A 50,827-nucleotide genomic window follows, 5' to 3' on the forward strand; every position below is an offset into this window, starting at 1 on the left:
CCGCATGTCTGTTGTTTCTTCAACGGAAAGACCCGATGCCGGCTCGTCCAGCATCAAAAGGCCGGGTTCGGTGGCCAATGCCCGCGCTACCTCGACGACTTTGCGGACACCGTAGGGCAGGCCCGATATCATCTTGTCGCGAAAGGCCTGCAGGTCGAGGAATTCAATGATCTCTTCAACCTTCTCACGGTTTTCAATCTCCTGTCTTTTTGCGGACGGTGTGAACAGAACCTGAGAAAGTAAATTAGCTTTACGATGCCGATGCCGCCCGACCAGCAGGTTTTGCAGGACCGTGGCATGCTCGAACAGCTCGATATTCTGGAATGTGCGCGCAACACCAAAACCGGCAACGCCAGAGGGTTTAACCCTCAGCAGATCATGTCCGTCGAATATGACGGATCCGGAAACTGGATCATAAAACCGGGATATCAAGTTGAAAACGGTAGATTTTCCCGCACCATTTGGACCAACGATTGCGAAAACCTCACCCTTTTCAACTGAAAACGACAAGTCATTTACGGCCGTCAGTCCGCCAAACTTGAGGGTGACGTTTTCGAAGTTCAGAAAACTCATCTCAGACGCTCCGTTCTGAGATAGGATTTCTGCCTTTTGAACATATCTCTTCGGTAGAAGGGAAACAGCTCAAACCATGTGCGTATTTTCAGCCAGCGGCCGTAAATGCCCATCGGCTCAAATAGAATGAACCCGATCAGGATCATCCCGAAAATACCAAACTCCAGTCCCGGAATGGCAACCGTGTTCCCGCCGATCAAGGTCCCGACGTATTCCTTTGAAATGGAAAGGAACTGCGGCAGGAAACCAATGACGATCGCGCCCAGAAAGGCACCATGGATTGATCCAAGCCCGCCGATCACGATCATCATCAGCAACTGAATCGAAATCAGGACACTGAAAGTCTCGTTATTAAATGCGCCGGCAAACATGCCCATCAGCGCGCCAGCCCAGCCCGTGACCATGCAGGACAAGGCGAACGAGATCATTTTGGTTCGGGCGATATCCACGCCCATGGCCTGTGCGGATACCTCGGAATCCCGCACGGCGATAAAACTGCGCCCCAAAGGAGTGCGCAGAAGGTTGATATAGCCCAATGTGACAACAACCGAAATTGACAGAACCAGCCAGTAGAACCAGGACGGCGTTGCCCAGCGATCCACCGGATGCCCGAAAATCTCGACCCCGCCCAAATACTTACCCGAGACACCTCCGGTAACGGGTTCGGCCAGCACTATTATGTCGTCCATGAGAATAGACAAAGCCATCGTGAAGATCGCCAGGTAAATCCCATGCAACCGCAGGGCAGGGATGGCAACAGTTACTCCGGCGATGCCGGTCAAAACCCCGGCCAATGGAAACGCGACCATAAACGGAATTCCAGCCTCGATCAGAATGACATTGGCGTAACATCCAACGGCCAGAAAGGCAGCGTGACCCAGACTGACCTGTCCGGTGTGGCCGGTCAGCAGCATCAATCCCAGTCCTGCGACCGCCCAGATCAGAACGTTTGTCAGTTCACCAAGATAGAAATCGTCCAGCCACCAGGGTGCGGCGGCGGCTATGGCAAGCAAGGCCAGGTACATTCCCAACTGGTACCCGTCCTTCCACGGTCTGATGTCCTGCAAGTAACTTGTTTTGAAAACAACCCGCATGATCAGACCTTCTTGATACGTACTTGGCTGAACAATCCGTTGGGTCGGAAAACCAGCACGGCCAGAAGCAAGGCGTAAGGGGCGATCTGGCTGTAACCCGCCGCGATGTAACGGCTTGCAAACGGTTCGATGACCCCAACAATCAACCCACCCGCCAAAGCGCCGGGCAAGCTTCCGAAGCCGCCGATAACGGCAGCCGCGAAGGCCTTGATACCAAGCAGTCCTGTTGTCGGGTCGACCGACCCCTTGGCGGCGAACATAACACCCGCAATAGCTGCGACAACACCTGCCAGTGCCCATACAAAGCCCTGAACGCGCCGCACCGGGATGCCCATGTAATAAGCAGCCAGTTGGTTCTGCGAAGCCCCCTGCATCGCCAGTCCGAGCTTTGTTCTGCTGAAAAACGCGTAAAGACCCCAGGTCAGAACAAAAGTGACGCCAATGACGGCCACGTCTTCCATCCCCAGAACCAGTCCGCCGAACCGGACCTCCTTGCCCGCCAAAGGGTTTTGCAGAGTTTGCGGCTCGTGCCCCCAGATCAAACCGGCGGCGAACCGGATGACAAAGCCCAGAGCAACTGTCAGGATTACAACAGCAGTCTGACTTTCGCCAAACAGGCGTCGGATAATCAGACGCTCGAGCAGATAGCCCAAAGCGCCCATCACCGTGAAGGAAATTGGCAGAGCAAGCCAGAAAGGCAGTCCCATATATTCGGTATTCGTCAGGCCGATGGTCACGAACGCCCCAAGCATCATGAAATCGCCCTGTGCGAAATTCACGGCCTCTGTTGCTTTGTAGATCAGCACAAAGCCAAGCGCGATCAGACCGTAGACACATCCGTTTGCCAACCCGCTGACCAGCAACTGCGCGTTGTCCAAAATCACCTCCCACGTCCGGTATGTCCGGAATCATTGGTGCCCGGTCGTTCAAAGGACGCCGCGGCTTGAGAATACTATGGCGCGATAATCACCGTTTCGTCACTCTTTTTTCGCGGCATTAGTAGGTTGACGGCAAAATTTCCCGAGATAAGCCTTTCTGAAATTTCATTTTTCCAGCGCTCATTCTCCGCAGAGGGCCTTGGGAAAATGGGAACAAGTGCATTGTTGGATAATGCAAGACGGGGGCCGGTCCGGAAACCGACCCCATCAGATTTATTGCTGCGTGAACAGCTGCTGCAGTTCCTGAATTTTCAAAGCAATCGTTTCCGGCGAAGCCTTGATTTCATCCAGAATCTTGATCGTCTGTGTCTTGACGTCTTGAGTCAGAGTGCTTTCCTGAACCGCTGCAACCATCTTGTCATAGTCAAAGTTCTGCAGGGTCAATGCGCCTTCTTCGATCCAGGACGAAAGCAACTCTTGGCCTTCGCTGCTCAGCGATGCGACCTGCTCGCCGGCCTGATCGGCCAGGTCTGTTGCGGTCTGTCCGGCCTGCTCGGCAAGCTCTGCCGCCTGATCCGAGATGGATGAGGCGGCTTCACTGGCCTGCTCCGTTGCGTTTTGCAGCGCTTCGCTGGCGGCATCCTGCACGGCGGATGCAGCTTCGCTGGCCGCGTCGGCTGCATCCTCGGCGGCCGATTGCAACTGTTCTGCCGGTGTCGGCTCGGGTTGGTTCAGGATGTAATAGGCGCCTGCGCCAATGGCGGCGATGGCGATTCCGATAATTAAAGTGCGCGACATGAGTGTCTCCTTCAATTCTACTCGGTCGAGATGGGTCAAATCTACCCTTGGGCAAAGGGGGAAATCTCTGGATTTCTTTGCAAATTCGGATCTTGGGCCACTGCACGCTGATCCGACCGTGCAACAGCGGCAAGAATGTGCCGCCGCATTGTTATTAGGCGTTGCTTCTTTGAAATAGACCGATCCGGTGATTGACGTCGGGCTGTTTAGAAAGAAACACTCTCATGTTTTTCAGGCAATGATTTTGTCTTCTTTCAACCGCGTACAGGCGAATGTTAACGCGACAAAAGCCACAACACGCCGATGCACCAACCTCCTAAGTCGGCTCAAACAATACTTGTGGGGAGTATGGCGGAGAGACAGGGATTCGAACCCTGGGTGGGCTTGCACCCACAACGGTTTTCGAGACCGCCCCGTTCGACCACTCCGGCACCTCTCCGCGGGGGTCTGTGAGGGGGGGATTTAGTGAGGAACGCGCAGGGGTGCAAGCGGAAAATTCCCGAATTTCGAATTGGACTGATTTTCCATTGCCTGTCATTCTAAATCACCTAGGCTCTTACTCATGATGAAGCTTGTTCGAAACGTCCTTCTGTCCGTGCTGATGCCGTTGATTGCGGTGGCAGCTATGGCGCAATCGCCTTCTGCTGCCAGCAGGGACCGGATTGAGGCCTTCCTGACAACGACCGGGTTTGATGTTGCGCTGGAAAGTATAGCTCTGACGTCGGCGTCAGCCCCCAAAATGCTTGGTATCGATCCTGAGGGGTTCGGATCGGACTGGACGCGCCTGGCGGAAGAAGTTTTTGACCTCAAGGATATGCACGAAATCGCCGTATCAATCCTTGAACAGACGTTGAGCGACGACTCGTTGAACCACGCCGTAGAGTTTTATGCGTCGGACCTCGGCCGACGGCTTGTCGAGGCTGAAAATGCCTCTCATCTGTACGAAGACGAGGACGACAAACAAAAACAGGGGCAGGAGATCATTTCAGAGCTTGTCAAAGACGGCTCGCACAGGGTCGAAACCCTGAAGCGCATGAATCGTGCCGTCGATTCAAGTGGAACCGCCCTTCGTGCGCTGCAGGAAGTGCAACTGCGCTTTCTTTTGGCGGCCAGCGCGTCTGGAGTTATCGACCTGCAGTTCAGCGCCGATGAATTGCGGGAAATGCTGCGCCGTAACGAAAGTGGGATGCGTCAGGCGATGCAATTGTCGGCTCTGGCAGGCGCCGCATATACTTATCAGGACTTCTCGGACGAGGATGTCGAAGCCTACACAAAAGCTCTGGAGCATCCGCAAATGCAGGAAGTTTATGAGCTGCTGAATGCAATCCAATACGAAATCATGGCCATGAAATTCGAAATTCTGGCGGCCCGGATGGCAGAATTGCATCCAGCTCAGGATATCTGATGCGTCTTGTTATTGGATTACTTATTGGACTGTTTGCATGCGGAACGGTCGCTGCATCCGAAAAGGTGGATCAACTTGCCGAGGCATTGCAGCTGAGCCAAATCATGGAGATCCTTCGGAAGGAAGGTCAGGCGCACCGGCAGGAACTGGATGAAACCCATCTGGACCAAAAGGGCGGCTCATTCCTGGAAGCGCAAGTCGAGGATATTTACGACACCGTCTGGATGCAGTCCCAGATAACCTCGGCCCTGACCGAGAATCTGACCAGCGTTCAGATGGATCAGGCTATTCTGTTTTTCGAAAGCGCTGTCGGCAAAACTGTGGTGTCACTGGAAAACTCGGCGCGGGATGCAATCTCGGACGAAACGATCGAGGAGATGGCCCGGCACGCGTATGAAAATGAGCCCCGCGACGACAAGTTCTTCAAGTTGGTGGATGAGTACATTCAGGTCAATGACCTGATCAATCAGAATGTTCAGAACTCTCTCAGCGCTGATTTCTTTTTCTTTCGCGGCCTTGATCTGGAAGAAAACCAGGATGACGCCGAACTCTGGGCCCAGCTATTGGCGCAGACAAAGGAAAGGACTGAGGATGCTACCGTTTGGCTCTATTCCTTCCTTCTTCTGGCCTATCAACCCCTGACCGAGGCGCAGATGCGAGAGAACATCGCCTTTTCCCGTACTGACACAGGCCGAGCCCTGAACAAGGCGCTGTTTACGGGCTTTGACCAAATGTTTGACGAGATTTCGTATCAACTGGGCAGGGCGGTTGCGCACTCGATGAGGGCATCTGATCTTTAGCACCGCATTGGTGTTGACTTTCTCGGGCAATCTATGGATAAGCGCGCATCCCGGCCGGAATCTCCGCGCCGGGTCTCGTTATTATTTGACCTCAGGGTTTTGCCCTAGGTCGTCACACAGCCCGAAAAGGGCGCGCTGTTCGAGGTGGCTTCGGCCAAAACGCCCACAAGGGGACCACAGAACGCGGTATGGAAAAGGAAAGACGCATGTTTGCGGTCCTCAAGACTGGCGGCAAGCAGTACAAAGTTCAGGCGGGCGACGTGCTCCGCGTTGAAAAACTGGCTGCCGACGCAGGTGAAAAAGTTCAATTCAACGATGTTCTGATGCTGGGCGGCGACGCTCCGGTTGTCGGCGCACCGTTCATCGAAGGCGCAGGCGTTCAGGCCGAAGTGATCGAACAGGTCAAAGGTGACAAGGTCATCAAGTTCGTCAAACGCCGCCGTAAGCACAGCTCGAAGCGTACTGTTGGCCACCGTCAGAAACTGACTCTGGTCAAAATCACCGACATCCTGGCGTCGGGCGCTGACAAGTCGGGCATCAAAGCTGCAACCGGTTCCGTTCCGGCTGGTGAAGCTGCTCCGGCGGCAAAAAAGCCTGCCAAGAAAGCTGAAGCCAAAGCAGAGGCACCCGTTGCGGCTGCTGCCGCTGACGATCTGACCCAGCTGAACGGTGTTGGTCCTGCCGCTGCCAAAAAGCTGGCCGAGGCCGGTATCGAGAGCTTTGCCGCTCTGGCCGCCTTGTCGGACGAGCAGATTGCTGCTATCGAAACGGTCAAAGTGAAACCCGAATGGGTTGAGCAGGCCAAAGAGCTGGCCAAAGGCTAAGGAGAGAGAGAATGGCACATAAAAAAGCTGGCGGTTCCTCCCGTAACGGTCGCGACTCAGCAGGTCGTCGCCTTGGCGTGAAACTCTATGGTGGTCAGGCCGCCATTGCAGGCAACATCATCGTGCGTCAGCGCGGCACCAAGTTCTGGCCGGGCGAAGGCGTAGGCATGGGCAAAGATCACACCATCTTTGCAACTGTCGATGGCGCCGTGAAGTTCCACAAGGGCCTCAAGAACCGCACCTTTATTTCGGTCCTGCCAGTGGCGGAGGCCGCAGAGTAAGCCGAAACCCAGAAGGTTTAATAAAAAATTCATGGGGGACCGGCAGAAAATGCCGGTCCCTTTTTCGTTTTAACGCAGTCGTGATCACAAGAACCGATGACAGTCGCCACCACCAGTTTCTTGATCTTTGCCGCCAGTCAGGTCGGTACGCCGGGACCGGCCAACATGGTCCTGCTCGGAACCGGTGCGCGTTATGGCTTTCGGGCGGCGTTGCCGTTTGTGGCCGGCGTCATCTTGGGCAAACAACTGATCATTTGGCCCGTGGGTTTTGGACTGCTGCAATTGGCTGAACAGGCGCCCCTGGTGTTTTCAGTCCTGAAATACGCTTCAGCGGCCTATATTTGCTGGCTTGCGTGGAAAATTGCGAACTTGCGTCTGTCGCGTGGTCCTACGCGTAAAGCCGCTCCGGGGTTCTGGGCGGGACTGATTGTTCACCCGCTGAATCCCAAGGCCTGGGCAATGATCGTGGCCGGGTTTACCGGTTTTGTTGCTGCCGGAACGTCGAGTTTTGACGCGACGCTCACGATCGCTCTCTGCTTATTGTCCTGCCAAGTGATTTTGCACCCGATCTGGACATTTGCCGGAGATAGAATTGCCCATGCGGTTGAAGGTCGCCCGGTGGAAAAATATCTGATGTGGACGTTGGCGAGTTTGACAGTCGCGTCCGTATTTTTTGTGTTGTTCGGAGGAGGAACGAACTCATGAAGCTTGAGACTATAATCAATCAGCCGGTCATTGAAACCGAGCGGTTCGATCTGCGCCCGCTGCGCAGGTCGGATATGGGTCTCATCGAGTATTATGCAGGCGAAAAACGCGTGGCGCGCATGACGACGTCGATCCCGCACCCGTTGCCGCCCGGCTCGGTCGAGGCATTTGTGACCCGCTCAATGGCTGACGACCGCGACGAGGATGTCTGGGCCATGGACGCCACCAAGGACGGCGGTCCTGAGCTGATCGGTGTGATCTCACTGATGCGGCTGGATCGCAATCAGTCCGAGGTCGGATATTGGGTCGCGCCCCTGTATTGGAACACTGGCATCGCCTCTCAGGCCGTCGAGGCCCTGGTCAATGCCAACCCGCTCGAGAACGCCACCATGTTCGCCAGCGTGTTTCAGGACAATCCGGCTTCGGCCCGGGTGCTGACACATTGCGGGTTCCAGTATCTGGGTGATGCGGAAAGCTATTCGGTGGCGCGCGACGCGAATGTGCCCACCTGGACATACAGCAAAAAACTCTGACTTGTGGCCGATGGGGCCTTTGCAGTAGGGGACAGTCATGAAATTTCTCGATCTTGCAAAGGTCTACATCCGGTCCGGGGCCGGCGGTGGCGGGTGCGTCAGCTTTCGGCGCGAAAAGTACATTGAATACGGCGGTCCCGATGGCGGAGACGGCGGTAAAGGCGGGTCTGTCTGGGCCGAGGTCGTGGACGGGCTCAACACCCTGATCGATTTTCGCTATCAGCAGCATTTCTTTGCCAAGAACGGTCAGCCCGGACGGGGGCAGCAGCGCACCGGCAAAGATGGCGACGATATTGTTTTACGGGTGCCCGTCGGCACCGAGATTCTGGACGAAGATGAAGAAACGGTAATCTGCGACCTGACTGAGGTTGGCCAACGCGTACTGTTGGCCAAGGGCGGCAATGGTGGCTTTGGCAACCTGCACTTCAAATCGGCCACAAACCAGGCGCCACGACGGGCCAACCCAGGGCAGGCGGGTATCGACCGCACGATCTGGTTGCGGCTGAAACTGATCGCCGATGTGGGGCTGCTTGGGATGCCCAACGCCGGAAAGTCGACCTTTCTGGCGGCAACGTCGAACGCGCGCCCAAAGATCGCAGACTATCCCTTCACGACACTGCACCCGAACCTGGGGGTCGTGGGCGTCGACAATGTGGAATTCGTCGTGGCCGATATTCCTGGCCTGATCGAAGGTGCCCATGAAGGGCGCGGGATTGGCGACCGCTTTCTGGGCCATGTCGAACGGTGCGCGGTTCTGCTGCATCTGGTTGACGGAACCTCGGAAACTGTGGCCGAGGATTTTCGCACCATCATTCACGAACTCGAAGCCTATGGTGGCGAACTGGCGGAAAAGCCGCGCATCACCGTGCTGAACAAGGTCGACGCGCTGGATGCCGATGAAACGGAAATGGTCAAGGCCGAACTGGAAGAGGCGGTCGGCGGCCCCGTCATGACCATGTCGGGCGTCGCGCATCTGGGTGTGACCGAGGTGCTCCGCGCCCTGAGAACGCAGATCGACGAAGACCGCCTGCGCCAAAAGCCCAACGAGGAGGCACAAGCTTGGCAACCCTGACCACTGCAAAACGTTTGGTTGTCAAAATCGGGTCCGCGTTGCTGGTGGACCGCGAGACGGGCCTGCTTCGATCCGAGTGGCTACGCTCTCTGGCCGAGGATGTGGTCTGGCTCAAGAATCAAGGGACGGATGTCATTCTGGTGTCCTCGGGCTCAATCGCTCTGGGGCGTGGCGTGTTGGGCCTGCCTATGGCCAACCTGCCATTAGAGCAGTCGCAGGCCGCTGCTGCTGTCGGTCAGATTCGGCTGGCCCGCGCGTATGAAGAGGTTCTTGCGCCTCATGACATCAAAACCGCTCAGGTTCTGGTAACGCTGGAAGACAGCGCAAACCGGCGCCGTTACCTGAATTCGCGGGCGACGCTTGAGACGCTGTTGAGCCTGGGCGTGGTCCCGATCGTCAATGAAAACGATACCGTTGCAACGGATGAAATTCGCTATGGCGACAATGACCGTCTGGCCGCGCAGATTGCTGTGACGGTTGGGGCCGACCAGCTGATTCTGTTGTCTGATGTTGACGGGTTCTACACCGGAAATCCCAACGAAGACCCGAAGGCGACCCGCTATGACGTGATCGAACAGATCACGCCCGAGATTGAGGCCATGGCAGGCGATGCGGGTTCCGGGTTGTCAAAGGGCGGTATGAAGACGAAACTGTTGGCTGGCAAGATGGCGATCGCCGCCGGCTGCGATATGGCGATTACTGAAGGTTCCCCGCTGAACCCGCTGAAAACGCTCGAGAACGGTGCAAATTGCACATGGTTCACGGCGACTTTGGATCCGCACGCCGCGCGCAAACGCTGGATTTCGGCGATGAAGCCGCGCGGAGAGATCAAAGTGGACGAGGGGGCAGCGCGTGCGCTGGCCAACGGCAAAAGCCTGCTGCCAGCAGGTGTTATCGAAGTAACCGGTGATTTCGGGCGTGGCGATCCCGTAGCGATTCTGGATCCCGTGGCGCGGCGTCTGGCCCAGGGCCTAAGCCGTTACACTGCGCAGGAAGCCGATGCGATAAAGGGGCGCAAATCTTCGGAAATCGAGGCGACGCTCGGTTATCCGGGCAGGGCCGCCCTGATCCATCGCGACGATCTGGCACTATAGTGACGTTCCACAAAACGCAGAACACTCGGACCCGAAAGGCACAAGACATGAAGGATTTCGACACCATTCCCGCCCTGATGGCCGATCTCGGGAAACGTGCCAGGGAAGCATCGAACGCGCTTGGGTTTGCCAGCGCCGAACGTAAACACGCTGCGCTGATTGCAGCCGCCGACGCGGTTTGGAAAAACCGCGCGCAGATCATTGAGTCCAACCGGAAAGACCTGGAGTTTGGTCGTGAAAAGGGCCTGAGCGCCGCCATGATGGACCGCCTGATGCTGGATGAGGACCGTGTCCGCGGCATGGTTGACGGTTTGCGCGCCGTCGCTGAACAGGCAGATCCCGTGGGCGAAGTTCTGTCTGAATGGGATATGGCGTCGGGTCTGAATATTCAGCGTGTGCGCACACCGCTTGGCGTGATCGGTGTGATCTATGAAAGCCGGCCAAACGTAACCGCCGATGCCGGTGCACTTTGCCTGAAATCCGGCAATGCCGTGATTCTTCGGGGCGGTTCCGAGAGCTTTCACTCGTCGACAGCGATCCACGCCTGCCTTGTCGAGGGGCTGAAGGCCGCCAACCTGCCCGAGGACGCGATACAGTTGATCCCGACCCGGGATCGAGCTGCGGTTCAGGAACTGTTGACCATGACCGATTACGTGGATGTCATCGTCCCCCGCGGCGGCAAGGGTCTTGTCGGGCTGGTGCAACGCGAAGCACGTGTGCCTGTTTTTGCGCATCTCGAAGGCATCGTTCACATCTACGTGGACAAGGCAGCCGATCCCCAAAAAACGCTGGATGTGGTCCTGAACGCCAAGACGCGACGCACCGGCATTTGTGGCGCTGCGGAATGTCTTCTTGTTCACGAGGACGTTGCGAAGACACTGGGACGCGACGTTGTATCCGCCTTGATGGCTGCCGGTGTCGAAGTCCATGCCGAGGGCGATCTGGCCATCGAAGGCACAATCGCCGCGACCGATGAGGATTGGGGCAAGGAGTTCCTCGACAGCATTATTGCGGCAAAACCGGTTGCCGACATCGACGCGGCCATCGCGCATATCCGGGCCAATGGCTCAAACCATACCGATTGCATCATGACCGAGGACGCCAATGCCGCCGCGCGTTTCTTCGAGCGGTTGGACAGTGCCATTCTGATGCACAATGCCTCAACTCAGTTTGCCGACGGCGGGGAATTCGGAATGGGCGCTGAGATCGGGATTGCCACCGGCAAGATGCATGCACGCGGCCCGGTGGGGGCCGCGCAATTGACCAGCTTCAAGTATCTTGTGCGCGGGAACGGGACGACCCGAACCTAAAAGCGCAAAACCACGCGGGTTGCGGCAGTTTCAACCGCGATCCGCCGCCCCATGGCCGCCGAAGTTTCATGCAGCAAGGCAAACTGCACCTGAGCTGGTGTTATCTTGCCGGGAAAACGACCGGTCGCGACGTGTTTCCACAGATTGCAGTCGATATTCAGTTTGTCCGCGTTCCCGGCCACGGTCCATTTCCCGTCATGCAGGGAAATCTCGACCTCGCCTCCCATAGGCATTGCACTTTCGCAGCACATCAATGCCAGAAAGGTGAGTTTCACCTGATTGCGGGGTACGGGTTCGCCCAGGGTCCAATTGATCCGTACGCGGCCGGCGCGTTCGATATCCCGTAACAGATCTGCAATTTCGGTTCGTCCAAGCGGCTGGTCGCCCGCAGCGCCGAACGCCACGCGGAAAAAGCGAATTCTGGTACCGGCGCTGCCGACGCTGCCGGAAATCAACTCCATCTCAGGACCTTGCACGCTGCCAACCATCTCAAGCAGTTCCAGCCCGTTGGTGATCGCACCTATAGGGCTGATCAGATCGTGACAGATCCGGGAACCGATCAACTCGGCCAGGTTGACGTCCGTGCCGCCCATGCGTACCTCCTGCTGTATCTGCCGCCGGACCGGAGCCACCGCATGACAGACCTCAATGCTATTCTTGCGCCGGGCATGTATGTCCGCCACCCGGATTTCCCCGATTGGGGCATCGGACAGGTTCAGTCCAACATCGCAGGCAAGATCACCGTGAACTTTCGCGAGCACGGGAAAGTGGTGATTGACGGGACACGTATTGCCCTGGTGCCGGTCTTTGATCTCTGAAACTGGTTTAGGAAAAGTTAACGGAACCTGCCAGAGCAGCGCATGTTGCTAAGCCGCAAAAAACTGCTGTATCAGGCGGACCAGTACCAAAAAGGATCAAACATCGCACATGCCCGACGCAGGCCCTTCCTTCACAGTCAAACTTGCCGAAAACGAGGCGGAGCTTCGGGCGGCGCAGCGGCTACGCTATGACGTGTTCGTGCGCGAGTTGGGCGGCGGTGGGCGGATGGTTGACCATGATGCCGGTTTGGAGCAGGACAGCTTCGATCCGCATTTCGATCACATGCTGGCTTATGACGATACGACGGGCGAGGTGATTGGTGTCTATCGGTTGTTGCCCGGTGATCGGGCCGCTGAACTGGGGCAGTTCTATTCGGAAGATGAATATGATCTGACTGTCCTGAAAGAAAGCGGGCGCAAGCTGCTGGAACTTGGGCGATCGTGCCTGCACCCCGATTACCGGGGCGGCACGGCGATGTATTACATCTGGAATGGACTTGCGAAATACGTTGAAGACCGCAACATCGAAGTTCTGTTTGGTGTCGCCAGTTTTCACGGCACGGATGTTCAGGCACTTGCTCAACCCCTGTCGATGCTGCATCACAACCATCTGGCACCACCTGATCTGCGGGTACGTACCCAGCCAGGTGTCTTTCAGGACATGAACCTTGTCGCCCCCGAGGATCTGGATCGGCGCGCTGCCGTAGTCCAGGTGCCGTCACTTATCAAGGCTTACCTAAGGCTGGGCGGATTTGTGGGCGAGGGGGCCTTTATTGATCATGCCTTCAACACCACCGATGTCTGCCTGATCCTTGACACAGCCCGCATGAACGAGCGTCAAAAGCGCATCTACAGTGGGGCGTAATCCTGTGAACGACCCGCTCTGGAATAGCGAGGATGCGCCGGATCCCATCCGATTGGGTCTGGGCGGTTGGCTTCTGGTGATCCTGCGCGGGCTGCCTTTAGCGATTTTGGTGTTTGGTGGTCTGATCATCCTTTTGGCCCTTCGTCTGATCGAACGACCGCTTTACGGCATTCGAAGGCCGGTTACACCTTTCATCACCCAGTTCGTCTGCAGGAATGCATTTCGAATACTCGGAATGGGATATCGAACATCAGGCGAATTGATGCGAGAACAAGGCGCGGTTGTGGCTAATCACACCTCTTGGCTGGATATTTTCGCACTCAATGCGCGCAAAAGGGTCTACTTTGTATCCAAGGCCGAAGTTGCCAAATGGCCCGGCATTGGGTGGCTGGCCCGTGCAACCGGCACCGTGTTCATTGAACGTGACCGCAAGAAAGCGCGCGAGCAGACCAAGGTGTTCGAAACCCGACTGAAAGCCGGGCACAAGCTGTTGTTTTTCCCCGAAGGCACCTCGACTGACGGTTTGCGTGTTTTGCCATTTAAAACAACACTTTTCGAGGCATTCTTTACAAAAGAATTGCGAGAGTTCATGTATGTCCAGCCGGTCACGGTGGTTTTCCATGCACCGGATGGGCGGCCTGCGCGTTTCTATGGCTGGTGGGGCGACATGGATTTCGGACCGCACCTTCTCAAGACACTCGGCGCACGCAAGCAAGGCTCGGTTGAGTTGATTTATCATGCCCCCGCAAAAGTCAGCGACTTTGAGAACCGCAAGGCTTTGGCTGCACATTGCGAGGAGGCGGTTCGGCACGCACATAGCCTGGCGCGGCTCGAAAAATAAGGGCGAAAGACCCTTGCGCTGCCACTCAACCTGCCGTATACGCGCGCCATTCAAACCCGCAGGCGGGGTTTGGCCTTTTTGAGGGAGACATCCTCATCAAGACCGCCGGTTGGAGCATCCGCTTCTTTCACCCCCGCCGAGGCGTAAACCGGAAAAGGAAAGTAAAGCATGGCTCTTCCCGAGTTCACCATGCGTCAGCTGCTGGAAGCTGGCGTTCACTTTGGTCACCAGACACAGCGTTGGAATCCCCGCATGGGCCCGTTCATCTACGGCTCGCGCAATGGCATCCACATCATGGACCTGACCCAGACCGTTCCGATGCTGGATCAGGCTCTGCAGGCTGTTCGTGACACCGTCGCAAAAGGTGGCCGCGTTCTGTTCGTTGGCACCAAGCGTCAGGCTGCTCAGCCGATCGCTGAAGCCGCTGAAAAGTCGGCGCAGTACTACATGAACCACCGCTGGCTGGGCGGCACCCTGACCAACTGGAAAACCGTTTCCCAGTCGATCAACCGTCTGAACCAGATCGACGAAGCAATGGAATCGGGCGCCGAAGGCCTGACCAAGAAAGAGCGTCTGGGCATGGAGCGTGACCAGTCCAAGCTGCAGGCTTCGCTGGGCGGTATCCGCGAGATGGGCGGCGTTCCTGATCTGCTGTTCGTCATCGACGTCAAGAAAGAAGCACTGGCCATCGCCGAAGCCAACAAGCTGGGTATCCCGGTTGTGGCAGTTGTCGACACCAACTGCTCGCCCGACGGCGTTGACTACATCATCCCCGGCAACGACGACGCTGCACGCGCAATCGCTCTGTACTGCGATCTGGCCGCACGCGCCGCACTGGACGGCATGACCGCTCAGATGGGTGCTGCGGGCGTTGACCTGGGTGCGTTCGAAGAAGCTCCGGTTGAAGAAGCCGTTGCTGAAGAGGCCGAAGCAGAAGCACCTGCTGAAGCGTAAGCTGCCCGTCACCAAAATGACATATGGGGCAGGGTAGACCTGCCCCAATTCCGTTTGAATTGAGGAGAGCCAAAAGATGGCAATCACAGCAGCAATGGTTAAAGAACTGCGCGACTCGACCGGCGCAGGCATGATGGACGCAAAAAAAGCGCTGACCGAAACCGGCGGAAACATGGACGAAGCCGTTGACTGGCTGCGCACCAAGGGCCTGGCCAAAGCGGCTAAGAAATCTGGCCGTACCGCGGCAGAAGGTCTGGTTGCAGTTCACGTGGACGGTGGCACTGGTGTCGCTGTCGAAGTGAACTCGGAAACCGACTTCGTTGCGAAGAATGGCGAGTTTCAGGAAATGGTTGGCAAAATCGCCTACGCCGCCGAAGGCGTGGACAATGTCGAGGCGCTGCTGGCTGCTGATCTGGGCGGCAAGACCGTTGCCGACACGCTGACCGACAAGATCGCCACCATCGGAGAAAACATGTCGGTTCGCCGCATGGCCAAACTGTCGGGCGACACCGTTGTGTCTTACGTGCACAACGCTGCCACCAATGGCATGGGCAAAATCGGTGTTCTGGTTGCTCTGACCGGTGGTGACGAAGCAATCGGCAAACAGGTTGCAATGCACATCGCAGCTGTAAACCCGGCGGCCCTGTCCGAAGATGATATGGACCCGGCTGTTGTCGAGAAGGAAAAGCAGGTTCAGATGGACATCGCCCGCGAATCCGGCAAGCCCGAGCAGGTGATCGAAAAGATGATCGTAGGCCGCATGAAGAAATTCGTCGCGGAATCGACTCTGCTGAACCAGCAGTTCGTTGTGAATCCTGACCTGACTGTTGAAGCCGCTGCCAAAGAAGCTGGCGCGACCATCACCGGCTTCGTCCGTCTGGAAGTGGGTGAAGGCATCGTTGTCGAAAAAGAAGACTTCGCAGCCGAAGTGGCCAAGGCTGCTCAGGGCTGAGAATGCGGGGTATCAACAGATACCCCCACTAAGAATTAGGAACCGGTTACGTGAAAGCGTGACCGGTTTTTTGTATTCCGGATGCACGTACGCAGAACGCTGCCGACTACCGCAAAATTGCAGAAAAGGCTGATTGAGGGGCCCCGCATGATGGGGATGGTCGAGGCCCCCCAAAATTTCCGACTCAACTACGTGGACTAATAGACGCATTTGAGTCAGAGCGACCGGAGAGCCCTGGTATTGCAAAGATCCGATCAATTGTTCCCTGGCTAAAGCCACCACTCACGGAACACTCTCACTTTGCAACTTATGGTAAGGATTCGGAAAGTCATGTTTTCCTTACCTAAGGTAAATTGACGCAGTTTAGCGTCAAAATTGACGCGTTATGCCTCCATAACGAACATCTGGTTCTGCAGCGAAGCTTTCAGGACAGCCTGCGCTGTTGTTTCAACTGCAAGTGACTCGCGCGCGAGCCTGAGGTGCTTTTCTACCGTCGCTGAAGTCAGCCCCATGAGCAGAGCAATATCCTGCGTTGTCTTGCCATCGCCGACCCATTGCAGCGCCTCACGCTGGCGCTTTGTCAGGGCCCGGTTGGGGGCGTGATAGGGCAGTGTCAGGATCTTCAGATGGGCGACATTGTTCATCAGCAGAATGTCTTCGCCGTGCTCTTCCCATATCGCGTCAACATCATCCTGGCTTAGATCACTACCGGCCGCCAAAGAGATTGCACCCTTGGTGCGCATCGACACAGAATTGAAGCTGACAGTATATCCGGCGACAACGCCCATGGACTTGTTGAAATCCAGAACCTGCTTCTCCTGAGGGGACAACGAACCGTTGCTCTGCGAAGATTGTGCCAGATTCCAGCTTTGCGCACCCTCATTGTTCAGCGCCCATTTCAACATTGGCGCATGGAAGTACAGTCCACCCTGCAAAAACCCATCCAAGTACGCCCGGCCATGGTTTGTGAGGATGACAAAGTCTTCGGGGTCTCCCAGCGACGTTTCTGTCCGGAACAACGTGTAGCCGTACAAAAGACGCTCGAACCCGAACTCAGCCATTTGACGGCAGTGCGCGTCCCATAGCTCTTCCAGAGTTTTCGTATAGCTCAGGAAATGAAGATATTCTTTCAGGTTCACGCCGCGCCACCTCCGTCATTGAGATGCGAAGCCAGCGCATCCAAAGCCAGCACATAGCTTTGCGCCCCAAATCCGCAAATCTGACCAAGCGCCGCCCTGGCGATGTAGGACTTGTGGCGGAAGGATTCTCGCGCATGAATGTTTGACAGGTGGACTTCGATCGTCGGCAGCTCGACCGACGAAATCGCATCCAGCAATGCAATTGAAGTGTGCGTATAGGCGCCAGCGTTCAGTACCAGCCCTTCATAAACCCCACGCGCCGTGTGGATGGCGTCAACAAGCGCGCCTTCGTGGTTGGACTGAAGATGTGATACTGACAGCCCAATCGACTTTCCATGCGCTAAGCACAGATCTTCGACGTCTTTCAAAGTGACGCTGCCATAAATCTCAGGTTGCCGCGTACCCAGCAAATTGAGGTTTGGCCCATTTAATACCAGAATTTTGCGCATTATTTTACTGTCCCCATAACAGTTTGATAAACGTGAAATGGGGAAGATGTCTACATGCCATTGTTGTATTAAAATATGTAATAACTCCGTTACGATACATACAAAACGGCGGCCGACACCTGCACTGGCTGGTTGGAGCAGCGAAATCCGCAATACAACACAGGTTTGGAAACACATGGCACGTCAGTCGACACTTGGCCCTGACAGGACGCAACACATCCGCCACTGGATGCAACGCTATGTCGATCAGCGCAAATACGCGGGTTCTTCGTTGTTGCTGATCCGGGGCGGTAGAGAGGCGTTTTTTCATACCTGCGGGCATCGGGACCTTGCGCGCGAACTGCCTTTTGAACGTGACACGGTGGCTCGAATTTATTCCATGACCAAACCGATCACGTCCGTCGCCATCATGATGCTGGTTGAACGCGGTTTGTTTCCTCTGAACGCGCTGGTATCTGACTTTTTGCCCGAGTTCGCGGATATGCAGGCGCTTGTGTCTGACGCAACAAGGATTGATCATACAGAACCTGCCACGACCCCGACGGTGCACCAGCTACTGACACACACAAGTGGCCTTAGCTATTCCTTTAACCCCGGAATACTGCCGGAAGCCATGGAAGCGCAAGAACTATTTTTCAAGCCGGATCAGGGCGTTCTGGCGGATAACGTAACAAAACTTGCTACCCTGCCACTGGCGTTCCAACCAGGGACCAGGTGGGAATACTCCGTCGCGACGGACGTTCTTGGCCGGATCATTGAAATCGTATCAGGACAGTCCTTGGACGGGTTCTTTCAGCAAAATGTTTTTGACCCATTGGGCATGACAAAGACCGGTTTTTCAGTCCCACAGGGAGCATCTAGCAGATTTGCGTCGCTTTACACCCCCTTGGCTGGCGACGCCATGGCGCTCAATTCCGCCGATGTCGGGGAAAACAGCCTGCGGCTTGTAGACGAAGCCGGGAAATCTCCGTTTGAACGCGCGACGATGTATTCCGGAGGTGGCGGTCTGGTAAGCACGATCGATGACTATGCCCGTTTCGCGGAAATGCTGCGAAATCGGGGGCAGGGGAACGGCTACCGCCTGTTGGGCCCCAAGACCGTTGAGTTTATGATGCATAACCATTTGCCGGGTGACATCGCATCGATGGGCCCACGCAGTTTTGCGGAACAACCGATGGAGGGAACGGGGTTTGGACTTGCGGGCGCTGTTGTTATCCAGCCAGGTCGCACCCGGGTGGCCGGGTCCCAAGGGGATTTCAGTTGGGGCGGAATGGCTTCTACGTTTTTCTGGATAGACTACCAGAACAATCTGACTTCGGTGTTCTTCACGCAGTTGTCTCCGTCCAGTTCATACCCGTCCCGGGCCGAGCTAAAATCACTGGTTTTGGGTACAATCATTGAATGACCGGTCGGCGACTGTTACTTCGCCTGAAGAAATACACCAGTGAGACACAATATGACCGAAGCCGAGCGTATCCTTCTTGATCTTCTCAACGTTGAAAGGCTTGAACAGGACCTGTTTCGGGGCACCGGATCCGGCGGGGAAACCCCGACAAGAGTATTCGGGGGTCAGGTCATAGCCCAAGCGCTGGCCGCGGCTTACAGGACCGTGGACGACCGGCTATGCCATTCGCTTCATGCGTATTTCATACGAGCCGGAAATCCTGATATTCCGATAATATATCAAGTGGATAGAGCACGAGATGGAGGTTCTTTTACGACTCGCCGGGTTGTTGCGATCCAGAACGGGAAACAAATCCTGAACTTGTCGGCGTCTTTTCATATTCAGGATGATGGATGGGATCACCAACATCCCATGCCAGAGTCGAATTCACCGAACTCGTATCCCGCGCGATCAGAGTTGTATCACAAGTTGCTGGATCAAGTTCCGAAACGGCTGCATGGCGAGCTGCTTCGGGAACGTCCGATCGAAGTTCGCGAGGTCAATCACCACAGCCCGATCCATCCGGTGAAATCCGATGACCGCAACCAAATCTGGTTTCGCATGTCAGCAGCGGCTGACACTGATCCAATCACACAGCATCTGTTGTTGGCATACGCGTCAGACATGTACCTGATGACGTCAGGGATGCGGCCGCACGGCCTGAGCTGGTATACTGGCGAAGTCAACAGCGCCAGCTTGGATCATGCGTTGTGGTTCCATGCGCCAGTCAATTTCGAAAACTGGCATTTGTATTCGATGGATTCCCCATGGACAGGCCGGGGTCGCAGTTTTAACCGCGGTTCGATCTTTTCTCAGAATGGCGAACTTGTGGCGTCTGTCGCACAGGAAGGCCTGATGCGGAAGGCTGTCAAACAAGGTTAGAAAATTCTGCTAACAAATTGTTTTAATTTCGGATTGCTGCCAGTTAGCAAGGTGTCACCACGGGCGTAGAAACCTGTATATTACCATAATACCGATTATGCGTATCTGTGTATCCTTTAAAATTGACAGTCAAGTTTACGTCAACTCACGAACCTCTGAATAAAATCTTAGCGACGGCAACCACCCAGCTGCCAAATAGCAGCCGAGTGGCAGAATGCTCGCCGTGTCACTACAGTGCCAATTACTGCACTCGGATTCCGGCGCTTAGAAAAACGCCTGCAAGCCGGTTTGGGCCCGCCCCAGGATCAATGCATGGACATCGTGAGTGCCTTCATAGGTATTCACGGTCTCCAGATTGACCATGTGGCGAATAACGTGAAACTCCAGAGAGATACCGTTGCCACCGTGCATGTCGCGTGCCAGACGCGCGATATCCAGAGCTTTGCCACAATTGTTGCGCTTCACGATCGAAATCATTTCCGGCGCAGCTTCGGCCTGGTCCATCAGGCGTCCGACCCGCAGGCTGGCCTGCAGCCCCAGCGCGATTTCGGTTTGCATGTCAGCCAGTTTACGCTGGAACAATTGCGTTTGCGCCAAGGGACGATTGAATTGCTTGCGGTCCAGTCCATACTGGCGCGCGCCATGCCAGCAGCATTCAGCAGCCCCCATGACCCCCCAGCTGATGCCGTATCTTGCGCGGTTCAGACAGCCGAATGGACCTTTCAGACCCTGAACATGGGGCAGCAATGCGTCTTCACCAACCTCTACGCCATCCAGAACGATTTCACCGGTAATTGATGCGCGCAGACTCAGCTTGTTCTGAATCTTAGGGGCGCTCAGACCCTTGAGGCCTTTTTCAAGCACAAAACCGCGAATTTTGCCGTCATGCGCATCGGATTTGGCCCAGACAACAAACACATCCGCGATCGGTGCATTGGAAATCCACATCTTGCTGCCGGTCAACCGATAGCCGCCATCGATCTTTTCAGCGCGGGTCTTCATGCCTGCCGGGTCCGAACCCGCGTCCGCCTCGGTCAGACCGAAACAACCAATCCACTCTCCGCTGGCCAGCTTGGGCAGGTATTTTTGCCGCTGTTCTTCACTGCCATAGGCATAGATCGGATACATCACCAGTGAGCTTTGCACCGACATCATCGATCGATAGCCGGAATCCACACGCTCGACTTCACGCGCCACCAGCCCGTACGAGACATAGCCGGCACCGATCCCGCCATATTCTTCGGGAATCGTGGTGCCCAGCAAACCCATTTCGCCCATTTCGCGAAAAATCTCGGGGTCTGTCTTTTCCTCCTCGAACGCCTGCGTAATCCGGGGTTGCAGCTTTTCCTGAGCATAAGCACGGGCGCTGTCCGCAATCATGCGTTCGTCTTCGTTCAGCTGATCAGACAGGCGAAAAGGATCATCCCAGGCAAATTTACCAAGATCCGGGGTATCCTTGGCGCGCAAGGTGGGTTTGGGGGTCGGGGCGTTCATGATCATTCTCCGCTCAGTCGGCTTCGCGGCAAAATAACCCGGAGCGCTGGCAAAAGACAGCAAGAGTTTAGCAATCACCCATGAGTGAATCGCATAGTTTCTGACCGGGCCGCCCTACCCCTTGTTCAGCCCAAGGCGTAGCCAGCACCACGTACCGTGCGCACCGGATCGTCGCCCCCATGCTGTGTCAAAGCCTTGCGCAGGCGTCCGATATGCACGTCAACTGTTCTGGTATCGACATAAATGTCCCGCCCCCAGACCCGGTCCAGCAATTGCTCGCGGCTCCAGACCCGGCCTGGCTTTTCCATGAAAGTGCTGAGCAGGCGAAACTCGGTCGGGCCAAGTTTCAGCGGTTTGCTGTTGCGGCTGACTTTGTGTGTCTCGGAGTCCAGAACGATATCGTCATACTCCAGCCGCAGACCAACTGTCGCCGGACGCACACGCCGCAGTTGGGATCTCACCCGTGCCATGAGTTCGACGACTGAATACGGCTTGACCACATAGTCATCCGCGCCGGTTTCCAGCCCACGCACCTTGTCCACCTCTTCCGTACGGGCCGAAAGCATGATGATCGGAATGGAGCGCGTATCCGGCCGGGTTTTCAGACGCCGGCAAACTTCGATCCCGCTGAGATGTGGCATCATCCAGTCTAGCACGATGATGTCCGGGCTATCCTCATCGACCAGCAGCAGGGCTTCGTCACCGTTGGCGGCTTTTGAGACGCGAAACCCTTCTGCTTCAAGATTGTAGGCCAGCACTTCGCGCTGCGCGGGTTCATCCTCGACAACCAGAACTGTGGGCTGATCAGCGGACATGATCGCGATCTCCTAGAAGGTTTGCGAGGTGATATCAGCCTTGGGCCGCGCCTCGGAGGGTCGTTCACCGGTAACGAGATAAACAACCTGCTCAGCGATTGCAGTGACATGGTCGCCCATACGCTCGATGTTCTTGGCGATGAAATGCAAATGCATGCAGGATGAAATATTGCGCGGATCCTCGGCCATGAACGTCAGGAATTCGCGGAACAGACCGTTGTACATCTGGTCCACCTCTTCGTCCCGTTCGATCACGTCAGCCGCCAGTTCGGCATCGCGCTGGATATAGGCATCCAGGGCGTCCCGCAGCATACGCTCGACCTCGCGCGCCATACGGCGCAGAGCCGCAGCGCTTCCGTTGATCTCGCCTGCGTTGACCAAAACCGTGGTACGCTTGGCGATGTTCTTGGAATAATCGCCAATGCGTTCCAGGTTGGCCGAAACCTTCAGGACCGACAACACCAGCCTCAGATCGCCGGCCGTCGGGGACCGCAGCGCAATCAGACGCGCGGTTTCTTCGTTGATCAGTTCTTCAAGCGCGTCAATGGCCTTGTCGCCCTGCCGGACTTGCTGCGCCAGTTCCTCGTCGCGCGTCTCAAGCGAGCGGGCCGAGCTCATGATTGCGGCCTCGACCAGACCGCCCATCTTCATGATGTGGGCCTGGATCGTTTCAAGGTCGCGGTCGAATGCGGATGCAATATGTTGTTCGGTCATATCTGGTTACCTGTGCTCAGCCGATCCGGCCTGTAATGTAGCTTTCCGTTCGGGGATCCACCGGGTTGGTGAAGATCTGGCCGGTTTCGCCAAACTCGACCAGGTTGCCCAAATGGAAGAAAGCGGTCTTCTGGCTTACACGGGCAGCCTGCTGCATCGAATGGGTCACGATCACCACAGAATATTGCGCGCGCAGCTCATCGATCAGTTCCTCGACTTGCGCCGTTGCAATCGGGTCCAGCGCCGAACAGGGTTCGTCCATCAGCAGAACCTCGGGCTCGGTCGCGACGGCGCGGGCGATGCACAGGCGTTGCTGCTGACCACCGGACAGACCTGTGCCCGGGGCATCCAGCCGGTCCTTGACCTCATCCCAGATCGCACCCCGGCGCAAGGATTTCTCAACGATCTCATCCAGTTCTGCCTTGTTCTTGGCAAGGCCGTGGATGCGAGGGCCGTAAGCGACATTGTCGTAGATCGACTTGGGGAACGGGTTGGGCTTCTGGAACACCATCCCCACTTTGGCGCGCAGCTGCACCGGGTCAACACGCTTGTCATAGATGTCTTCGCCATCCAACAGGATATCACCTTCGACACGGCAAATGTCGATCGTGTCGTTCATCCGGTTCAGGCAGCGCAGGAAGGTGGATTTGCCGCACCCCGACGGGCCGATGAAGGCCGTCACCTTCTTGTCTTCGATCTCCACGTTCACGTCCTTGATGGCGTGGGCATCGCCGTAATAGACCTGAACGTTTTTCGCGGCGATCTTGATTTCTTCGGAGTCCACGGTTCTCTCCACTCGTGTCATGTCGTTCATTTTTGCCTCCACTTACCAGCGGCGTTCAAAGCGGCGGCGCAGGATGACCGCAATCGTGTTCATTGTGACGAGGAAGATCAACAGAATGATGATGCCCCCCCATGCGCGTTCGTAAAAGGCCGGGTCGGCGCGCTTGGACCATTCGTAGATCTGAGCCGGCATGGCCGAGTTCGGGGACAGGAAGCCCGCAACGATTCCGTCGGGCGGGTTCGAGGCGATAAAGCCCACCATCCCGATCAGAAGCAACGGAGCCGTTTCACCCAGCGCCTGCGCCAGACCAATGATGGTTCCGGTCAGAATACCGGGTGCGGCCAAGGGCAGAACATGGTGGAACACCGCTTGCATTTTTGAGGCCCCTACCCCCAACGCTGCATCGCGGATCGACGGCGGCACGGCCTTCAGCGACGCTCGGGTCGATATGATGATCGTCGGCAAAGTCATCAGCGTCAGCACCAGACCGCCAACCAGCGGAGCGGACGTTGGCAGGTGCATGTAGTTGATGAACACGGCCAGACCCAGGATACCGAACACGATGGACGGAACGGCAGCAAGGTTCGAGATATTCACCTCGATAATATCGGTCAGGCGGTTCTGCGGTGCGAATTCCTCGAGATAGATCGAGGCTGCAACACCAATCGGCAATGCCAGCGCCAGCACGACGAACATCATGAACAGCGAACCCAGCATTGAGACGCCGATCCCTGCCGCCTCGGGCCGTTGGTCGGACGCATCGGCGCCGAAAATGAAGTCAGGGTTAAAGGCTTTGTATAGAACACCGGCATCGCGCAATTGGTCGACAAGATCCAGCTGTTCAGCCGAGATGCTTTTGTCGTTCACGATCGACTCGCGACTTACGCGCCCCTTAAGGTAGCCGTCAACGCGGCTGTTGGTCAGAAAGCGAAAGCTGACCGTTTCGCCGATCTTGTTCGGGTTTGCGATGACGTAGTTCCGCAATTCTGCCTGCGCCGCCTTGGACAGGATCTTCCCCATTTCCTTAGGCTTCAGGTCTGTTTGAATGCCTAGCTTTTCAACTTCGGATTCCAGCGCAGCCGAAATTAGCGGTGCGTATCCGAAGGTCGACACTTTCTTGATTTCGTCAATGTTACGGTTGCCCTTTTTGTCCAGCTTGCTTTCCAGCAGGTCCACGTCCAGCTCGACATAGGTTTGCTGAAAGGCGCCGGTTCCGGCGGTGACGATATTCGTCACCAGCACAACCAACATCAGCAGCCCGACGCTGATTGCCGCGATCCCGTAAATCTTGAAACGGGATTCGGCCGCGTTCCGACGCTTGGTTCGGGCATCCTGCTCGAACAGAGAGCCGCCTTTGGGCTTGGCCGCAGGTGCGGAGGCGGGCGATTGGGACAAATCGGTCATTCGTACTGCTCCCGGTATTTGCGTACGATGTAGAGGGCGAGGATATTCAGGCCCAGCGTGATCACAAAGAGTGTCAGACCCAGCGCGAACGCGACCAGCGTTTCAGGGCTGGCAAAGTCGGTATCACCTGTCAACTGGCTGACGATCCGCGTGGTGATGGTGGTCATCGCTTCGAATGGGTTGCCCGAGAACTTTGCAATCGCACCAGCGGCCATCACAACGATCATCGTTTCACCAATGGCACGGCTGGCGGCCAGCAGAATTGCCCCGACGATGCCCGGCAGCGCTGCGGGCAGGATCACATTGCGCACGGTTTCCGAATGCGTGGCCCCAAGGCCGAGAGAACCGTCACGCATGGATTGCGGTACAGCGTTGATGATGTCGTCAGACAGCGAGGACACGAACGGAATCAGCATGATCCCCATCACCAGACCGGCCGTCAGAACCGCGTTGGAACTGGCCATCCAGCCCACCCCCAAAGCGCCACCATCACCAAAAAGGGAAACAAGCGCGGGACCAACCGTCAGCAAGGCAAACAAACCGTAAACGATGGTCGGGATACCGGCCAGAATTTCGAGCAGAGGTTTGGCAATCGACCGGGTCGCACCGGATGCATATTCCGACAGGTAAATTGCGGCGAACAGACCGATCGGCACAGCAACCAGCAGCGCAATCAGCGAGATGTATAGCGTGCCCCAGAGCAGCGGCAGAATCGACAGCTCACTTCCGCCACGGAAGTTGGGGGCCCAGGTGGTTCCCAGGAAAAAGTCTTTCCAGGAATGCAGCTGGAAGAAGTTCATAGTCTCGAACAACATCGACAGAACGATGCCGACGGTTGTCAGGATTGCAATCGACGCGGCGAGCAGCAACAGCGCTAGAACCCCCTGCTCGACCACATTGCGAGCCCGGAAATCCTTGTGCGTTCTGATATAGGCAAAAGCGGCACCAAACAGAGCAATCGCCAGAACGACGACCTGCATTGCCACCTTCCCGGTTGACGTCATGCTGCGGTACTTCTGCGCTGCCACCAAAATTGGCTGTGTGATGTCTTGCGTCAGAACCTGTCCGGACTCTTTCAGCGTTTTGGTCAGGGCTTCGATATCGGCATTGCCATCCCGGGCCTGCGCCTCAGCCATCGCGCCACTGGCCACAGCGCCATCCAGTCCATATGCGACCCGGCGGACCTCGCTCATGACTAGGCCGCGATCTGAACCCTCGGGGATCGCTTGATCAGGAATAAGGCCGGAAACAGTGCTGTTCACGATCATCGGCTGCACCAGCAGCCAGATGATCAGCACACCCAATGCCGGAACCAACGCGGTCAGAGCAACGTTGTAGCCATAGTATGATGGCAGAGAATGCAAATCACGGGCCTCTCCAGCCGCGCTCGCCAATGCACGGGACCGGCCCGCGGAAAATCCAATCACTGCCAGTGCAAGCAGGATAACCAACAGCCAGGATAGCGCCATGAGAACTCCGTAATGATTGCAGAGTAGGAGTCAAAAGGAACCGGGACGCGAAGAAAACGCCCCGGTTCCGTTCATATGAATATTTAGGAACCGCCGCCCAGAACAGTTTCGTTGGCTACGGTTTCCTGTACCTTGACCAGCTCGGGGTCGGATACCAGGCCGTATTCTGCCAGTGGGCCATCGGGGCCCGCGATCTCGTCAGCGACGAAGAACTCGGCATACTCTTTCAGGCCGGGGATCACGCCGATGTGGGCCTTCTTCACGTAGAAGAACAGCGGGCGCGAAACAGGGTATTCGCCAGATGCGATCGACTCGGTCGAAGGAACGATGCCGGACATAGTCGCGACCTGCAGCTTGTCGGTGTTGTTCTCATAGAACGCCAGACCAAAGACGCCGATGCCGTCCTTGTTGCTTTCGATACGGGCCAGTGTTTCGGTGTAGTCGCCGTCGATGTCGACCGAAACGCCGTCGGTACGCAGCGCGATACAGGCTTTTTCAGCGGCTTTCTTATCGTCGCCGTTGGAAGCCCTGTAGACGTCGAAGTCGCCCAGATGCTCACAACCGGCCAGGATCACCTTGTCTTCGAACACTTCACGGGTGCCGTGCTTGGTGCCCGGGATGAAGGCTGCGATCGGCTGTGCCGGGAAGTTCGGGTTCACGTCGGCCCAGGTTTTGTTCGGGTTGTCGACCAGTTCACCGTCAACGACGATCTGAGCGGACAGGGCTTTGTACCAGTCTTCCGGCGTGAACTCGAACGAGTTGCCGTTGATGTCGGATGCGAAAACGATGCCGTCATAACCGATCTGAACTTCGATGATGTCAGTCACGCCCTTGTCGGCACAGGCCTTGATTTCCTTTTCGCGGATCTGGCGCGACGCGTTTGCAACGTCGATGGTGTTTTCGCCAACACCTTCACAAAAACGCTTCAGACCCGCCGAGGAACCGCCCGATTCAACAACCGGTGTCGGGAAGTCAAAGTTTTCACCGAAGGCTTCAGCAACGATCGAAGCGTAAGGCAGCACGGTTGACGAACCGGCAACCTGTACCTGATCACGCGCAGCAGCAGTAGTCGCCGAAACGGCCGCGATGGCCAGTGCAGAAGCCGACAGTTTTACAAAGGACATTTCAGTCTCCTTGACAAAGATATGTAGTGATCATCCCCATGATGATCTTGGGCGAACCCCTAAGAGGCGCGCGTAAGCCTTTTGTGACAGGTGTGTAACAGTTTCATGACAAGCCGGAGGAAAGTTGCATAACTTTGCGCAAAGCTGTCATGCATTTGCCGCAAGGCTTCCGTGAGCAGGTTTCAGGTTTCGCTGTGTCCGATGGGAAGGATCACAGTGAACGTTGTGCCCTGCCCCAATTCGCTTTCCACACGCAACCGGCCGCGATGCCGGTTGACGATGTGTTTTACAATCGCCAGCCCAAGTCCCGTCCCCCCCAACTGACGTGACCGGTGGCTGTCGGCCCGATAAAACCGTTCCGTCAGCCGGGGCAAATGTACTGAGTCGATACCTGGCCCCTTGTCCGCCACCTGAACACGCACAGACGGGCCACGTACGGTCGCGTCACGCTCCAAAAGCTCAAGCGTGACATCAACGACGCCGCCGCTGCTGCCGTATTTGATGGCGTTCTCGATAAGGTTGGTGAAGACCTGACGCAGTTGATCGGCATCACCCGGCAGCGACACGGAATCCGGCGGCGCGTTCAGAGACAAAGCGACTTGCACATCCTCTGCCAGCGGGCGCAGCGTGTTTATCGTTGATTGCAACAGCCCCGTCAGGTCCACTGCTTCCTTTGGCCGGATACGTTCCTCGCTCTCGACCCGGTTTAGCGACAACAGATCGCCCACCAGACGGTTCATCCGGTTCGCCTCATCCATCATGATCTGCAGGAACCGGTCCCGCGCGGCCTCATCCTTTCGGGCCGGGCCACGCAGTGTTTCAATGAACCCCATCAGGGCGGTCAAGGGGGTGCGCAACTCGTGACTGACATTGGCTACAAAGTCCCGCCGCATCTGGCTTGCCTGTTCCAGATGGCTCACGTCCTGAAAGATGGCCAAAACTGCTCCGCCGGAAACGGCACCGACCCCGTTTACGTATCTGCACTGAACCTCGAACGTGGTGTCCTGCGCACCGTCGTTGGACAGATGCTTTGTTCTCGCGGCCCCTTTCGTGCTCAGGCTTTGCTCCATCGCTTCGATAACCTGAGGCTGCCGCAGGATGGTTGCGAAATGCCGGCCATGAATGTTGCGGCCCAACAGAGTTATGGCATCAGTGTTGGCAGCAACGATCCGCTCTGTCTGGTCGACCATCAATGCTGGCATGGGAATGGCCGAAACAAATTCGTTTAGCTGATCTTCTGCCATTGCGCGGCCTTTCTACTTGTCTCTTCAAAAGGCCTATGAAATCGGCTTCAGGGTTTCACGAAATTTCCGCATATTGTCCTGATAGTGCAGCGCGCTGAGTGTAAGCCGCTGCGCCGTCGCCTCATCCACCTGGCGCACGACCTTTCCGGGCGATCCCATGACTAGGGAATTGTCCGGAATCTCCTTGTTTTCGGTGATCAGCGCCCCGGCCCCGATCAGGCAGTTCTTGCCGATCCTGGCCCCGTTCAGAACGATGGCACCCATCCCGATCAAGGTATTCTCACCGATTGTGCAGCCGTGCAGCATGACCTTGTGGCCAATGGTGCAATTGGCCCCGATGGTCAGCGGGAAACCGGCGTCGATATGCATGACGCAGTTTTCCTGCACATTGCTGCCCGCACCCACGCGAATTTCCTCGTGATCGGCGCGGATGGTGCAGCCGAACCAGACCGAGGCGCCTTGCTCCAGCACGACCTTCCCAATCAAATTGGCGTCGGGCGCAACCCAGGTATCCTCGTGAAGTTGCGGTGTGTGTTCGCCCAATGCGTAGATGGTCATGACAAACCCTCGAACTCACTTTGCAATGTCCGCACATGATCCTGCAACGCGGGTTGCTGAATGCGGCGCATTCGCTCGGCGCTGACGATCGTCTTCAGCTTTTCTTCGGTTGCATTCAGATCGTCATTGATCAGCACGTAATCGTAATACCCCCAATGGCTGATTTCGTCCCAGCTTTTGAGCATCCGTTTGGCGATCACTTCTTCACTGTCCTGCCCCCGGCTTTCCAACCTGCGTCGCAATTCCGGAATCGAAGGCGGAAGAATAAAGATCGAAAGCGCATGTTTGCCCAGATCCGAGTTCCGGATCTGCACCTCACCCTGCCAGTCGACATCGAACAGGACATCCTTGCCACTGTTGATCGACTCGCGAACCGGACCTGCGGGAGAGCCATAGAAGTTTCCGAAAACATGCGCATGTTCCAGCATCTGACCGTCTGAAACCTGCTGACGAAACGTGTCTTCGCTTAAAAAATAGTAATCGCGCCCGTGTTCTTCGCCCGGTCGCGGCGCGCGGGTTGTTGCCGAAACTGAAAACTCCAGCTCTGTGTCCCAACTCATCAACCGTTTGGCCAGCGTGGATTTGCCCGCGCCCGATGGCGAGGACAAAATGATAAGAAGGCCTCGTCTATCCGCCATATCCTTACGCTCCGATCTTATTCCACGTTTTGCACTTGTTCGCGCATTTGATCTATCACAGCCTTAAGTTCGAGGCCTACGGCGGTAAGCTCCGCGCTTTGCGCCTTGGAACACAAGGTGTTGGCCTCGCGGTTGAACTCCTGCATCAGAAAATCCAGCTTGCGTCCTACCGCACTGTCCTGCGCCAGCAAAGTGCGGGCGGCGATCACGTGGGCACCCAGTCTGTCAATCTCTTCGGTGATGTCCGCCTTAACGGCGATCAGCGCAAGCTCTTGCGCGACGCGGTCCGGGTCCGCACCCTGAGCGTTGTCCAGAACGCGGGCCAGGTTCTCCTGCAACGCCTCGGCAGCCTTGCCTTTGCGCTTTTCGGCCAACTCAGCCGCCTGAGCTGTCAGCGCCGCGACCTGATCCAGTTGCCCGTCAAGTATACCGGCCAACGCTTTCCCCTCGGCCCGCCGCATGTCGATAAAGGCGCCCAGAAGTGCAGGAAATTCAGACTGAAGATGTGCGACCAAAGGCGCGGCATCGTCCGTATCATTGCCCGCTTCCATCATGCCTTTCAACGCAAGCAAATCTGCGGCACAGGATGGCGCAAGCGTCAAGCCACGCGCTGCAGCCATGTTTTCTGTTCGAGCCAGCGCATCCAATGCCGATTCCATCGCGGTTTCATTCAGCACAAGATCTGGTGCCGTTTCTTCGCGGCTCAGCCGCAACGACAAAGTCACATTGCCGCGGCTAAGAGATTTGGACAGTTCCCCCCGCAAGGCGGCTTCCAATCCGGTCAGCCAATCCGGCAGGCGCAGGCGCATGTCCAGACCCTTGCCATTCACGCTGCGGAGCTCCCACGTCCAGCTATGCGGCCCGAAAGCCCCCTTACCCGAGGCAAATCCGGTCATGGATCTGATCATGCCTGCCCTTTCTGTCGATGCCATTTCCTGCGTGCTTGCCGCACCTAATGCCATAGACCGCCACAGGGCAAGACCTTGCTGTGATTGCGTGAACTCCCGGAAGTTAACCATTCGTTAAAGAATTCCTCCAAAATTGAGTTAACCCGTGCCAATCTTCCTTTCATGGTTGTTGGAACGCCTATGGCCGTAATGCGTAGCATTTTATGAAAATGGCGTTTGATTGGTACGGGGTGACGAAAGTGAAGTCTCTTTTCGGGAATGGTTCCGGGTCCAAATTTGGAAAGATCGTTGCAATGGATCGTTTTGACAGTGGGCGCAGTCTTACTCCGATCCGTCAGGCCGAAGCCTACTGGACGGCTCTTTTAACCGGTGACGGCGTTCCGATGCGGTCACAGATCGACCCGCGCGGACTTGAGAATATTCTGGAATACACCTTTGTTCTTGAACGTATCGCCCCCGGTCTGGCGCGGTTCCGCCTTGCAGGCAGCCATCAGACCAAACTGGCTGGCATGGAAGTCCGCGGCATGCCCCTTACCGCATTTTTCGAGGCCTCTGCGAGGCGGCAGATTACCGAAGTTCTGGAACGGGTTTTTTCGGAACCCGCGCTGGCAGAGATGGACCTGCTCTCAAAAGGACGTTTGGGCAGCGCGCGTTTGCAGGCACGCATGATCCTTTTGCCACTGAGAAGCGATCTGGGCGATGTCAGCCGGATACTGGGCGTGATGGTCAGCGACGGCACCATTGGTGCCACCCCCAGACGTTTTGCGATCAAGGAAAGTCGGATCCGCGCTGTTTCCGAAATCCAAGCCCCCCAAAACGTACAGAAACAATTGGCCGAGGGGTTTGCCGAGAAACAAGAAGGGTTCAAACACCCCGCCTCTCATTTGCGGCTTGTCGTTTCGCGAAAGGATTGAACTAATCCGATCAAATGAAAACGGCGGGCACCATGGCCCGCCGTTCTGCTTTTCTGGGAAGCACTATCAGCTGGCTTCGCGCTTAACGCGGTCGCGGCGGAGGTTGGTCAGTTCCTCAGCGACCAGGAACGCCAGCTCCAGCGACTGGGACGCATTCAGGCGTGGGTCGCAGGCGGTATGATAGCGGTCTGACAGGTCTTCTTCGGTCACGGCCCGCACGCCACCGGTGCATTCGGTCACGTCCAAACCTGTCATCTCGAAATGAACGCCGCCGGGGATGGTGCCCTCGGCCTGATGCACACCGAAGAAGTCGCGCACTTCGCGCAGGACCGAGTCGAACGGGCGGGTTTTGTAGCCCGTGGCCGACTTGATCGTATTGCCGTGCATCGGATCGCAGACCCAGGTCACCTTGGCGCCCTCTTCCTTGACGGCCTTGATCAGGCGCGGCAGATGCTCGCCCGCGTTACCCGCACCAAAGCGTGCAATAAGGGTCAGGCGGCCTTCTTCATTCTCCGGGTTCAGCCTCGACATCAGAACCTTGAGGTCTTCGGCCGTTGTGGTCGGGCCGCATTTCAGTCCGATCGGATTCTGAACGCCACGGCAGAACTCGACATGCGCACCGTCAGGCTGACGGGTGCGGTCGCCGATCCAGATCATGTGACCGGAGCCAGCCAGCCAGTTGCCGGACGTGGAATCAAGCCGCGTCAGGGCCTCTTCATATTCCAGCAACAGCCCTTCGTGGCTGGTGTAGAACTCAACCGTCGAAAACTCATGCGTTGTATCCGCCGTGATCCCGGCTGCGCCCATGAAATCGATGGTGTCCTGAATACGATCCGCGATCTCGGAATATTTCTGGACATCCTGTTTGTCGGTGAAGCCCAGTGTCCAGGAGTGGACACGGCTCATGTCCGCGAATCCGCCGGTCGAAAATGCGCGCAACAGGTTCAGCGTGGCCGCCGCCTGCGTGTAGGCCTGAAGCATCTTGTCCGGATTCGGAATCCGCGCCTCGGGCGTGAAGGCCAATTCGTTGATGATGTCACCACGATAGCTGGGCAGTTCGACGCCATCCATCACCTCGGTCGGGGCGCTGCGCGGCTTGGCGAACTGGCCGGCCATGCGGCCGACTTTGACCACCGGCACCTTTGCACCATAGGTTAGAACCATCGCCATCTGCAGCATCACCTTGAAGGTGTCGCGGATCGCGTCCGCGCTGAATTGTTCAAAACTTTCAGCACAATCCCCGCCCTGCAGCAGGAAGGCTTCGCCGCGACCGGCGGCACCCAGATGTTGCTTGAGGCGCCGCGCCTCACCGGCAAAAACCAGCGGGGGATACTGCGAAAGCTGGGCCTCGACCTTGGCCAGGGCGGCCGCGTCGGTATAGTCTGGCATCTGAACCCGTGGCTTGTTGCGCCAGTCCGTTTTTTGCCATTCTGTCATAGCTTTGATCTCCGCTGAAGTAGTCAGGTCGCCTCTATACAAAATGTATTGAAGAGTGACCATATCCCATTTGCGCCCCTTGACGCCGCAAACAAGCTTTGGTCATGGTGACTGATAAAGCTGACGCCGGGAAAACGATCACCCGGCGCCGAATCAAGGACATCACGCCATGAAAGAGCAACGCCAAGTTGTCACGGTGCCAGACACTGCGTCCAATCCGCAAAACTTTGTTTTCGTTTTGCTGGACAAATTCTCACTTTTGTCCTTTGCGTCCGCGCTGGACAGCCTGCGGATCGCCAACCGCATGGCCGGTCGCCAGCTTTATACGTGGTCACTGGTGGGCGAAGGCGGTGAGACCGTCAGTTGTTCCGCCGGAACAACCTTCAAACTGGACGCCGACCTGATCGAACTGCGGCGCGACGAGGTTGTCCTGATCTGCGGCGGTGTCGATGTTCAGTCCGCAACCACGAAAAAAGTGCTGAACTGGTTGCGTCGCGAGGCACGCCGAGGGCTCAAGGTCGGCGGGCTGTGTACAGCGGCTTACACGATGGCAAAGGCCGGTCTTCTGGACGGAAAACGGGCGACGATCCACTGGGAAAACTCCGACAGTTTCATCGAGGAGTTCGATGAAGTGGAACTGACCAAATCGGTGTTCCTGATCGACGGCAATCGCATGACGACCGCAGGCGGTACTTCGTCCATCGACCTGATGCTCAAGCTGATCGCTGATGAATTCGGTGAGGATCTGGCAAACGCCGTGGCCGACCAGATGATCTATTCATCGATCCGCACAGATCAGGATACGCAGCGGCTGTCGACCCCGACACGGATCGGTGTGCGGCACCCCAAGCTGAGTCAGGTCATTCTGATGATGGAAAAAAACATCGAAGAGCCGATTTCGCCTTCGATTCTGGCGAAAGAAGTCGGCATGTCGACCCGCCAGCTGGAGCGTCTGTTCCGTCGCTACCTAAGCCGATCACCCAAGCGGTATTATATGGAACTGCGTCTTCACAAGGCCCGCAACCTGCTGATGCAGACGGATATGAGCGTCATTAACGTGGCACTCGCCTGCGGCTTTGCCAGCCCTTCGCATTTCTCGAAATGCTACCGGGCGCACTACAACACGACCCCTTATCGTGAGCGCGGAACGCAAAGCGGGCGGTTGTCGGTTTAAGGGCCGCGCGGTTGGCGCTCTCAGCGTGACATCCTGTAAACCGCGCCCTGCCCCACGGAAATGAACCAGATTGCCCCATCGGGACCTTCGACGATGTCCCGCACACGCTCGGTCATGGGGCCTTTGATCTGTTCCACCTCGCGCAGCGGAGAACCTGCCAGACGCGCGATATAGTCAAACTTGAGCGACCCGACAAAGATATCCCCCTTCCACTTGGGCCACATTTTGCCGGAATAGACAAGCAATCCCGAAGGGGCGATGGAGGGGTCCCAGTAATGTTCGGGCTGCTTCATACCCGGCTTCGACGTGCCTTCACCGATCTTCTGACCGGAATAGTGAACACCGTACGAGATAACGGGCCAACCGTAATTGGCGCCGGGCTGAACCAGATTGACCTCGTCACCACCCTTGGCCCCATGTTCCGACACCCACAAACGGCCCCGGGCGTCAAGCCCTGCGCCCTGCGGGTTTCGATGGCCGTAAGACCAGATTTCAGGCCGTATCGCGGCCTGACCCACGAAGGGATTGTCTGCGGGAACTGAGCCATCGCGATTGATCCGGATGACCGTCCCCAGATGATTGGACCTGTCCTGGGCCGCAGGACGGTCCCCACGCTCGCCCAGCGTCACGAATAATCTGCCATCCGTTGCTTCGACCACGCGCGAGCCGAAATGGCGGCCTCCTGATCCGCCCGGGACGGCCTGGAAAATGATGCGGACGTTGGTGAGCTTTTTGCCGTCTTCCGCAAGACGCGCCACCGCGACCGCTGTGCCGGCACCACCCTGTTGAGCTTTGGAGAAGGTAAGGAAAATCTCTCTGCTACGCGCGAAATCACGTGCGATTGTGACATCCAGCAAACCGCCCTGCCCCGATGCGATCACGGCAGGCACACCCGAGACCAGATGTTTTCTGTCCCCGTCGAAGTACAAAAGATCGCCGTCTCGCTCCGTCACCAGAAATATGTCGTCGGAGATGATCCCGATCGCCCACGGCGTATCCAGCCCGGTGGCCATTTCCTCGACACTTACCGGGCCTTGCGAGGTTTGCAGTTCGTCCGCCCATGCGGTCACAGCAATCCCCAGCATCGAAAGAATCGCGCAAACCCTGATCATCATTACCCTCCTGCTTTGGCCAGACGCCCAAGTTTTGGTTAAACCCAACAAAACAAATAGAGTTCGGACAAGCAAAAGCACTTTTTCGTTAGGACTTTCCTTTTTCGCATTGCTTGCCTAGGGTCATGGCCGGACGTTAACGTTCCAATATGGGAGTAACCTTATGAAAAAGCTGCTAACAGCAACTGCAGCAACCGCTTTGCTGGCCGGTACCGCCATGGCCGAAGATGTCAAACTTGGTATCCTGTTCGGCTTCACCGGCCCAATTGAATCACTGGCACCGGCGATGGGGTCCGGCGCAGAAATGGCGATGGCCGAAGTCACGGAATCCGGCAAACTTTTGGATGGCGCAACCGTCACCGGAACCCGGGCCGATACCGGCTGCATCGACAACGGTCTGGCCACCTCGAACGGCGAACGCATGATTGCCGATGGCGTTGCCGGCATCATCGGCGGCGACTGCTCGGGTGTGACCGGAGCGATCCTGCAGAACGTCGCAATCCCGAACGGCATGGTCATGATCTCGCCGTCGGCAACGTCGCCCGGTCTGTCGACCATGGAAGACAACGGCCTGTTCTTCCGCACCGCACCTTCGGATGCGCGCGAAGGTCAGGTGATGGCAGACATTCTGAAAGACCGCGGCATCAACTCGATCGCTCTGACTTACACCAACAACGATTACGGCAAGGGTCTGGCGGACGCGATCCAGACTTCGTTCGAAGCAGCTGGCGGTGAAATCACCATTGTTGCGGCGCACGAAGACGGCAAAGCCGACTATTCGGCCGAAGTTGGCGCTCTGGCGTCGGCAGGTGGCGATATTCTGGTGGTTGCCGGTTATCTGGACCAGGGCGGTCTGGGCATCATCCAATCGGCACTGGACAGCGGTGCATTCGACACGTTCGGTCTGCCCGGCGGCATGATCGGTGACTCGCTGCCCGCGAATGTGGGACCAGACCTGAACGGCTCGTTCGGTCAGATCGCCGGTTCGGGTGGTGAAGGTGCCGAGAAGTACTTTGCCATGGCCGAGGCCGGTGGCTTCGACGGCTCGTCGCCTTATTCGCCTGAATCCTATGACGCCGCCGCGTTGTTCATGCTGGCCATGCAGGCCGCTGGGTCGACCAACCCGGCCGACTACGGTGCCAAGATCATGGACGTCGCCAACGCTCCGGGTGAAAAGATCTATCCGGGTGAACTGGCCAAGGGTCTGGAACTGCTGGCTGCAGGTCAGGACATCGACTATGTCGGCGCCTCGGGCGTGGAACTGATCGGCCCCGGCGAGAGCGCTGGTTCTTACCGCGAGATCGAAGTGACCGACGGCGAAAACAAGACAGTCAACTTCCGTTGACGCCTCAGCACAACTTATAAATCGAGCAGCCCGGGCCTTGTGTCCGGGCTGTTTCAATGACAAAAGACCGCACCTCTTCTCTGGGGATGGGACAACAAGAACGCCGAACAGGGCGGCAAGGGGATAATATGATCGTCGTCGAAGACGTGCATAAGCATTTCGGCGGGTTTCATGCGGTGGATGGGGCATCGCTGGAAATCCAAAAGGGTTCAATCACCGGTCTGATCGGGCCGAACGGGGCCGGAAAAACCACTCTGTTCAACGTGATCGCCGGGGTACTGCCCCCCACAAGCGGAAAAGTGTTCATGGACGGCGAGGACATCACCGGCCTGCCTCCGCATGAGCTGTTTCACAAGGGCTTGCTGCGCACCTTCCAGATCGCGCACGAATTCTCGTCGATGAGCTGCCGCGAAAACCTGATGATGGTTCCCGGTGCCCAATCAGGGGAATCGCTGTGGAACACGTGGTTCGGACGCAAGCGCATCGCAGATGAGGAACGCGCTTTGCGCGCGAAAGCCGACGAGGTTCTGGAGTTCCTGACCATCGAGCATCTGGCCGACCACAAAGCCGGTCAGGTTTCGGGTGGGCAGAAGAAGCTGCTGGAACTTGGCCGCACCATGATGGTCGACGCCAAGATCGTGTTTCTGGATGAGGTCGGCGCGGGCGTGAACCGCACGCTGCTGATGACCATCGCCGACACGATCCTGCGCCTGAACAAGGAACGCGGCTATACGTTTGTGGTCATCGAGCACGACATGGATTTCATCGGCAAGATCTGCGATCCGGTCATCTGTATGGCCGAGGGCAAGGTGCTGGCCGAAGGTACGCTGGACGAAATCAAGGCCAATGAGCACGTGATCGAAGCCTATCTGGGCACCGGTTTGAAAAACAAGGACAAGCTGGAGGCCCAAACATGACCGCTGGCACGAGCGACAATCCCTATCAGGATGACCACGGCAACAAGGACGCCTCGATCACCAACACCCGCGGTGCCGGCACCATGACGCCTGCACACAGCAAAAGCGGCGAAACCCACAGGGTCGAAGGTGGTCCCTTTCTGATCGGCGACACGATGACGGGTGGCTACGGCAAGGGTCCGGATATTCTGCATGACTGCACCATCGCCGTCGACAAGGGCGAAATCGCCGTGATCGTTGGCCCGAACGGAGCCGGCAAATCGACCGCAATGAAGGCCGTTTTCGGAATGCTGGACGTCCGGTCCGGTTCGGTGCGACTGGACGGCGAGGATATTACCAACCTCACCCCGCAGGACCGTGTGATCCGGGGGATGGGGTTTGTGCCGCAGACCTCGAACATCTTCACTTCGATGACGGTGGAAGAAAATCTGGAGATGGGCGCCTTCATCCGGCGCGACGACATCAGTCAGACGATGGAGCAGGTCTATGACCTGTTTCCCATCCTGCGCGACAAACGCAACCAAGCCGCCGGAGAGCTGTCGGGTGGACAGCGCCAGCAGGTCGCCGTGGGCCGTGCGCTGATGACTCAGCCCAAAGTTCTGATGCTGGACGAACCGACCGCCGGAGTCTCACCCATTGTGATGGATGAGTTGTTTGACCGGATCATCGAGGTTTCCCGCACCGGGTTGCCGATCCTGATGGTGGAACAGAACGCCCGTCAGGCGCTGGAGATCGCGGACAAGGGATATGTGCTGGTTCAGGGGCGGAACGCCTATACCGGCACGGGCAAGGAACTGCTGGCCGATCCCGAAGTTCGTAAGAGTTTTTTGGGGGGGTGAGAATGCGACCACTACACTCCGCTGCCATCGCCAATCTTCTAGCACCACAGTCTTTGAAAGCTCAAACAAAATCAATCTCGGAGAACGGGTCTTCAGTCCGTTCTCGTCACACTTCTACCGTCGGAGAGTTCGTAATCTCCCAATGGCATGGAAAATGCTCGTCATTCGGAGGAGCAAATTAATGGACTTTCTCAACGCCTTTGTGGCGCTCTCCAACTTCGTCCTTGTTCCCGCGATCGCCTATGGCAGCCAGTTGGCGCTGGGCGCGTTGGGGGTGACGCTGATCTATGGCATCCTTCGGTTCTCGAACTTTGCGCATGGCGACACGATGGCCTTTGGTGCGATGATTGCCGTGCTGGTCACATGGGGCCTGCAGGCCGCCGGGGTCAGTTTCGGGCCGTTGCCGACCGCTCTGCTGGCCCTGCCCTTTGCCATTTTGGGCTGTATCGTTCTGGTGCTGATCACCGACCGGCTGGTCTATCGTTTTTACCGAGAACAAAAGGCCAAGCCGGTCATTCTGGTGATCGTTTCGATGGGCGTGATGTTCATCATGAATGGGCTTGTGCGTTTTATCATCGGCCCGGACGACCAAAGGTTCTCGGACGGCGCCCGGTTCATTGTTTCGGCGCGAGACTTCAAAGCGATGACCGGCCTGCAAGAAGGGCTGGCGATCAAGACCTCTCAGGGCATTACTGTGATCGTGGCGGTTGTTGCCGTGGCGCTGCTGTTCTGGTTCCTGAACAAAACCCGCACCGGTAAATCGATGCGGGCCTATTCCGATAACGAGGATCTGGCTCTGCTGTCGGGCATCAACCCTGAACGTGTGGTGATGATCACTTGGATCATCGTGGCTGCGCTGGCGACCACGGCGGGTGTGCTTTACGGCCTCGACAAAAGCTTCAAGCCCTTTGTCTATTTCCAGCTTCTACTGCCTATCTTTGCCTCGGCGATCGTAGGCGGGCTTGGCAACCCTCTGGGCGCCATCGCGGGCGGGTTCATCATCGCGTTTTCCGAAGTGACGATCACCTACGCGTGGAAAAAGGTACTGACCTATCTGGCGCCGGAAAGTCTGGAGCCGTCAGGCTTGGTCCAGTTCCTGTCCACCGATTACAAATTCGCCGTCAGCTTTGCGATCCTGCTGATTGTGCTGCTGTTTAAGCCCACGGGTCTGTTCAAGGGGAAAGTGATATGAGCGAGCCCGTCAAAAACACACTGCTATTTGTTGTCGTTGGCGCTCTGATCCTGCTGACCGGGTTCACGCAAAGCTGGAACGCGGCGATCCTGATCATGAACATGGGCCTGATCTCGGCCATCATGTCGATTGGGGTGAACCTGCAATGGGGCTTTGCGGGCCTCTTCAATGTCGGCGTCATGGGCTTTGTTGCGCTGGGCGGGCTGGCTGTTGTGCTGGTTTCGACCGCGCCAACGCCGGGAGCCTGGTCCGGTGGTGGCTTTGGCGTGATCCTCGCGCTGTTGCTGGGGGCCGCAACCGTTGTTGCGGCCGTGATGGTTGCACAGAAGATGCCCAAGGGGCGCACACAGACCCTGGCAATCATTGGTATTCTGGTCGTTGGTTTCTTTATCTACCGCGCCATCTTCGATCCCAACGTTGCCGCAATCGAGGCGATTGACCCTGCCGTTGCAGGCAATATCGGCGGTCTGAACTTACCCGTGCTGCTGGCCTGGCCTGCTGGTGGGCTGCTGGCCGCCGGAGCGGCCTGGCTGATCGGCAAAACCGCACTGGGTTTGCGCTCGGACTATCTGGCAATTGCGACGCTCGGTATTGCCGAGATCATAATCGCGATCATGAAGAACGAGGACTGGCTGGCGCGTGGTGTCAAGAACGTCTACGGCATTCCCCGCCCTTCCCCTGTGGTCGGGTATGAGGTCGACCTGCAGAATGACCCCGGCTTCGTTGCCCGTGCCGAATGGTTCGGACTGGACCCGGTGACGGCTTCAACACTGTCCGTTAAACTTGGCTATTCCTTGCTGTTCCTAATTGTCCTTCTGGTTCTGCTTTGGATGGCGCAGATGGCATTGAAAAGCCCGTGGGGTCGCATGATGCGCGCCATTCGCGACAACGAGGTCGCCGCCGAGGCGATGGGCAAAGACGTCACCCGCCGCCACCTGCAGATCTTCGTTCTGGGCTCGGCCATTTGCGGCATAGCGGGCGCGATGATGACGACGCTGGACGGGCAACTGACGCCAGGCACCTACAACCCGCTGCGGTTCACCTTCCTTGTCTGGGTCATGGTGATCGTGGGCGGATCGGGCAACAACTTTGGCGCCGTCCTTGGTGCGTTCCTGATCTGGTTCCTTTGGGTTCAGGTAGAGCCCATCGGTCTGTGGCTGATGAATCTGATCACTGCGGGTATGCCTGACGGAAGTGCACTCAAAGCGCACCTGATCGACAGCGCCGCGCATATGCGGTTGTTTACCATGGGATTGATTCTATTGATTGTTCTTAGATTCAGCCCGCGTGGTTTGATCCCCGAAAAATAATTTCAAACTTCTTACAATTAAGTGAACCGCGCCGGCTATCCGGCGCGGTTTGTTGCATCGATAGGAAAAACTGACTAGACGGGTATATCAGCCAGATGGTTTCTGGCTGTTGTTCGGCACTCACTCACACTTAAACCGCCGATCTGTAACGATTTTGTATGTTAACCTAGAAAAGTTGTGTTCCACCATGAAAGCACCAACCACCAAAGCAGCACTGGTTCTGCCTGTTCTCGCGGCTATGACAGCCTGCGTTCCGTCCCCAGAAAGCCTTGAAACAACACCTGTCCAGATCCAAACACCAAAAGGGGTTGTGACCTGCCAGCTCTATACTCTGAACCGGGTCATTTGGGATCGGGCCATCGACTATCCGGCAACTAAGATGTCAGTCGCCGAGGCGGACGCATACTGCCGACAGGAAGGTCAGCGCCGCCTCAATTAGAAACGGCGCATTCACTCAGCGATTGCGAAACAACCCGCCAAGTATGCCACGCACGATGCGACGGCCGGTCGTCCCTTTCAGTTCCTTGATCACCGCCTGACTCATGGCTGATGCAAACGTGTCCTGTTTCCGCGAAACGCGGGAAGAGGATCGGCTGACGCGCTGCCCGGAATATCTGCGGGCCGCGGCAAACTCGCGCTCGGCAGGTGTCTGTGTTTCAAACAGATCTTCTGCCTCGGCAGCTTCGGCTTCCTTTGCTGCTGCGTCGGCCCGGGCCTGAAGTATTTCAAACGCCGACTTTCGATCGACGGGCTGATCGTATTTTGCCCGCATCCCCGACGCATCAATGATCGCCTGCCGTTCGGTTTGCGTGATCGGGCCAAGCTGTGACCCCGGTGGCCGGATCAATGTGCGCTCGACGATCCCGGGTATGCCCTTCTTCTGCAGCATTGACGTTACCGCCTCACCCACACCGACCTCTCGGATGGCTTCCTCGGTATCGAACTCGGGATTCTCACGATAGGTTTCCGCAGCCAACCGCAGGTTCTTGCGATCCCGTGCCGTGAAAGCCCGCAAGGCATGCTGAATGCGGTTGCCCAACTGGCCCAGAATATCCTCGGGTATGTCGGCCGGGTTTTGGGATATGAAATACACACCGACTCCCTTTGACCGGATCAGGCGCGCGACCTGTTCAACTTTGTCCACCAGAACCTTCGGGGCATCATCGAACAGCAGATGGGCTTCGTCGAAAAAGAAAACCAGTTTGGGTTTCTCGGGGTCGCCCACTTCGGGCAGTTCTTCGAATAGTTCGCTCAGCAGCCACAGCAGGAACGTTGCGTATAGTCGAGGCGCGCCCATCAATTTGTCCGAGGCCAGAATATTCACCATCCCCTGCCCGTTCTGATCGGTTCGCATCAGATCCGCCAGATCCAGCGCTGGCTCTCCGAACAGTTTGGTTCCGCCCTGGTTTTCAAGAACCAGCAAGCGGCGCTGAATCGCCCCGATCGACGCTGTAGATACATTGCCGTATCGCAGGGACAGCTGCGCGCGGTTTTCACCGATCCAGACCAGCAAAGCCTGCAGGTCCTTGAGGTCCAACAGCGGCATCCCTTCTTCGTCGGCCACACGAAATGCGATGTTTAGGATTCCTTCCTGTGCCTCGCTCAGTTCCATCAGGCGCGACAGCAGCAAGGGGCCCATCTCGGTGACTGTGGTTCGGACCGGATGTCCCTGCTCGCCAAACAGGTCCCAGAAAGTTACCGGGCAGGCAGCGTAGGCGAAATCAGTCAGCTCGATGCGTTGCGCGCGATCCTGAAACGCCTGATGCAATTTGTGATCCGGGCTTCCTGACAAGGCCAGACCAGACAGGTCACCTTTGATATCTGATAGAAACACAGGCACGCCCGCCTTAGAGAAACCTTCGGCCAGAATTTGTAGCGTAACGGTCTTGCCTGTCCCGGTGGCCCCGGCGATCAAACCGTGTCGGTTGGCATACTTCAGCGTCAGGCCCTGCGGTTCAGCGTAATCCTTGCCACCGCCACCCAGGAAAATACTGTTGTTCATGAATTATTCGCCTTGCTTATCACCGATCCCACGACAGCATACAAAGTTAACCTTTGACTGCGATAGTTTATTTGCCGCCTCATGGGCGAAGGCTCCGGGGTGGCAGACTTCCTCCCTGTCGACTGGCCGTGCCTTCGGGCACGGCATTTTTGATTTCGGCCCGCATTAAAATGAACTGGTCAGTATATTAAAAATTCAGGTTAGCAGTTGACCCGTGCGCCCCCCTTTCGTAACGTCTGCGTATAAATAAGTCGGCCAGTCCGACGGGGAGAAAATTCTAGGAAGGGAGCCGCTCCACCGGCTCCCTTTTCCATTGGCCCGGACTTTGTAAATAACAGAACAAATGGGCAAGAATCCGTTCACATCCGTCCAATAATGCAGCTTAGTGACTGACACCCTGTTTTAACGATGATAGACCGGGCAAAAAGCTCAATCACGCAACCGAGGCACTCATGATCAAGAACATCCTGTCTTTCAGCCTTGTTTCCGCGGCACTCTGGTGCAGCACCGCAGCCGCGCAGGAAACATCTCAGGACGACCAAACTCCGGCAGAGACACCGCAGACGGAAGCGGCTTCCGATCTGGACCTGGGCGAAACCGGTCCGCGCGTAGGTGAACAATACGTCAAAGAGCAAAGCGGCGACTGGGAAATCAGATGCCTCAAAACAGAAGCAGGTAAGGACCCCTGCTTGCTGCGGCAGACGCTGTCCGGGCAAGAAGGCCAGCCAATTGCGGAGATATCGGTCAACAAATTGCCCGAAGGTGTCGCAGCAGTTGCAGGCGCAACAGTCATTGTACCGCTCGAAATCATGTTGCAAGCGCAACTGGCTTTGTCGATCGATGGCGCTCCGGGGAAACGTTATGACTACCACCATTGCAACCCCATCGGCTGCGTGGCCCAGCTTGGGTTCACTCAAGGCGATGTCGATGCCATGAAGGCGGGCAGCACGGCCAAAATGTCTGTCGTCTCGGTTCTGGCACCCAACCAACTTCTTGAGATTGAGATTTCTCTGGCAGGGTTCACTGCAGGATTCGACAAGTTGGAAATCAACTGAACATCATCCGGACCAACAATCAAAGACGCCGCCGAATAATCTTCGGCGGCGTTTTTGGTTGGTAAGCTATTTTGGCTTCAGATCCGCTTCAATGCCAGGACTGCATTCAATCCGCCAAAGGCAAACGCGTTGCTGAGTGCAACGTCAACTTTTGCTTCGCGCGCAATATTAGGGACCACATCCAGCGCACATTCCGGATCAGGCTCCTCATAGCCGATTGTCGGGGCAACTATCCCGTCCCGCAAAGCCATGATGCAGGCCAGCAGTTCCACCGCTCCGGTCCCGCCGATCAGATGTCCATGCATGGACTTTGTGGACGAGATCATAAGATCATCCGCATGCGGTCCAAAAACGTCCGCGACCGCTGCACATTCAGTTTTGTCGTTGGCGGCGGTGCCGGTCCCATGGGCGTTAATGTAGCCCACTTCGCTCGCGTTCAGCTTTGCATCAGCCAGGGCCCCGGCCATCGCACGGGATGCCCCCTGTTTGCTGGGCATGACAATATCGGATGCATCAGACGACATTGCAAAACCCACAACCTCGCACAGGATGTCAGCGCCGCGCGCACGCGCATGTTCATATTCTTCAAACACGAACACCCCGGCGCCCTCGCCCTGGACCATACCGTTTCGATTGGCGCTGAACGGTCGACATGCGTCCTTGGACATCACACGCAGGCCTTCCCAGGCCTTTACGCCCCCGAAACACAACATGGATTCCGAACCGCCTGTGATCATCGTGGGCGCAGCCCCGCTGCGAACCATTTGGAAAGCCTGTGCCATAGCATGATTTGACGAGGCGCACGCCGTCGAAACGGTAAAGCTCGGGCCTTTGAGGTTATGCTCCATTGACACATGGCTGGCGGCTGCGTTGTTCATCAACTTGGGAACAACAAAAGGATGAACACGGTTCTTGCCGTCTTCGTAGACTGACCGGTAATTGTCGTCCCATGTGGAAACACCGCCACCGGCCGTTCCCAGAACGACACCGGAACGCGCCGCAAGGTCGCCATGAAATTCGATCCCGGACTGATCGATGGCCTCTTTGGCAGCCGTCAATGTGAATTGGGTAAACCGATCATAGAGCGACATTTGCTGGCGATTGAACCGGCCTTCGGCCTCGAACCCCCTGACCTGCCCACCGATCTTGATAGCCAAACGATCGACATCGCGAAACTCAAGTTCAGAGATGCCGCAGCGGCCTTCGCGCATGGCCTCTAGTGTATCGGGAACGGAATGGCCCAGCGAGTTGATCGTGCCCGCCCCGGTAATGACAACGCGTTTCATGAGGCTCAGTCAGACCTTTTCCGACACAAGCTTTTCGATACCTGAAATGATAGCTGCAACATTTGAGATATCGAAATCGCTGGCCGTCGGTTCGTTGGCATTGAACGGCACCGAGATGTCGAACTCTTCCTCGATAGCAAAGATGCTTTCAACCAGGCCCAGACTGTCGATACCCAGGTCCTCGAGCGTACTTTCGGGCGTCACATCCGAAGGCTCCAGCACGGCTTGCTCAGCAATGATGGAGATGACGCGGTCGGTGATGCTCATATCGGTCCTCTGATTATCACGGTGGTTGTGATTTAATCGCTCGAAGACTGTTTGAAAACAGCCTTTTTCAGCGCCTCTACGTCACGCGCCATGCGCGGCAAGCGGCGTTGGGCCTTGTAGATATCGGTATGAGATTCCATTTTTATGCCCGGATAACCCATAATTACCCGCCCGGCCGGAACATTGGACAGGATCTTGGTGCCCCCGCCGGCAATCACGCCATCCCCGATGAAAATGTTGTCCACGACGCCGGTCTGGCCACCCAGAACAACATGATTTCCGATCTCAACGGACCCCGAAACACCGGTCTGCCCGCATAACAGGCAGTCCTGCCCAACGCGCGTGTTGTGTCCCACGTGGACTAGGTTATCCAGCTTGGAACCCGATCCGATCACGGTGTTGCGTATGGTGCCGTTGTCAACGGTGCAGTTCGCGCCGACCTCAACATCATCGCCGATTTCCACCGCGCCCAGCGAATGGATCCTCAGCCAGTTCTGGGCCTTGGCATCCCCCGCATCTCCCATCGTTTTGCGAACGTTTTCCACGCCAGACACTTCCGGAGTGACAAAGCTGAACCCGTCGCTGCCAATGCGCGCACCCGGTTGCGCGACAAAGCGGTCACCGATCCTTGCACGTGCACCGATGCTGACCATTTCTCGCAGAACCGCAGATTCTCCCAGAACGGCGTCCATTCCGACAACACAATGCGCGCCGATAACTGAACCGGCCCCAATGCGAGCCCGCGCACCAATGACCGTAAGTGGGCCAATGGAAACGTTTTCGGCAATCTCTGCGGTCGAATCGATTACGGCCGAAGGGTGAATACCCGGAGCGACCCCCTGGCCTCGGTCCAGCATCGCCGTAATTCCTGCCATCGCCATCCGCGGGCGCGGCACAAAGATAGCGGCCTGCAAGCCCATCCCCTGCCAGTCCGCGCCTTCCCACACAACCGCCGCCTTTGCCGACCCGCCGGACAGTGCGTCGGCGTATTTGGGCGACATGGCCATGGCCAGATCATCTGCGCCTGCATCTCGGGGTTCGGCGGCACGATAGACGATCAGGCTGGTATCGCCCTGGCATTCGGCGTCCAGCGCTTCGGCGATTTGCTTGATTGTGAATTGCATAGAGGGCTTCCTTGTATCAGGACTTGCCCCAGTGATTACCCCTGAACGTCCGGCAGGACCACCCCTGCCTTTTGCAGAGCCTCCCAGATCTTGCGATCGCGGTCGTAGACATCCCGGCGGTACTGAACTTCACCCTTTGGACCGACATACGCCGTCCGATAGATGATGTGAACAGGAACCGACTGCGCGAGGTTTACCTTTGTTTCCTTGCCGGTATTCAGAACCCTGTGAAAAAAAGCCTTGGGGTCCTCTTCCTGCCGGGCCAGCAAGGCATAGGCGAACTCGAAGGGCTGCGCCAGGCGGATGCAGCCATGCGAGAAAGCGCGAACCTCGCGGGCAAACAGGTTTTTATGCGGCGTATCATGCAGATAGATGTTGTGCTTGTTTGGGAACATGAACTTCACCAGGCCCAACGCATTGCTTTTGCTGGGTGGTTGCCGCATCGCGAACGGAAAATCCCGTGCAGTGAATTGCGTAAAGTCCACGGCGCCACGATTGACCTGACGGCCACTTCGATCCGTGATCTGGATGTGACCGACCGCATTAGGGTTGGACTGAAGTTTTGGCAAATATTCCTTGGTGATGATCGAGCGTGGTACGTACCAGCTCGGGTTGATCACCATGTGTTCCATCATGTCCGAGAATTCGGGACTGCGCCGATCATGGGTGTTCTTGCCGATTACGGCCCGCGTCTCAAATGATACCTGACCTTCATCCACGATCTTCGCCGAGAAGTCCGCCTGATTCACCAAGATATGACGCGCGCCTCGTGAGTGTGGCAACCAACGCTCCCGCTCAAGCGCGACGTAGACAGCTTTGAGCCTGTCGCTGGCCGGACGGTTGATTTCGGTCAGGGTTCCATTTCCGGCAACGCCATCCGCTTCGAGCCCATGGGCAGTCTGAAACGCCCGCACGGCCCCCAGCATTGCGGCATCAAATTCCGGGCTGGCGGTTGGTCTCAGGTAACCCATAGCCACCAAACGGTCACGCAACCGAATGACATTGGGTCCGGTATCACCGTATTCGAGTTTTGCAACTGGTACAGTCGGCCCCCAACCGCCCTGCTCAACCAGATTTTCAAGGACCATTTTCTGTTTCAGCAAAGACCGGTATTGCAGGGACTCTGGCACCAGTTGTTCTATGTACGTCGCCCCTGTGGCTGATGCGACACCTTGCAAATGTAACTGCGGCGACCTGCGATCGACTTCGCGCACCAAACCATCGTCAATCTGTGAAGGGCTCAACACGCCCGAGTACATATCCGTAGCATAACGCAGGAAAACCCGGCTCAAATCCGCTTCGACTGAACCCAAGTCCCTCTGGGAACGGGCAGCGCGCATCTGGTCCAGCAGAGCCTGGACATCATAACGCGCATCCGGCAACCCGTGGAACGCGGCATTGGACAGGGCCTTAATCAAAGCAGTCCGGCGTTCAGCATGCTGTTCGGTCTGCCCAACCCAGATCGGCGAAAACCCGTTTGTTTTGTAGTATTCAGCCAGCGAAGACCCCGAATCCAACGACTCGGCAACCGCCATGCGGAAGGCGGTCGGTGGGTTTGTCTCGGAATCGGCAAAGGCCGCTGCTGCTGCGAAACAGGCGGTCGCGAGGATACTGGTACAGGTCCGGAAAACAGAAAACATGAGATGGCCTTGGTTATTCAATGCTTTGCACCGATACACTCAGCGCCGAGCCAGTATGATTGGCGGACCGCCCGATTGTCTATTCACAAATTCATCAAATCTGCGCTTCTAACATCTGCTGATGCGTGATTGCATCGCCTTGGAAAGTGATTTCCCTAACCTTCTGTAATATATGCATCGCTGCATCAGTTGCGCAAAAACCTGCCGATATTTCCCCCTTGAATTGGTGTATCCGAAAGATTTCTTGGCGGACGAATCCGTCTGTGTCATAACTTCCGCATCTGGGATGGGAAAAAATTAATACGGCGCACGTAACATCGTGTGCAGGCAGGAACTAGTACGGGACGAAAAACGAAATGACCAAGAGCAGTGCTTCGGGCTTGACCCGGCGCGCCCTATTGGGTGCGTTCGCGGCCACAGCGGTAGTAGCCGCACCGACCTATTCCAATGCAGCAGGATTCCTTCGCGGCGGCGGTGATATTCGCCGCATTCGCATGTATTCCGGGCGCACCGGTGAACGCATCGACATGATTTACTGGGTTGACGGCAATTACATCAAAGACGCCGTCAAGGAAGTGAACCACTTCATGCGCGACTGGCGTACCGATCAGTCCAAGTCCATGGACCTGCGCACAATTGACATCATGGCCGCATCTCACAACCTGCTGGATGTCAACGAACCCTATATGCTGTTGTCCGGCTACCGGTCCCCTCAGACTAACGCGATGCTGCGATCGAAATCCCGCCGCGTTGCCAAGAATTCCCTGCACATGAAGGGTCAGGCGGCTGACTTGCGGTTGTCTTCACGCTCGGTTTCGCAAATGGCCAAAGCCGCCATTTCCTGCCGCGCGGGGGGCGTCGGCAAATACTACCGCTCGAATTTTGTCCACATGGACTGCGGCGAGGTTCGCAGCTGGGGCGGCTAAACACTACGTACAATTTCGAAGTGACGAGCGCCTTTGGGCGCTCTTTTTTTTAGATGAAGGCACGCATACGTTGGGAGTTCGAACAGAGCATTTGCAGCGGAAACGCTACTCGCTCATGTGCCCGAAACATCTAATTTAGATAAATGGCGCACCTGAGATGGCTCTCGTGCAAACCCAACCTCCGCGAAGTCCCTTATTTCATTGGGCAAGTCAGCCGCTAGTTGTTGCTGATGTGGTACTGAAGTGGTACAAGGATTGTCAATAGGCTGTGAGAGAAAAGCAGCAGGTCACGGGTTCCCCCTTCTTTCCATTAAGGGGTAGTTCAACTACCCCCTTTTCTTCAGACGCCATGCCCGACGCTACATGAGTGTCTCGAAAGCAAAAAGACAGCACGCTGTCCTTTTCAACCGCTGCTCATCAATCCGCGAAGTCCTCGCCATAGGGAAGTCCAAGGCAGCCCCTAAGCCCGAGACCCGAGCGGCGACCTTCGACGATCTCCGTAAGGTCGAACGACTACGTGCCCTAAGGGACAACCCAGCGGCCACTGAGCGTGAGACCAGAGCAAAAGTGCATGACCGTGCACATCTCAAGACAGACCAAAGGTGAACCACGGTTCACTTTTCAAGAGAGACCAGGGGGGACAAGTGAGGGACACCTCAAGGGGGCCAAATAATTTGGCAAAAAAATCTGAGTACCAGAGATTATTTATCGTGCCGCGCATACCCCCCCCCGGTGGGGCCACCACATGATCACCTCTCTCTATCTGCGGGAAAGTCCCTTTAGTGTATATTTTTCAATGGGGTGAATTAATTCTGACGCGAAACCAAGTTGAGCGCACATCGCTCCTGATGCACATCATTTAATGAGGTAGCGACCCATGATCATCTTTGACATTCGCTTTGGTCCTTTTGACTTGCTCATCGAACGTGAGGCCCGTTCAGTTCCTTTTAAAGCCCAGCTACGGGACCACAAGGCTGAGGGTTACGAACGCATCTTTGAGGAGCAAGCCTCTTCAGTGGACGTGAGGGCGCGAGAAAGGTTCGAAGAGGCATTACCCTTCCTCCGGGAAGGGGACCCACCCTTGTGGTGACAAAGCTCGACCCCCTAGCTTTCTCCGTGGCTCACCTTATGGAGATTTGGCAACGGCTCGAGGAGAGAGGGACACGCCTCAAGATCATTGCTCTCAATCTTGACACCTCAACGCCCACCGGGAACCTCATGCTCAATCTTTTGGGCAGCGTTGCTGAGCTCGAACGGGAGATTATTCGGAGTTCACCGCCGATTATGTTTGCACTAGTAAGCATTGATGCGTCCGGCGAACCTCTGAGAGGTTTGGACGTGTCGCGGTTTGATGCCGCTCCTTTGATAGCATTTATTGCAGCAAAGGAGATGAACTATGGGAACGAAACGAACGGACGAGTTTC

General features: G+C 56.7%; 52 protein-coding genes and 1 tRNA gene (1 of these 53 cut by a window edge). 27 read left to right on the top strand and 26 right to left on the bottom strand.

The genetic code is table 11. The annotated features are described in order from the left end of the window. The 5 genes from ACR0CG_RS08380 to ACR0CG_RS08400 form a co-directional block, all read right to left on the bottom strand. Positions 1-573: the 5' portion of an ABC transporter ATP-binding protein gene (locus ACR0CG_RS08380; RefSeq protein WP_480524062.1), read on the bottom strand. It extends 192 nt beyond the left edge of the window; only the first 573 of its 765 coding nucleotides appear in the window; it begins with the start codon at positions 571-573; its stop codon lies off the left edge, out of view. Beyond that, positions 570-1,667 carry a branched-chain amino acid ABC transporter permease gene (locus ACR0CG_RS08385; RefSeq protein WP_480524064.1) on the bottom strand — a complete coding sequence of 366 codons (1,098 nt, stop codon included), beginning with the start codon at positions 1,665-1,667 and terminating at the stop codon, positions 570-572. The genes ACR0CG_RS08380 and ACR0CG_RS08385 overlap by 4 nt, the downstream gene beginning before the upstream one ends. A 2-nt stretch (positions 1,668-1,669) precedes the next feature. Next, a complete protein-coding gene (locus ACR0CG_RS08390) occupies positions 1,670-2,545 on the bottom strand; it encodes a branched-chain amino acid ABC transporter permease (protein WP_480524131.1) in 876 nt (291 codons plus the stop codon). Positions 2,546-2,818: 273 nt separating this feature from the next. Then, positions 2,819-3,343 (bottom strand): hypothetical protein, encoded by a 525-nt coding sequence (locus ACR0CG_RS08395; RefSeq protein ID WP_170615052.1) that lies wholly within the window; start codon positions 3,341-3,343, stop codon positions 2,819-2,821. Positions 3,344-3,692: 349 nt separating this feature from the next. Then, positions 3,693-3,782 (bottom strand) — tRNA-Ser (locus tag ACR0CG_RS08400). A 123-nt stretch (positions 3,783-3,905) separates the two neighbouring features. Between ACR0CG_RS08400 and ACR0CG_RS08405 the strand changes: the two genes are divergently transcribed. The 9 genes from ACR0CG_RS08405 to ACR0CG_RS08445 all read left to right on the top strand — a co-directional run bounded on the left by ACR0CG_RS08405 (position 3,906) and on the right by ACR0CG_RS08445 (position 11,367). Beyond that, positions 3,906-4,748: a DUF2059 domain-containing protein gene (locus ACR0CG_RS08405; RefSeq protein WP_480524066.1), complete on the top strand. Its 843-nt coding sequence runs from the start codon at positions 3,906-3,908 to the stop codon at positions 4,746-4,748. Further along, positions 4,748-5,548, top strand: a complete 801-nt coding sequence (locus ACR0CG_RS08410; protein ID WP_480524068.1) for a DUF2059 domain-containing protein — start codon at positions 4,748-4,750, stop codon at positions 5,546-5,548. The genes ACR0CG_RS08405 and ACR0CG_RS08410 overlap by 1 nt, the downstream gene beginning before the upstream one ends. A 206-nt stretch (positions 5,549-5,754) precedes the next feature. After that, positions 5,755-6,372: a 50S ribosomal protein L21 gene (locus tag ACR0CG_RS08415; protein ID WP_321252996.1), complete on the top strand. Its 618-nt coding sequence runs from the start codon at positions 5,755-5,757 to the stop codon at positions 6,370-6,372. An 11-nt stretch (positions 6,373-6,383) separates the two neighbouring features. Continuing rightward, positions 6,384-6,653 (top strand): 50S ribosomal protein L27, encoded by a 270-nt coding sequence (gene rpmA / locus ACR0CG_RS08420; protein ID WP_010440093.1) that lies wholly within the window; start codon positions 6,384-6,386, stop codon positions 6,651-6,653. 96 nt (positions 6,654-6,749) lie between these two features. Continuing rightward, positions 6,750-7,358: a LysE family translocator gene (locus ACR0CG_RS08425; protein ID WP_480524069.1), complete on the top strand. Its 609-nt coding sequence runs from the start codon at positions 6,750-6,752 to the stop codon at positions 7,356-7,358. Continuing rightward, entirely contained in the window at positions 7,355-7,891 is a 537-nt protein-coding gene (locus ACR0CG_RS08430) for a GNAT family N-acetyltransferase (protein ID WP_170615047.1), read from the top strand. The genes ACR0CG_RS08425 and ACR0CG_RS08430 overlap by 4 nt, the downstream gene beginning before the upstream one ends. Before the next feature lie 37 nt (positions 7,892-7,928). Next, entirely contained in the window at positions 7,929-8,963 is a 1,035-nt protein-coding gene (gene obgE, locus ACR0CG_RS08435) for a GTPase ObgE (RefSeq protein WP_480524071.1), read from the top strand. After that, positions 8,951-10,057 (top strand): glutamate 5-kinase, encoded by a 1,107-nt coding sequence (gene proB / locus ACR0CG_RS08440; RefSeq protein WP_480524073.1) that lies wholly within the window; start codon positions 8,951-8,953, stop codon positions 10,055-10,057. Before obgE ends, proB begins: the two co-directional genes overlap by 13 nt. A gap of 47 nt (positions 10,058-10,104) precedes the next feature. Then, the gene (locus ACR0CG_RS08445; RefSeq protein WP_480524074.1) at positions 10,105-11,367 is read left to right on the top strand and encodes a glutamate-5-semialdehyde dehydrogenase; all 1,263 of its coding nucleotides are present in this window, start codon (positions 10,105-10,107) and stop codon (positions 11,365-11,367) included. On the opposite strand, the gene ACR0CG_RS08450 is transcribed toward ACR0CG_RS08445, so the two are convergent. Further along, the gene (locus ACR0CG_RS08450) at positions 11,364-11,960 is read right to left on the bottom strand and encodes a histidine phosphotransferase family protein (protein WP_480524076.1); all 597 of its coding nucleotides are present in this window, start codon (positions 11,958-11,960) and stop codon (positions 11,364-11,366) included. The genes ACR0CG_RS08445 and ACR0CG_RS08450 overlap by 4 nt on opposite strands. A 42-nt stretch (positions 11,961-12,002) precedes the next feature. On the opposite strand from ACR0CG_RS08450, the gene ACR0CG_RS08455 reads away from it, so the two are divergent. From ACR0CG_RS08455 to tsf, 5 genes are all read left to right on the top strand, one after another. Then, a complete protein-coding gene (locus tag ACR0CG_RS08455) occupies positions 12,003-12,185 on the top strand; it encodes a DUF3553 domain-containing protein (RefSeq protein WP_480524077.1) in 183 nt (60 codons plus the stop codon). Between the two features lie 109 nt (positions 12,186-12,294). Then, complete coding sequence (gene olsB / locus ACR0CG_RS08460) at positions 12,295-13,050, top strand: L-ornithine N(alpha)-acyltransferase (protein ID WP_480524078.1); 756 nt, start codon at positions 12,295-12,297, stop codon at positions 13,048-13,050. A 4-nt stretch (positions 13,051-13,054) separates the two neighbouring features. Next, on the top strand, positions 13,055-13,891 hold the full coding sequence (gene olsA, locus ACR0CG_RS08465) for a lyso-ornithine lipid O-acyltransferase (protein ID WP_480524079.1): 837 nt from the start codon (positions 13,055-13,057) through the stop codon (positions 13,889-13,891). A gap of 168 nt (positions 13,892-14,059) precedes the next feature. Continuing rightward, positions 14,060-14,845 (top strand): 30S ribosomal protein S2, encoded by a 786-nt coding sequence (gene rpsB / locus ACR0CG_RS08470; RefSeq protein ID WP_170615039.1) that lies wholly within the window; start codon positions 14,060-14,062, stop codon positions 14,843-14,845. A gap of 76 nt (positions 14,846-14,921) precedes the next feature. Then, positions 14,922-15,797: a translation elongation factor Ts gene (gene tsf / locus ACR0CG_RS08475; RefSeq protein ID WP_170615038.1), complete on the top strand. Its 876-nt coding sequence runs from the start codon at positions 14,922-14,924 to the stop codon at positions 15,795-15,797. A gap of 383 nt (positions 15,798-16,180) precedes the next feature. Here the strand turns inward: tsf and ACR0CG_RS08480 are convergent, their stop codons facing one another. Together ACR0CG_RS08480 and aroQ are read right to left on the bottom strand one after the other, a co-directional pair. Next, a complete protein-coding gene (locus ACR0CG_RS08480; protein WP_170806349.1) occupies positions 16,181-16,936 on the bottom strand; it encodes a LuxR family transcriptional regulator in 756 nt (251 codons plus the stop codon). After that, positions 16,933-17,385 (bottom strand): type II 3-dehydroquinate dehydratase, encoded by a 453-nt coding sequence (gene aroQ / locus ACR0CG_RS08485; RefSeq protein ID WP_480524082.1) that lies wholly within the window; start codon positions 17,383-17,385, stop codon positions 16,933-16,935. The genes ACR0CG_RS08480 and aroQ overlap by 4 nt, the downstream gene beginning before the upstream one ends. A gap of 175 nt (positions 17,386-17,560) precedes the next feature. On the opposite strand from aroQ, the gene ACR0CG_RS08490 reads away from it, so the two are divergent. Both ACR0CG_RS08490 and ACR0CG_RS08495 read left to right on the top strand, forming a co-directional pair. Next, positions 17,561-18,790: a serine hydrolase domain-containing protein gene (locus ACR0CG_RS08490; RefSeq protein WP_480524084.1), complete on the top strand. Its 1,230-nt coding sequence runs from the start codon at positions 17,561-17,563 to the stop codon at positions 18,788-18,790. A 51-nt stretch (positions 18,791-18,841) separates the two neighbouring features. Next, positions 18,842-19,711 carry an acyl-CoA thioesterase gene (locus ACR0CG_RS08495; protein ID WP_480524086.1) on the top strand — a complete coding sequence of 290 codons (870 nt, stop codon included), beginning with the start codon at positions 18,842-18,844 and terminating at the stop codon, positions 19,709-19,711. Positions 19,712-19,975: 264 nt separating this feature from the next. Here the strand turns inward: ACR0CG_RS08495 and ACR0CG_RS08500 are convergent, their stop codons facing one another. From ACR0CG_RS08500 to ACR0CG_RS08550, 11 genes are all read right to left on the bottom strand, one after another. After that, on the bottom strand, positions 19,976-21,205 hold the full coding sequence (locus ACR0CG_RS08500; protein WP_480524087.1) for an acyl-CoA dehydrogenase: 1,230 nt from the start codon (positions 21,203-21,205) through the stop codon (positions 19,976-19,978). Positions 21,206-21,330: 125 nt separating this feature from the next. Further along, the gene (gene phoB / locus ACR0CG_RS08505; protein ID WP_480524089.1) at positions 21,331-22,020 is read right to left on the bottom strand and encodes a phosphate regulon transcriptional regulator PhoB; all 690 of its coding nucleotides are present in this window, start codon (positions 22,018-22,020) and stop codon (positions 21,331-21,333) included. Between the two features lie 12 nt (positions 22,021-22,032). Then, positions 22,033-22,734 carry a phosphate signaling complex protein PhoU gene (gene phoU / locus ACR0CG_RS08510; RefSeq protein ID WP_480524091.1) on the bottom strand — a complete coding sequence of 234 codons (702 nt, stop codon included), beginning with the start codon at positions 22,732-22,734 and terminating at the stop codon, positions 22,033-22,035. Between the two features lie 16 nt (positions 22,735-22,750). Continuing rightward, positions 22,751-23,548, bottom strand: coding sequence for a phosphate ABC transporter ATP-binding protein PstB (gene pstB, locus ACR0CG_RS08515; RefSeq protein WP_170677121.1), 798 nt, complete (start codon positions 23,546-23,548; stop codon positions 22,751-22,753). A 12-nt stretch (positions 23,549-23,560) separates the two neighbouring features. Continuing rightward, positions 23,561-24,922, bottom strand: a complete 1,362-nt coding sequence (pstA, locus tag ACR0CG_RS08520; protein ID WP_480524093.1) for a phosphate ABC transporter permease PstA — start codon at positions 24,920-24,922, stop codon at positions 23,561-23,563. Continuing rightward, a complete protein-coding gene (gene pstC, locus ACR0CG_RS08525) occupies positions 24,919-26,391 on the bottom strand; it encodes a phosphate ABC transporter permease subunit PstC (RefSeq protein WP_480524095.1) in 1,473 nt (490 codons plus the stop codon). Before pstC ends, pstA begins: the two co-directional genes overlap by 4 nt. Positions 26,392-26,474: 83 nt before the next feature. Next, complete coding sequence (locus ACR0CG_RS08530; protein WP_480524097.1) at positions 26,475-27,515, bottom strand: substrate-binding domain-containing protein; 1,041 nt, start codon at positions 27,513-27,515, stop codon at positions 26,475-26,477. Positions 27,516-27,697: 182 nt separating this feature from the next. After that, entirely contained in the window at positions 27,698-28,759 is a 1,062-nt protein-coding gene (locus ACR0CG_RS08535; protein ID WP_480524099.1) for a sensor histidine kinase, read from the bottom strand. A gap of 33 nt (positions 28,760-28,792) precedes the next feature. Then, a complete protein-coding gene (locus ACR0CG_RS08540; protein WP_480524101.1) occupies positions 28,793-29,317 on the bottom strand; it encodes a gamma carbonic anhydrase family protein in 525 nt (174 codons plus the stop codon). Further along, positions 29,314-29,955, bottom strand: coding sequence for a guanylate kinase (gene gmk, locus ACR0CG_RS08545; protein ID WP_170615024.1), 642 nt, complete (start codon positions 29,953-29,955; stop codon positions 29,314-29,316). Before gmk ends, ACR0CG_RS08540 begins: the two co-directional genes overlap by 4 nt. A 17-nt stretch (positions 29,956-29,972) precedes the next feature. Continuing rightward, a complete protein-coding gene (locus tag ACR0CG_RS08550; protein WP_480524103.1) occupies positions 29,973-30,863 on the bottom strand; it encodes a YicC/YloC family endoribonuclease in 891 nt (296 codons plus the stop codon). Between the two features lie 293 nt (positions 30,864-31,156). Here ACR0CG_RS08550 and ACR0CG_RS08555 point away from each other — a divergent pair, with 293 nt between their 5' ends. Continuing rightward, complete coding sequence (locus ACR0CG_RS08555) at positions 31,157-31,777, top strand: PAS domain-containing protein (protein ID WP_480524105.1); 621 nt, start codon at positions 31,157-31,159, stop codon at positions 31,775-31,777. A gap of 66 nt (positions 31,778-31,843) precedes the next feature. Here ACR0CG_RS08555 and ACR0CG_RS08560 read toward each other — a convergent pair whose 3' ends face one another. Beyond that, positions 31,844-33,214 (bottom strand): class II 3-deoxy-7-phosphoheptulonate synthase, encoded by a 1,371-nt coding sequence (locus tag ACR0CG_RS08560; protein ID WP_480524107.1) that lies wholly within the window; start codon positions 33,212-33,214, stop codon positions 31,844-31,846. A gap of 169 nt (positions 33,215-33,383) precedes the next feature. Between ACR0CG_RS08560 and ACR0CG_RS08565 the strand changes: the two genes are divergently transcribed. After that, positions 33,384-34,388: a GlxA family transcriptional regulator gene (locus ACR0CG_RS08565; protein WP_480524109.1), complete on the top strand. Its 1,005-nt coding sequence runs from the start codon at positions 33,384-33,386 to the stop codon at positions 34,386-34,388. Between the two features lie 20 nt (positions 34,389-34,408). Here ACR0CG_RS08565 and ACR0CG_RS08570 read toward each other — a convergent pair whose 3' ends face one another. Further along, positions 34,409-35,500, bottom strand: a complete 1,092-nt coding sequence (locus tag ACR0CG_RS08570) for a PQQ-dependent sugar dehydrogenase (protein ID WP_480524133.1) — start codon at positions 35,498-35,500, stop codon at positions 34,409-34,411. Between the two features lie 163 nt (positions 35,501-35,663). Here ACR0CG_RS08570 and ACR0CG_RS08575 point away from each other — a divergent pair, with 163 nt between their 5' ends. From ACR0CG_RS08575 to ACR0CG_RS08600, 6 genes are all read left to right on the top strand, one after another. Then, positions 35,664-36,845: an ABC transporter substrate-binding protein gene (locus ACR0CG_RS08575; protein WP_170615018.1), complete on the top strand. Its 1,182-nt coding sequence runs from the start codon at positions 35,664-35,666 to the stop codon at positions 36,843-36,845. 128 nt (positions 36,846-36,973) lie between these two features. Continuing rightward, the gene (locus tag ACR0CG_RS08580) at positions 36,974-37,762 is read left to right on the top strand and encodes an ABC transporter ATP-binding protein (protein ID WP_480524111.1); all 789 of its coding nucleotides are present in this window, start codon (positions 36,974-36,976) and stop codon (positions 37,760-37,762) included. Next, positions 37,759-38,601 (top strand): ABC transporter ATP-binding protein, encoded by an 843-nt coding sequence (locus ACR0CG_RS08585; protein WP_170806362.1) that lies wholly within the window; start codon positions 37,759-37,761, stop codon positions 38,599-38,601. Before ACR0CG_RS08580 ends, ACR0CG_RS08585 begins: the two co-directional genes overlap by 4 nt. A gap of 181 nt (positions 38,602-38,782) precedes the next feature. Then, positions 38,783-39,793, top strand: a complete 1,011-nt coding sequence (locus tag ACR0CG_RS08590) for a branched-chain amino acid ABC transporter permease (protein ID WP_170615015.1) — start codon at positions 38,783-38,785, stop codon at positions 39,791-39,793. Then, positions 39,790-41,103 carry a branched-chain amino acid ABC transporter permease gene (locus ACR0CG_RS08595; protein WP_480524114.1) on the top strand — a complete coding sequence of 438 codons (1,314 nt, stop codon included), beginning with the start codon at positions 39,790-39,792 and terminating at the stop codon, positions 41,101-41,103. The genes ACR0CG_RS08590 and ACR0CG_RS08595 overlap by 4 nt, the downstream gene beginning before the upstream one ends. Before the next feature lie 187 nt (positions 41,104-41,290). Further along, the gene (locus ACR0CG_RS08600) at positions 41,291-41,542 is read left to right on the top strand and encodes a hypothetical protein (RefSeq protein ID WP_480524115.1); all 252 of its coding nucleotides are present in this window, start codon (positions 41,291-41,293) and stop codon (positions 41,540-41,542) included. 15 nt (positions 41,543-41,557) lie between these two features. On the opposite strand, the gene ACR0CG_RS08605 is transcribed toward ACR0CG_RS08600, so the two are convergent. Further along, a complete protein-coding gene (locus tag ACR0CG_RS08605) occupies positions 41,558-43,105 on the bottom strand; it encodes a helicase HerA-like domain-containing protein (protein WP_480524117.1) in 1,548 nt (515 codons plus the stop codon). 452 nt (positions 43,106-43,557) lie between these two features. Between ACR0CG_RS08605 and ACR0CG_RS08610 the strand changes: the two genes are divergently transcribed. Further along, complete coding sequence (locus ACR0CG_RS08610) at positions 43,558-44,160, top strand: invasion associated locus B family protein (RefSeq protein ID WP_170615011.1); 603 nt, start codon at positions 43,558-43,560, stop codon at positions 44,158-44,160. 77 nt (positions 44,161-44,237) lie between these two features. On the opposite strand, the gene ACR0CG_RS08615 is transcribed toward ACR0CG_RS08610, so the two are convergent. From ACR0CG_RS08615 to ACR0CG_RS08630, 4 genes are read right to left on the bottom strand one after another with little or no spacing between them, the layout of a single operon-like run. Then, positions 44,238-45,446: a beta-ketoacyl-[acyl-carrier-protein] synthase family protein gene (locus ACR0CG_RS08615; RefSeq protein WP_170615010.1), complete on the bottom strand. Its 1,209-nt coding sequence runs from the start codon at positions 45,444-45,446 to the stop codon at positions 44,238-44,240. 9 nt (positions 45,447-45,455) lie between these two features. Further along, a complete protein-coding gene (locus tag ACR0CG_RS08620; protein ID WP_170806364.1) occupies positions 45,456-45,713 on the bottom strand; it encodes an acyl carrier protein in 258 nt (85 codons plus the stop codon). 32 nt (positions 45,714-45,745) lie between these two features. After that, on the bottom strand, positions 45,746-46,837 hold the full coding sequence (gene lpxD / locus ACR0CG_RS08625; RefSeq protein ID WP_480524119.1) for a UDP-3-O-(3-hydroxymyristoyl)glucosamine N-acyltransferase: 1,092 nt from the start codon (positions 46,835-46,837) through the stop codon (positions 45,746-45,748). A 35-nt stretch (positions 46,838-46,872) separates the two neighbouring features. After that, entirely contained in the window at positions 46,873-48,477 is a 1,605-nt protein-coding gene (locus ACR0CG_RS08630) for a L,D-transpeptidase family protein (RefSeq protein WP_480524121.1), read from the bottom strand. Positions 48,478-48,833: 356 nt separating this feature from the next. On the opposite strand from ACR0CG_RS08630, the gene mepK reads away from it, so the two are divergent. After that, a complete protein-coding gene (mepK, locus tag ACR0CG_RS08635) occupies positions 48,834-49,403 on the top strand; it encodes a peptidoglycan L,D-endopeptidase MepK (RefSeq protein ID WP_170615006.1) in 570 nt (189 codons plus the stop codon). A 1,086-nt stretch (positions 49,404-50,489) separates the two neighbouring features. Then, on the top strand, positions 50,490-50,827 hold a 338-nt coding region (locus ACR0CG_RS08640; RefSeq protein WP_480524123.1), incomplete at its 3' end, for a recombinase family protein.

Source organism: Ruegeria sp. AB8 (assembly GCF_056542605.1).

Excerpts from the sequence above, each read along its gene's own strand:
- ACR0CG_RS08385 (WP_480524064.1), bottom strand. The coding sequence starts at position 1,667 with ATGCGGGTTGTTTTCAAAACAAGTTACTTGCAGGACATCAGACCGTGG.
- ACR0CG_RS08395 (WP_170615052.1), bottom strand. The coding sequence starts at position 3,343 with ATGTCGCGCACTTTAATTATCGGAATCGCCATCGCCGCCATTGGCGCA.
- ACR0CG_RS08405 (WP_480524066.1), top strand. The coding sequence starts at position 3,906 with ATGATGAAGCTTGTTCGAAACGTCCTTCTGTCCGTGCTGATGCCGTTG.
- ACR0CG_RS08410 (WP_480524068.1), top strand. The coding sequence starts at position 4,748 with ATGCGTCTTGTTATTGGATTACTTATTGGACTGTTTGCATGCGGAACG.
- ACR0CG_RS08415 (WP_321252996.1), top strand. The coding sequence starts at position 5,755 with ATGTTTGCGGTCCTCAAGACTGGCGGCAAGCAGTACAAAGTTCAGGCG.
- rpmA (WP_010440093.1), top strand. The coding sequence starts at position 6,384 with ATGGCACATAAAAAAGCTGGCGGTTCCTCCCGTAACGGTCGCGACTCA.
- ACR0CG_RS08425 (WP_480524069.1), top strand. The coding sequence starts at position 6,750 with ATGACAGTCGCCACCACCAGTTTCTTGATCTTTGCCGCCAGTCAGGTC.
- ACR0CG_RS08430 (WP_170615047.1), top strand. The coding sequence starts at position 7,355 with ATGAAGCTTGAGACTATAATCAATCAGCCGGTCATTGAAACCGAGCGG.
- obgE (WP_480524071.1), top strand. The coding sequence starts at position 7,929 with ATGAAATTTCTCGATCTTGCAAAGGTCTACATCCGGTCCGGGGCCGGC.
- ACR0CG_RS08445 (WP_480524074.1), top strand. The coding sequence starts at position 10,105 with ATGAAGGATTTCGACACCATTCCCGCCCTGATGGCCGATCTCGGGAAA.
- ACR0CG_RS08450 (WP_480524076.1), bottom strand. The coding sequence starts at position 11,960 with ATGGGCGGCACGGACGTCAACCTGGCCGAGTTGATCGGTTCCCGGATC.
- ACR0CG_RS08455 (WP_480524077.1), top strand. The coding sequence starts at position 12,003 with ATGACAGACCTCAATGCTATTCTTGCGCCGGGCATGTATGTCCGCCAC.
- olsB (WP_480524078.1), top strand. The coding sequence starts at position 12,295 with ATGCCCGACGCAGGCCCTTCCTTCACAGTCAAACTTGCCGAAAACGAG.
- rpsB (WP_170615039.1), top strand. The coding sequence starts at position 14,060 with ATGGCTCTTCCCGAGTTCACCATGCGTCAGCTGCTGGAAGCTGGCGTT.
- tsf (WP_170615038.1), top strand. The coding sequence starts at position 14,922 with ATGGCAATCACAGCAGCAATGGTTAAAGAACTGCGCGACTCGACCGGC.
- aroQ (WP_480524082.1), bottom strand. The coding sequence starts at position 17,385 with ATGCGCAAAATTCTGGTATTAAATGGGCCAAACCTCAATTTGCTGGGT.
- ACR0CG_RS08490 (WP_480524084.1), top strand. The coding sequence starts at position 17,561 with ATGGCACGTCAGTCGACACTTGGCCCTGACAGGACGCAACACATCCGC.
- ACR0CG_RS08495 (WP_480524086.1), top strand. The coding sequence starts at position 18,842 with ATGACCGAAGCCGAGCGTATCCTTCTTGATCTTCTCAACGTTGAAAGG.
- ACR0CG_RS08500 (WP_480524087.1), bottom strand. The coding sequence starts at position 21,205 with ATGAACGCCCCGACCCCCAAACCCACCTTGCGCGCCAAGGATACCCCG.
- phoB (WP_480524089.1), bottom strand. The coding sequence starts at position 22,020 with ATGTCCGCTGATCAGCCCACAGTTCTGGTTGTCGAGGATGAACCCGCG.
- phoU (WP_480524091.1), bottom strand. The coding sequence starts at position 22,734 with ATGACCGAACAACATATTGCATCCGCATTCGACCGCGACCTTGAAACG.
- pstB (WP_170677121.1), bottom strand. The coding sequence starts at position 23,548 with ATGAACGACATGACACGAGTGGAGAGAACCGTGGACTCCGAAGAAATC.
- pstA (WP_480524093.1), bottom strand. The coding sequence starts at position 24,922 with ATGACCGATTTGTCCCAATCGCCCGCCTCCGCACCTGCGGCCAAGCCC.
- pstC (WP_480524095.1), bottom strand. The coding sequence starts at position 26,391 with ATGGCGCTATCCTGGCTGTTGGTTATCCTGCTTGCACTGGCAGTGATT.
- ACR0CG_RS08530 (WP_480524097.1), bottom strand. The coding sequence starts at position 27,515 with ATGTCCTTTGTAAAACTGTCGGCTTCTGCACTGGCCATCGCGGCCGTT.
- ACR0CG_RS08535 (WP_480524099.1), bottom strand. The coding sequence starts at position 28,759 with ATGGCAGAAGATCAGCTAAACGAATTTGTTTCGGCCATTCCCATGCCA.
- ACR0CG_RS08540 (WP_480524101.1), bottom strand. The coding sequence starts at position 29,317 with ATGACCATCTACGCATTGGGCGAACACACACCGCAACTTCACGAGGAT.
- gmk (WP_170615024.1), bottom strand. The coding sequence starts at position 29,955 with ATGGCGGATAGACGAGGCCTTCTTATCATTTTGTCCTCGCCATCGGGC.
- ACR0CG_RS08550 (WP_480524103.1), bottom strand. The coding sequence starts at position 30,863 with ATGATCAGATCCATGACCGGATTTGCCTCGGGTAAGGGGGCTTTCGGG.
- ACR0CG_RS08555 (WP_480524105.1), top strand. The coding sequence starts at position 31,157 with ATGGATCGTTTTGACAGTGGGCGCAGTCTTACTCCGATCCGTCAGGCC.
- ACR0CG_RS08560 (WP_480524107.1), bottom strand. The coding sequence starts at position 33,214 with ATGACAGAATGGCAAAAAACGGACTGGCGCAACAAGCCACGGGTTCAG.
- ACR0CG_RS08565 (WP_480524109.1), top strand. The coding sequence starts at position 33,384 with ATGAAAGAGCAACGCCAAGTTGTCACGGTGCCAGACACTGCGTCCAAT.
- ACR0CG_RS08570 (WP_480524133.1), bottom strand. The coding sequence starts at position 35,500 with ATGATCAGGGTTTGCGCGATTCTTTCGATGCTGGGGATTGCTGTGACC.
- ACR0CG_RS08575 (WP_170615018.1), top strand. The coding sequence starts at position 35,664 with ATGAAAAAGCTGCTAACAGCAACTGCAGCAACCGCTTTGCTGGCCGGT.
- ACR0CG_RS08580 (WP_480524111.1), top strand. The coding sequence starts at position 36,974 with ATGATCGTCGTCGAAGACGTGCATAAGCATTTCGGCGGGTTTCATGCG.
- ACR0CG_RS08585 (WP_170806362.1), top strand. The coding sequence starts at position 37,759 with ATGACCGCTGGCACGAGCGACAATCCCTATCAGGATGACCACGGCAAC.
- ACR0CG_RS08590 (WP_170615015.1), top strand. The coding sequence starts at position 38,783 with ATGGACTTTCTCAACGCCTTTGTGGCGCTCTCCAACTTCGTCCTTGTT.
- ACR0CG_RS08595 (WP_480524114.1), top strand. The coding sequence starts at position 39,790 with ATGAGCGAGCCCGTCAAAAACACACTGCTATTTGTTGTCGTTGGCGCT.
- ACR0CG_RS08600 (WP_480524115.1), top strand. The coding sequence starts at position 41,291 with ATGAAAGCACCAACCACCAAAGCAGCACTGGTTCTGCCTGTTCTCGCG.
- ACR0CG_RS08605 (WP_480524117.1), bottom strand. The coding sequence starts at position 43,105 with ATGAACAACAGTATTTTCCTGGGTGGCGGTGGCAAGGATTACGCTGAA.
- ACR0CG_RS08610 (WP_170615011.1), top strand. The coding sequence starts at position 43,558 with ATGATCAAGAACATCCTGTCTTTCAGCCTTGTTTCCGCGGCACTCTGG.
- ACR0CG_RS08615 (WP_170615010.1), bottom strand. The coding sequence starts at position 45,446 with ATGAAACGCGTTGTCATTACCGGGGCGGGCACGATCAACTCGCTGGGC.
- ACR0CG_RS08620 (WP_170806364.1), bottom strand. The coding sequence starts at position 45,713 with ATGAGCATCACCGACCGCGTCATCTCCATCATTGCTGAGCAAGCCGTG.
- lpxD (WP_480524119.1), bottom strand. The coding sequence starts at position 46,837 with ATGCAATTCACAATCAAGCAAATCGCCGAAGCGCTGGACGCCGAATGC.
- ACR0CG_RS08630 (WP_480524121.1), bottom strand. The coding sequence starts at position 48,477 with ATGTTTTCTGTTTTCCGGACCTGTACCAGTATCCTCGCGACCGCCTGT.
- mepK (WP_170615006.1), top strand. The coding sequence starts at position 48,834 with ATGACCAAGAGCAGTGCTTCGGGCTTGACCCGGCGCGCCCTATTGGGT.